A 57,671-nucleotide genomic window follows, 5' to 3' on the forward strand; every position below is an offset into this window, starting at 1 on the left:
AGTAGCTCAGTTGGTAGAGCGCAACCTTGCCAAGGTTGAGGTCGCGAGTTCGAGACTCGTCTCCCGCTCCAGATTTTCTGGCGGCGTGTTGTACGGCAAGACGCTGCATGTGCAGGACAATGCGGGAGTAGCTCAGTTGGTAGAGCGCAACCTTGCCAAGGTTGAGGTCGCGAGTTCGAGACTCGTCTCCCGCTCCAAGTCATGGGGAAGCCAAGCTTCCCTTTTTATTTGATGGACTGATGGTCCTCGAATAAAAAATCTGTCAGTTGTCTTCATGGCATCCGGACAGTCCGCTTTTGGCGCGATAGCAAAGCGGTTATGCAGCGGCCTGCAAAGCCGTTTAGGCCGGTTCGACTCCGGCTCGCGCCTCCAGCATGAAAAGAAAAGCCCCGCTTCGGCGGGGCTTTTCTTTTTTCTGCATTTCTACCTACGCATCTATTCCTTCGGATACGGCAACGTCACCCGCTCGCGCGTCGATGTGCTATTGCCGTCGTCGTTGTAAATCACAAGTAGATGCTGACGCCCGACGGCGATGCAACAATGCGCTGCGACGGCTCGATTGATGGCACGTTGCCGCTGCCGGCGGGAGTGATGATAGCGGTGCGGGGCGGTCACACCGCCCGCGTCGTCGTGACCTTGTCGATCAACCATCCACCGGCTGCGCCGGCGTTTCGAGCCTGAGCTGATAGAACGCCGCGTCGAGCCAGCGGCCGAACTTGAATCCCGCTTCGGTGATCGTGCCCGAGTGCACGAAACCGAGTCGCGTATGCAGCGCGACGCTGCCGCCGTTGGTCGCGTCGATGCAGCCGACCAGCACGTGCACGCCGGCTTCGCGCGCACGCCGGATCAACTCGCGCAGCAGAAACTCGCCGAGCCCGCGGCCGCGATGGTCGCGATGCACATAGACGCTGTGTTCGACCGTGTACTTGAACGCGGGGAACGCACGGAACGTGCCCCAGCTCGCGAAGCCGACCAGCGTGCCTGCTTCGTCCACCGCGCCCACGACCGGAAAACCGCCCGCACGCTTCGTCGCGAACCACGTGACCATCGCTTCCGGCGGGCGCGGCCGGTAGTCGTACAGCGCGGTCGAGTTCACGATCGCCTCGTTGAGGATCTCGAGGATGGCGGCCGCATGCTCGGCTTCGCTGCAATCGATCAGGCGCACGTCGTCGCGCTGTTTCGGGGAATTCATACGGGCTCCTGCGCCTGTCGGCTTTGAACGAATGACGGATTACACATGCCGCGCGCCGGTGGCGGCGGATACATCGCAGATCGCAACGACATAACGTGCGGCCTGCGACGACGGGTTGCTGAAAATCAGCGGCTGATCGAGCCGCATGGCCAGGCAGTCGCCTTCGTGAAGTTCGTGAAGCTGCTCGCCGAAGGTGACGTCAACGCGCCCGTGGACGACCCACACCTGCTGATGCAGCGCGCTTTCGCGCCCGCCGCTGTCGTATGCGACGCGTGCGCCGGCCGGGAAGTCGACCTCGACGAGCTGAATCGGCGACGGCCAGCCGGGCGGCGACACATTGCGCCGCACATAACCGGACGCCGGATCGCGCCATTCGGCTTGCTGCGCGCGCCGTACCAGCGGTCGTGCGGGTGCGTCGTCGCGATCGCCGCCGAACAGTGCGGCCAATGACACGCCGAGGCCCGTCGCGAGCTTGTCGAGCACGACGGCCGTCGGGCTGGCCGACGCGCGCTCGATGAGCGAGATCATCGAACGACTGACGCCGGAGCGCGCGGCGAGCGCATCGAGCGTGTAGCCTCTCAGGGTGCGCAGGTCGCGCACGCGGCGGGCGATGCGTTCGTTGATGCCGGTATCGTCGGCAGTGGAGGTGGTCGTTTCCTGCATGATGGATTTATTTTCCAGCAAGATGGAATTCGCTGTCAACGGGATTCATCGTGGCTTGACGCTTGCCCGACGGCTATGTCGAGCGTAATATACGAAACGACTACATTTCGCTTAATTAGAGACATATGGGAATCATCAAGATATCCGAGCACATGCACGAACGGCTGCGCTCGACCAGCACGGCGTTGAGCCGCTCGATCAACGCGCAGGCGGAGCACTGGCTGCGGGTCGGGATGATGTCGGAACTCAATCCGTCGCTATCCTACGGCGACATCTGCCGGATGCTGATCGAGGCCGAAGCGCAGGGCGGCGATACCGGGCCGACGGAGTCGGTGGCACACGGCATCGAGCAGGTGGCGTAATGGCGAAGCGCGAAATCCCGATCCGCGGCGCCGCAGAAATCGCCAAGTCGCGCGAGGCTGCAAAGCTCGCGTCCCAGGTGCTGACGATGATCACCGAGCACGTGAAGCCGGGCGTCACCACCGACGACCTGGACGTACTCTGCCGCGAATACATCATCGACGAGCTCGGTGCGATTCCCGCGAACATCGGCTACCACGGCTATCCGAAGACGCTTTGCACGTCGGTCAACCACGTGGTCTGCCACGGCATTCCGTCGTCGCGGCCGTTGCGCGACGGCGACATCGTGAACCTCGATATCGCGGTGATCAAGGACGGCTGGTTCGGCGACACGAGCCGCATGTACTTCGCCGGTGAGCCGGGCGAACTCGCGCGTCGTCTCGTCGCGGCGACCTATGAGGCGATGCATGCGGGGATCCGCGCGGTTCGTCCGGGCGCGACGCTCGGTGACGTCGGCTACGCGATCCAGCAGGTCGCGCATCGCGAAGGGTTCAGCGTGGTCCGCGAGTACTGCGGCCACGGGATCGGCGACGTGTACCACGACGAGCCGCAGGTGCTGCACTACGGCCGCCCGGGCACCGGCGTGCCGCTGCGGCCGGGGATGATCTTCACGATCGAGCCGATGCTGAATGCGGGCAAGCGCGATACGCGCGTGCTGGCCGACGGCTGGACGGTCGTCACGAAGGACCATTCGCTGTCCGCACAATGGGAGCACATGGTCGTGGTGACGGAGCAGGGCTTCGAGGTGTTGACGGACGACGTGACGCCGCAGGCGTCCGAGGCGCTGTCCGGTACGCACGCGGCCTGACACGCGTAGCGGGCCGCGTGAAGCGGCGGTGCAACGAAAAAGGGCCCCGAACGGGGCCCTTCTGCATGTGTGGTCGCGCGGCGCCTTCCGCGCGCGCGACAGTCGCGACCGGCAGCGTAACGTTTATTGACCGCGTGCCTTGCCCCACGCGTGTTCGACGAACACGCGGCACAGCGCTTCCATCCCGTTGCGATCCTCGTCGTCGAAACGCGCGGCGACGGGGCTGTCGACGTCCCACACGCCGATCAGCGTGCCGTCGGCCGCGACCAGCGGCACGACGATTTCCGATTCCGACGCGGCGTCGCATGCGATATGGCCCGGGAATTCGTGCACGTCGCGCACGACTTGCGTCTCGCGGGTCTGCGCGGCCGTGCCGCACACGCCTTTGCCGAGCGCGATCCGCACGCACGCGGGCTTGCCCTGGAACGGCCCGACCACGAGCTCCGTTCCGTCGAAGAAATAGAAACCGGCCCAGTTCAGGCGATCGAGCGAGTGATAGACGAGCGCGGAGAAGTTCGCGGCGTTTGCGGTCAGGTCGCGTTCCGATTCGACGAGTGCGCGTGCCTGCTCGACGAGCGTCGCATAGAGTTCGGCCTTGGAGGCGTGAGGGTCGTTGGACAGCGTGAACATGGCGGGAATGCAATAAGGGTTGTGAAAAGCGCGATGCGCGTCCCGCAGTCTACGGCACGCGCGGCCCGTCTGCAGCGTCCGGTTCGTCATCGCGCGGCAGAAACGGCGGCGCAGACCGGCGCGAAGCCGGTCAATCGGGTTCGAGTTCGGCGAACCGCTCAGCCAGGAAATCGAGCAGCGCGCGCACCGCGGGCAGCAGTCCGCGCCGCGATGCGAACACCGCATGCACGATCTCGCGGCGCGGCGCCCAGTCCGGCAGCACGGTCGCGAGTTCGCCGCGTGCGACTTCGTCGCGCACCATCATGGTCGGCAACTGCACGATGCCTACGCCTGCAATGGCGGCCGCGCGCAGTGCGAGCATGCCGCCCGTCACGAAGCGCGGCTGGTGGTGGATTTCGGCCTGCGCGCCGTCGGGGCCGCGCAGCCGCCATACGTGCGAGGCTTGCGGCACGCCGTGATCGAGGCTCGGCAGGCGCGTGAGATCGGCAGGCACGGCGGGCATGCCGTGTTCGCGCAGCAACGCGGGGCTCGCGACGAGGCACTGGCCGCGCTCGGCCAGCACGCGCAGCGCGAGATCGCTGTCCTCCAGCGGCGGCGGGCGCACGCGGATCGCGACGTCGATCCCTTCGCCGACCACGTCGACGCGCCGGTTGGTCGCCTCCAGGTGAATCTCGATGCGCGGGCACGCGACCATGAACGCGGCGATCATCGTGCCGACCAGCGAGTCGAGCAGCACGACGGGGCAACTGACGCGCACGATGCCGCGCGGCTCCTCGTGCAGCAGCGCGATCGCTTCGTCGGCGGCATCCGCCTCGACGAGCATCGCGCGACAATGCGCGTAGTAGGTCTGGCCGACGTCGGTGACCGTGAAGCGGCGCGTCGAACGCTGGATCAGCCGCATCCCGAGCCGCGCCTCGAGCAGCGCGATACGGCGGCTCAGCTTCGATTTCGGCATGTTCAGCGCACGTCCGGCCGGCGCGAAGCCGCCGTGCTCGACGACTTGCACGAAGTAATAAAGATCGTTCAGATCCCGGTGGTTATCGTTCATGAAATAGAACGCTGAGTGCGATTTTGGCAGTCTACCGGATCGATCGTTCCGCCTCTATATTGCTACTCAGGATGCGAAACACGTGTTTCGCCGCAATTCGGAGAAGGCAAATGAAGAAGATCCAGGGTGTCTACAGTGCGCCGCGCGGCCATTGGGTCGGTGACGGTTTCCCGGTGCGTTCGATGTTCAGCTATCAGTCTCACGGTGCGCACCTGAGCCCGTTCCTGCTGCTCGACTACGCGGGTCCGGCGAACTTCGAGCCGGCTTCGGCACCGCGCGGGGTGGGCCAGCACCCGCACCGCGGCTTCGAAACGGTGACGATCGTCTATGACGGCGAAGTCGCACACCGCGACTCGACCGGCGCGGGCGGCACGATCGGCCCGGGCGACGTGCAGTGGATGACGGCCGGAAGCGGGATCCTGCACGAGGAATTCCACTCCGAAGCGTTCACGAAGCGGGGCGGTCCGCTCGAGATGGTGCAGTTGTGGGTGAACCTGCCCGCCGCCGACAAGATGAATGCGCCCGGCTATCAGACGATTCTGGCCGCCGACATCCCGGTGGTCGAACTGCCGGACGGCGCGGGTCGCGCGCGGATCATCGCGGGCGAATTCGACGGGCGGCGCGGCCCGGCCCGCACGCATACGCCGATCGACGTGTGGGACGTGCGGCTTGCGGCAGGCGGTCGTGTGCGGTTCCCGATCGCTGAAGGGCGTACGCTCGCGGTGGTCGTGCTGAGCGGTACGTTGCTGGTGAACGGCGAGACGGTCGCCCGCGAAGCGCAGTTCGTGCAACTGAGCCGCGACGGCCGCGACGTCGAGCTCGAAGCGAACGGCGACGCCAAGCTGCTGATCCTGAGCGGCGAGCCGATCGATGAACCGGTCGTCGGTTACGGGCCGTTCGTGATGAACTCGCAAGAGGAAATCCGGACCGCGATCGACGATTTCAACAGCGGCCGCTTCGGCCAGATGCCGGCATGACGGACAGGCCCCGCGCAATGCGGGGCCTTTTCATGCATGACAGCGGTGGTCGTGTGCCGCGTGCGCTTCGAGGCATAATCGATGGCTGTTCGCGCGCCGGCCGGCGCGCCCGAATCCGGACCGACCATGAACGCTTCCGCACCTGCCGCATCCCCGCGCGCCGACGATCTCGACTGGCGCTGGAAATCCTTCGACGCGCTGACGGCGCGTGAAATCTATTCGATCCTCGACGCACGCAGCGCCGTGTTCGTCGTCGAGCAGAACTGCGTGTATCGCGACATCGACGATGCGGACCAGGCTGCGTGGCACCTGGCTGCGTACGATGCGCAAGGGCGCGTTGCCGGCTACCTGCGCGTGCTGTTGCCGGATGCGCGGCACACCGACGTGCGTATCGGCCGCGTGCTGACGACCGCGCCGTTTCGCGGTGCGGGCCTCGGCAACGCGCTGCTGTCGCGCGCGCTCGAGCACATCCGGGCGCAATGGCCGGATACGACGGTGAGCCTGCATGCGCAGGCCCACTTGCAGCGTTTCTACGGAGCATTCGGCTTTACGCCGAACTCGGACGTGCACGACGAGGACGGCATTCCGCACGTGTGGATGACCCGCGCGCACGGCTGACGCGCCGCGCGCCGCGCCGTCAGTGGGCGGTGCGTGTCACCGACGGGCGCTCGGCATGCCGGGCGGCAACCCGCTCGTCGATCAAACGGCCGCGCGCCGACAGCCGCATCCAGTGCCGCAGCGCGATCAGCGCACCGATCACGCTCATCATCGAGCCGGGAATCCACAGCAGCAGGCCGCCGATCTGCTGGTCGCGCAGCGGGCTCAACCACGTGAACGCGCGTCCGCAGATCGAGTAGATCGGATACAGCTCGTGCGGCGTGAAGAAGATCAGCGCGCCGAGCGCGATCTGCGGCGGGATGGCCGCGACGACGATCAGGATCCGGCGGCCCGGCGACAGCCGCGCGGGCGGGGCGGGGCGCGGATCCACGACGAGCCACCAGAACAGCAGCCCGTCGATCACCATGCTCCAGTTCATCACGCGATACAGACGCCAGTCGAGCATCGCGACGAAGTGGATCGGCGACAGCAGCCAGAAATAGATCAGCCCGACGAACAGCACGACCGCGACGACCGGATGGAACACCACGTCGAGCGTCGCGCGCACGGGCGCCCACGCGAGCGCGGGACGCACGAAGCGCTGTCGCCAGCGAAACGGGATGCCCGCGCGGATCGCCGCGCCCGGGTAAGAAAGCGCGATGAAGAACGGCCCCAGGTGGTGCAGCACGAGGTGCTGCGCGCGGTGCATGAAGAATTCGTGCTCGAAGAAATAGTCGAGCCGCGTATGCAGCGCGATGTAGAGCGCCGTCAGCCCGAACCAGAACGAGAACTGCCGCAGCGGCGTCACCTTCGCCTTCTTCACGCCGCGCGCGAACAGCACGGCGGCCGTCAGCACCGCGATGACCACGGTCGGCGACGGTTCCCACGGATCGAGCCAGTACAGGACGTTCATCGCGCGCGCATCACTTCGCCTGGGCCGGCGACTTCACGGCGAACGGCGTGTCGACGGTTTCGCCGTCGGAGAACTTCAGGCGCAGGTGCACGGTGTCGCCCGGCTTGATCGTGTGCTTCGGCTCCTCGAGCATGAAGTGATAGCCGCCCGGCGCGATGTCGACCTTGCCGCGGGCGGGGATCGTCAGCTTGTCGACCATTTCCATCTTCTGCGTCGAGCCGTTCGACACGGTCTGGTGCAGCATCGCCATCCCGTAGTCGGGGCTGTCGACATCGACGAGATCGACCGGTTTGTCGCTCGTGTTGACGAGCGTCACGTAGCCGCCCGCGGGCAACTGGTTCGGCAGCCAGCGCACCCACGCATTCTGCGCGGTGATCGCGCCGGCGGCATAGGCGTGCGCGCCGGTACACAGTGCGGCGAGGAGGGCGAACGTCTTGAGGGTCGTCTTCATGTCGGAATTCAGGTGGTGGAGGCAGTGTCGATGATCCGGCGCACATCGGCGGCGATGGCGTCGGGCGAATCGCGGTCGGTCGCGAGCAGGCGCGCGCGGCCGTTTGCGTCGAAGATGTAGACGGCCGAGCTGTGCGTGACTTCGTAGCCGCCGGACGGATCGCGCTTTTCCATCTGGTACGCGACGCGATAGCGCTTCGCGAGCGATTCGATCTGGCCGTCGGTGCCGGTCAGCCCGCGTGCGTGCGCGGCGTCGAACGCGGCGACGTACGACTGCATCGCCTGCGGCGTGTCGCGCGCCGGATCGACCGAGACGAACAGGATGCGCACGTCGCTGGCCTGCGGGCCGAGCTTCGCGAGCACTTCCATCAGCCGCGCCATCGTTTCGGGGCAGACGTCCGGACAGTGCGTGTAGCCGAAGTACACGAGCGCGACGCGACCGCGAAATGCGTCGGCATGCACGGGGCGGCCGTCGCCGCCGGTCAGCGTGAACGACAGGTCGGGCAGGTGGCCGGTGACGTTGGTCAGGCGCCAGTTCGGCGCGTCGTGCGTGCAGGCGGCGAGCGCGACGGTGGCGGCCAGCGCCGCGACCGTGCGGATGAAGCGGTTGAGGCGCCGGGGCGGCGCGGAACGGGCAGACGACATCCTGGGGCTCGATCGGATGGAACGGTCGTCGGCCGGCGCGGCGCCATGCGTCGCGCGGCCGGCGGTTGCCGACTGTAGCGCACTTCCCGCGCCGGCGTCCTTTCGAAAACCGTACGGGCAGGCGAGCGGGGCAATATGTCGCAGTTGACGCGACGCGCGGCGCAAGGCCCGCAATCCGGCGGTTTCGCCCATCTCGGTACTCAGGCGCGGTAAGATGCGCACAATTCCATTCGCGCAGCGGCGGCCCGGCGTTTGCCGGTCGCCCCTCAGACTATCGAATCGATGCAATCCGTTCCGGCTTCCCTGTCCCTGACCGATACCGCGTTCTTCTTCGACTTCGACGGCACGCTCGTCGAGCTGGCACCGACGCCCGACAGCATCCATGTGCCGCCGTCGCTGCTGACGCTGCTCGATGAACTGCGGCGCCGCTCGCACGGCGCCGTCGCGATCGTGTCGGGTCGCGGTATCGACAACCTCGACACCTTCCTGAACATGCCCGGCCTGCCGATCGCCGGCCTGCACGGCGCCGAGCGGCGCGATGCGAACGGCGACACGCAGCGCATCGGCTTCAACGACGAACGGCTGCTGCGCATCGAGCGCGAGCTCGCGTCCGTCGTCGACCGTCATCCGGGCATGCTGCTCGAAATCAAGGGTGCGGCCGTCGCGCTGCACTACCGCAATGCGCCCGAGCGCGAGCCGGTCGCACGCGAGGCGGCCGAGCGCCTGGTTGCCGAATATGCCGATGCGTACGTGCTGCAGCCCGGCAAGATGGTGTTCGAGATCAAGCCGAAGGGCGTCGACAAGGGCCGTGCGCTGGCCGCCTTTCTCGACGAGCCGCCGTTCGCGGGCCGCGTGGCGCTGTTCGCGGGCGACGACCTGACCGACGAGAAGGGCTTCGCGGTGGTCAACGCGCGCGGCGGCCTGTCGATCAAGATCGGCGCGGGCGAGACGTCGGCCCGGACGCGGCTCGACTCGGTCGACGCGCTGCACGCGCAGATCGCGCGCTGGCTCGACGCGGAGCAGCCGGGCGCATGAGCCGACTCATCATCGTTTCAAACCGCGTCGCCCCGATTTCGGAAGGCGAACCGGCGGCGGGCGGCCTCGCGATCGGTGTCTACGATGCGCTGAAGGAGACGGGCGGCATGTGGTTCGGCTGGAGCGGCGAGGTGGTCGCGTCCGGGGCGCCGCAGATCCGTATCGAGGAGCGCGGGCCCGTGACGTTCGCGACCGTCGGTCTGTCGCGCCGCGATTACGACCAGTATTACCGCGGCTTCTCGAACGCGACGCTGTGGCCGGCCTTCCACTATCGCGCGGATCTGATCCAGTACGATCGCCACGAATTCGACGGCTACAGCCGCGTGAACGTCTGGCTCGCGCAGCAGCTCGTGCCGCTGTTGCAGGACGACGACGTGATCTGGGTGCACGACTATCACCTGATCCCGTTCGCGCGTGCGCTGCGCGCCGCCGGCGTGAAGAATCGCATCGGCTTTTTCCTGCATATCCCGTTTCCGGCCGCGCAAGTGCTCGTCAACGTGCCGCCGCATCGCGAGCTCGTCGAATCGCTGTGCGCGTTCGACCTGCTCGGCTTTCAGACCGAGCCCGACCTGCGCGCATTCTGCGACTACATCGAGTTCGAGGCGGCCGGCGAAGCGGCGCGCGAAGGGCGCACGGTGCGCGTGAGCGCGTTCGGCAAGACGCTGCGGGCGGCCGCCTATCCGATCGGCGTGTATCCGGACGAGATCGCGTCGCTCGCGCAGGCGGGCGAGCATGGCAAGGCGGTGCGCACGCTGGCGACGTCGCTGCGCGGGCGCCAGCTGATCATGAGCGTCGACCGGCTCGACTATTCGAAGGGGCTCGTCGAGCGGTTCCGCGCGTTCGAAAAGTTGCTGGAGCATCAGGCGTCGATTCGCAACCGCGTGTCGTTCCTGCAGATCGCGCCGTCGACGCGCGCCGACCTGCGCGCATACCAGGACATCCGCCTGCAGCTCGAAGCGGAGTCGGGCCGCATCAACGGCCGCTACGCGGAGCTCGACTGGGCGCCGATCCTCTACATTCATCGCCAGTACGACCGGCAGGTGCTCGCCGCGCTGTACCGGCTGGCGCGCGTGGGGTTCGTGACGCCGCTGCGCGACGGGATGAATCTCGTCGCGAAGGAGTACGTGTCCGCGCAGAATCCGGACGATCCGGGCGTGCTCGTGCTGTCGCGCTTCGCGGGGGCCGCGCGCGAGCTGACGGGCGCGCTGATCGTCAATCCGATCGATATCGACGGGATGGCCGATGCGCTGTCGCAGGCGCTGACGATGCCGCTCGTCGAACGGCGAGCGCGTTACGCGGACATGATCGCGCAGCTGCGCGAGAACAACGTGTCGGTGTGGCGCGACAACTTCCTGCGCGACCTGCAGCACGTGTAGCCGGCACGCTGCGTGACGAGATGAGGGATGAAAAAAGCCGCCGTGCGTCGAGCACGGCGGCTTTTTTATCGGGTGCGCGCCGCGGCGTCAGGCCGCGCGTTCGCCGGTCGGCGTGGTGCCGTCGGGGGCGTGATGACGGCCGTGCTGCTTCGCGAGCAGGTCGCGGTACAGGCCCGGACGATTGCGCAGCACGTCGGGGTTGCCGTCGTCGATCACCTTGCCGTTGTTCATCACGATGATCCGGTCGAAGTTGCGCAGCGTCGACAGCCGGTGCGCGATCGCGATCACCGTGCGGCCGACCATCAGGCGGTCGAGCGCGGCCTGGATCGCTTCTTCCGATGCGCTGTCGAGCGCGGAGGTTGCTTCGTCGAGCAGCAGGATCGGTGCGTCTTTCAGGATCGCGCGCGCGATCGCGATGCGCTGGCGCTGGCCGCCCGACAGCTTCACGCCGCGATCGCCGACGATCGTGTCGTAGCCTTCCGGCATCGCCTCGATGAATTCCGCGCAGCGCGCGTCGCGCGCGGCGGCGAGCACTTCCTCGCGGGTCGCCTCGGGGCGGCCGTACGCGATGTTGTCGTAGATGGTCCGGTGCAGCAGCGAGATGTCCTGCGGCACGAGCGCGATCGCGTGGCGCAGGCTGTCCTGCGTGATGCCCTTCACGTCCTGGCCGTCGACCTTCACGGCGCCGTCCTGCGTGTCGTAGAAGCGTTGCAGCAGCGCGAGCACGGTCGACTTGCCGGCGCCCGACTTGCCGATCAGGCCGACGCGCTGGCCCGGTTCGATATGCAGGTCGAAGTGGTCGAGGATCGCGCGGCGGTGCGGATACGCGAAGGTCACGCGTTCGAAGTCGACGCGCCCGCCCTTGGCCGACAGCGGCTGCGCATCGGAGCGGTCCGGCATCCCGTGCGGCTCGAGCAGCGTCTTCACGGCTTCGGACAGGCGCGCCACGTGCTGCGTGACGTCGACCAGCGCGACCGCGAGGTCGCGCGTGCCGTGCAGGATCGTGAAGCCGAGCGAGCTGACGAGCACGATGTCGCCGGAGGTCGCGCGGCCCTGGTCCCACAGCCACAGCGCCCAGCCGAGCAGGCCGGCCGACAGCATCGCGGTGATCACCGCGTGCAGCAGGCGCAGCTTCTCGAGATAGAGCAGGCTTTGCTGGCGCGCGTCCATCTCGGCCTTGACCGTTGCGCCGAAGCGCTTCTGTTCGCGCAGCGTCATCCCGAATGCGCGCACGAGGCCCATGTTGCCGATCACGTCGACGAGCTCGCCGTCGACCGCGGCCGCCTTCGACGCGAACGCGTGGTGGCGCGCGGAGCCGCGCCCGGCGAGCTTGAACAGCACGATGGCGAGCACGGCCGAGCAGCCGAGCAGGCCGGCGGCCATCAGCGGGTTCACGACGATGATCATCAGGATCGCGCCCATCACCGCGATGCACGGCGGCAGCACGTTCCACGCCATCGTGTTCTCGGACGTATAGACGGCGTTCGACGTGGCGGTGATGCGGCTCGCGAGCGTGCCGGGCTGCTTCTCCGAGTAGTACGTCGGCGAATGGCCGCTCAGATACTGGAACAGGTCGCGCCGCAGGTCGCCGGTGACCGCGACGAAGGTGTGCGCGGCGACCCAGCCGCCGACGCGCCACAACAGGTTGTCGGCCGCGATCAGCCCGACGAGCAGCGCGAAGGCGCTCCACAGCGGGCCCGGATGATGGCGCCCGGCCGCGAGCACGTCGATCAGGTGCTTGATCGCGTATTGCGAGCCGAGCGCGCAGCCGACGGCGGCCAGCACGCTGCAGAGCACGATGAGGTGCGCGACGGGATGCAGGCGGATGTAGCGGAACAGGAACGCGATCGGCCGATGCGCGTAGCTCGACAGCTTCGCGTTATGGGCGTTGCGCTGGGCAGGGGTGAGAGATTCCAAAATATGCGTGCGGTGATTCGGTGATTGAGCGTGGCGGCTGGATCGCAGCCGGCGATCGCCCGGACTGAATAATCCGGCATTGTAAACAAGGCCGTGCATTGCGCATGCGCGAATCTTGCCTTGGTCAGGGGCGTGCGATCAATTTTGAGATAAAATCCGGCATCCGTCCTGCCGCATATGCCGGAATCGCATGCCGACAGCGACGAGATGACTCGGAGCGCCAAAAGGGCCTTCCACTCTAGAACGGACACCCAAGTCCGCGGGTTGCAAAGTGTTGCGCCTTTGTAACAAAGTAAAGTGTTTGAAATGTTGTGCGCCGTATCGGGATTAACCCTAGATAATCGGCTCCGGGTTCGATTCCAGGTTTTTTACGAACCCCTGTCAACGGGTCTTCGTTTCAAACGTTCTATGCCTGTCGCGTCACCGACGCTCCTTGAGCAGCGCGGGTTTCGACGCTCCCGGCAGGCTGATTCGTCCGATGGTCGGACGAAATGCATCCAGCCCGGACTGCCGGCAGGTTGCCGACCCATACCTGGTTTTTTGCCGATTTTTTAGGAGTTACGCATGCGAATCGCCCAAATCGCTCCGTTGCACGAAGCGGTTCCCCCGAAGCTGTACGGTGGTACCGAGCGAGTGGTGTCTTATCTGACCGAAGCACTTGTCGAGATGGGGCATGACGTCACGCTCTTCGCGAGCGGCGATTCGCAAACTTCCGCGAAGCTCGAAGCGTGCTGGCCGCAGGCGCTGCGCCTCGACCCGACGATCCGCGACGTGATGGCGCCGCACATGCTGCTCCTCGAGCAGGTGCGCCGCCGCGCGGAAGAGTTCGACGTCCTGCACTGCCACATCGACTACTACCCGTTCTCGCTGTTCTCGCGCCAGCCGGTTCCGCATCTGACGACGATGCACGGCCGTCTCGACCTGCCGGAACTGCAGCCGATCTTCAACGCATTCAGCGACGTGCCGGTCGTATCGATCTCCGACAACCAGCGCATTCCGCTGCCGCAGGCGAACTGGCTGTCGACCGTCTATCACGGCCTGCCGGAAAACCTGCTGACGCCGATCCCGAACGTGAAGCCGAGCTACCTCGCGTTCCTCGGCCGCATCTCGCCGGAAAAGCGCGTCGACACGGCCATCCGCATCGCCGAGCAGGCCGGCCTGCCGATCAAGATCGCCGCGAAGCTCGACAAGGCCGACCGCGCGTACTACGAAGAGAAGATCAAGCCGCTGTTCGCGCTGCCGCACGTCGAGTACATCGGCGAAATCAGCGAGTCGGAAAAGACCGAATTCCTGGGCAATGCGCATGCGCTGCTGTTCCCGATCGACTGGCCGGAGCCTTTCGGTCTGGTGATGATCGAAGCGATGGCATGCGGCACGCCGGTGATCGCGTTCAAGCGCGGCTCGGTGCCGGAAGTGATCGACAACGGCGTGTCGGGCTTCGTCGTCGAAGACGAACTGTCGGCCGTCGCGGCGCTCAAGCGCCTCGATACGCTGCCGCGCGAGAAGGTTCGCGCTGCGTTCGAAGCACGTTTCTCGTCGAAGGTGATGGCGGAGAACTACGTGAAGGGCTACGAAGAACTGCTGCGCCAGAAGCACCGCACGGTGCTGCGCGAAGTCAACGCAAGCTGATGCCGGGCTGCCGGCCGCGCAGGTGCGCGGCCGTCACCGACGCCCCGTCCGGGTTTCCGGCGGGGCGTTGTCACATCTGCGGCGCGGATCTGTTGTATTCTCGCCGCGCCCGGCGCCGCGAACGGCCCCGGAAGCGGTCCGGCGCGCCATCCCGCCGTCTGTCCAGACGGTAATGTCCCTATAATGGCCGTGCCGTGAAATCCGGCCCCCCGCACGAACATCGAGAGGAGAGCAGTCTTGGCGAGAACGAAAACCACGCGCGCAGCGCCGGCCCCCGGCGCCGGCGTGATCTTCGCGTTGCGCGCGATCGGTCTCGTGCTGTTCGCGCGCTGGCTGTTCTCGATGTCCCAGATGGGCTATCGCGCGTCGCTGTCGGCGATGGTGTCGTCGCCCTGGGCGTTCGTCTACCTCGTGCTGATCTTCCTGCTGCTGGCGCTGCCGGGCGCCGCCGCGCGCGCCGAGCGGCCGTTTCATCCGCTGCCGCAGTGGCTGCGCCAGGCGTTGCGCGTCTTCGCGCTGATCGGTTTCCTGTTTGCCGTGTGGTCGATCGGCGCGTTCGCGTGGACGGCCGGCTGGCGGCGCGCACTGCACGCGGTGACGGCGACCAACGGCTGGCTCGTCGCCGCGCCGGCGCTCTATGCGGCGATCGTGTGGATGTGTCGCCCGCGGCCGCTGTGGCGCACCAACGTGGCTGCCCGCCGCTTCGCGGTCGGCCGCTATGCGATTTCGCTCGACACCCTCACGCGTACCGCGATCGTCTGGATGGAAAGCCGCAAGGTCGGCCAATACGACGCGCGCGAGCTGTCGGTGCGCTGGCCCGGCCGGGCCGCGCCCGCCGCTGGCGAGCAGGGTGCGCAGCCGGCGGCGGTGCCGCCGCGTCGCGGCAGCCCGTTCCGGCGGCCGAAGGTCGAGTTGCTGTGGGATTCGCCGGCGGCCGTCGGCCATAACCGGCAGATCGTGATGCGCACGCCGCTCGCGACCGAGGGCGACCGCGTCGCCGTGCTCGCGCTCGACGCGGCGCTCAAGCAGATCGTCTGACACGGCCTGCGCGGCGCGCAGGCGACAAGGAGGCGCAATGATCGTCCGTTGGTTGCTGGCAGCCGTTCATCTGATGGCGTTCGGCGTCGCGTTCGCCGCGATCGCAGCGCGCAACCGTGCGCTGCGCCGGGTCATCGCGTCGGTGCAGGCGGCCGACCTGCCGGGCGTATTCAAGGCCGATGCCGTGTGGGGATTGTCCGCGCTGGTGTTGATCGCGACGGGGCTCGCGCGCGCGTTCGGCGGCTTCGAGAAAGGCGCCGCGTACTATCTTCACGAGCCGCTTTTCCATATCAAGATGACCGCGCTCGTGCTGATCCTGCTGCTCGAGATCGCGCCGATGCTCGGGCTGATCCGTTGGCGCGTCGCCGCGCGGCGACAGCAGATGCCCGATCTCGGCCGCGCGCCAACCTATGTGCGCATCGGCCATTGGCAGGCCGTGCTGATCATGGTCATCGTGTTCGCCGCATCGGGAATGGCGCGGGGGATCGGAGCAGGCGGGTAGAACCGAGCGGATAGACGTTGCCGGCCGGATCCGAAGCCGGCCGCAGCCTGCCGGCCCCCGGTTTTTCTCCGGGCATTTCCACCCGATGCCCGTCGACATGCGCGGGCATCCGCGCATCGATGCGTGGCCGGGCGGATCCGCCGCCCGGCTCGTCCGGCGCTCAGCGTACGAGGCAGGGGCGCTTGTTGTTGAACGTCCACCCCGGAATCAGATACTGCATCGCCGCCGCGTCGTCGCGGGCGCCGAGCCCGTGCTGCTTGTACAGTTCGTGCGCGCGCGCGACCGCATCCATGTCGAGGTCGACGCCGAGGCCCGGCCGCTTCGGCACTTCCACCAGCCCGTTCTCGATCTTCAGCGGCTCGCGCGTGAGCCCTTCGCCGTCCTGCCAGATCCAGTGCGTATCGATCGCGGTGACCTGACCGGGCGCCGCGGCGGCGACGTGCGTGAACATCGCGAGCGACACGTCGAAGTGATTGTTCGAGTGCGAGCCCCACGTGAGACCCCAGTCGCGGCACATCTGCGCGACGCGCACCGAGCCCTGCATCGTCCAGAAGTGCGGATCGGCGAGCGGGATGTCGACGGCCTGCAGCTGCACGGCGTGGCCCATCTGCCGCCAGTCGGTCGCGATCATGTTGGTGGCCGTCGGCAGCCCGGTCGCGCGGCGGAATTCGGCCATCACTTCGCGGCCGGAGTAGCCGTTTTCCGCGCCGCACGGATCTTCCGCGTACGCGAGCACGTGGTGCAGGTCGCGGCACAGCCGAACGGCTTCGTCGAGCGACCACGCGCCGTTCGGATCGAGCGTCACACGGGCTTCCGGGAAGCGCTCCGCCAATGCCGTCACGGCCTCGACCTCGCGAGCGCCCTCGAACACGCCCCCCTTCAGCTTGAAGTCGTTGAACCCGTAGCGTGCATGCGCGGCTTCGGCGAGACGCACGACTTCCTCGGGCGTGAGCGCGGCTTCGTCGCGCACGCGCGTCCAGTCGTCGGTCGCGCCGCGGCCGTCGCGATAGGGCAGCGCGGTCCTGGTGCGATCGCCGACGTAGAACAGGTAGCCGAGCATTTCGACGTGCTCGCGCTGTTGCCCTTCGCCGAGCAGCGCGGCGACGGGCACGCCGAGGTGCTGGCCGAGCAGGTCGAGCAGCGCGGCCTCGAGCGCGGTGACCGCGTGGATCGTGGTGCGCAGGTCGAAGGTCTGCAGGCCGCGGCCGCTCGCGTCGCGGTCGGCAAAGGTGCGCCGTACCTCGTTGAGCACCGCATGGTAGTTGCCGACCGGCTGGCCGACCACGAGCGCGCGCGCATCGTCGAGCGTGCGGCGGATGCTTTCGCCGCCCGGCACCTCGCCGACGCCGGTTCGGCCCGCGCTGTCCTTCAGGATCACGAGGTTGCGGGTGAAGAACGGGCCGTGCGCGCCGCTCAGGTTGAGCAGCATGCTGTCGTGACCGGCGACGGGGATGGCTTGCAGGTCGACGATGCGCGGCGTGTCGTGGGAAGTCGAGGCGTTGACGGCGTTCATGGCGGCGATGGCGAAAGAGTGGGCGATGCCGTGCGGCAAAATCTTTGCCGCGCGCGGCGGGAGGTGCGATCATTCGACAACCGACATGCGCGGCGCGCAAGCCCCGCATGTCGACGGCAACCCGAAAGGGGGAGGGCGACCCGCTCGATGCCGGCGGCGCGGCCGATCGGAGCCAGGCGCGAATGCGCGCTTCGATCGACCGCGACACCGGGAGCCGGCAGACGCGCACGGGCGCGAATGCTGGCCGATCGTGAACACGGGATCCGGCTGGCGCTTGCGCCGGCCTGGGTCACAGGAGATCCGTGTCGCGATCATCAGTCGTCGGATGACTTGTGACGCAGTATAATGAATCATCGGCGTTCGCTCAAACCCCGCGTAAACCCTCGGCTCACATTACTACGATATTCAAAGGAACCGGCCTCATGTCCGTGCCCACGCTTCCCGCAGCGCCGCGCCGTCGCGCACGCAGCCTCGCACAAGATGTCGTCGATGCGCTGACCGCGCAGATCGAAAACGGCACGCTGCGCCCCGGTGACAAGCTGCCGACCGAGACCGAAGTCATGGCCGCGCAGGGCGTCAGCCGCACGGTCGTGCGCGAAGCCATCTCGCGGATGCAGGCGAGCTGCCTCATCGAGACGCGCCACGGCATCGGCAGCTTCGTGCTCGAGCCGTCGCGCCGCCAGACGCTCGGCATCGATCCCGCGACCATCACGACGCTGCGCGACGTGCTCGCGGTGCTGGAGCTGCGCATCAGTCTCGAAAGCGAATGCGCGAGCCTCGCCGCGCAGCGCGCGAACGACACCGACCTCGCCGCATTGCGGCGCGCGCTCGACGCGATCGCGTCGGGGGCGGGCGGCGGCCGCGACACGGCTCAGCTCGACTTCCAGTTCCATCTGCAGATCGCGCAGTCCACCGGCAACCGCTATTTCGTCGACATCATGACGCAGCTCGGCGCGTCGATCATTCCGCGCACGCGCGTGAATTCGGCGCGCTTCGCCGGCGACGATCTCGAGCGCTATGTCGGGCGGCTCAATCACGAGCACGAGGACATCTACGAGGCGATCGCGCGTCACGATCCGGAAGCCGCGCGTGCCGCGATGCGCACGCACCTGACCAACAGCCGCGAGCGGCTGCGCCGCGCACACGAAGCGGCCGAGGTGGAGCGCGACACGCAGGCCGGCTGACCCGCGGCCGGCAATGGCGACACGGCCTGCGGCGACGCTCGTGCGGCCGTGGTCGGCCGGCTGCGGCTGAGCATCTTCAACATCAGTTGTCATACAAGGTCGGTGCCACGTGCGCCGATCTTTCCGCATGCGTGTCGTGTCGTGCGTTCACGGCCCGCGTGCGCAGAGGGCCGGACGGCGTTCGCCGCCGCCGGCCCCGGTCACCCGGCGCGCCGGGTAGGCCCGATCAGCCCCCCTTCGTCACGATGGTCTTCCACGCGCCGTTCTTCACCTGATACAGCGTCGACATCCCGCTCTTCAGCGAGCCGTCGTTCGCGAACGAGATGCGGCCGGTGATGCCCTCGAAGTCGATCTTCTTCAGCGCCGGGCGGTAGACCTTCGGATCGGTCGAGTTGGCGGCCTGCATCGCCTTGATCGCGGCCCAGGTCGCGTCATAGCCGAACTGCGCGTACGACAGCACGTCGACGCCGAAGCGCTTCTTGAAACGCTGCTCGAAATCCTTGCCCTGCGGCAGTTCGTCGAGCGGACGCCCGTATTCCCACGCCATCGCGCCTTCGGCCGCCGGTCCGGCGATCTTGATGAACTCGTTGTCCTTCACGCCGCCGCCGCCGACGAATTGCGCGTTCAGCCCGAGCTGGCGCATCTGCTTGATGAAGTTCGCGGCGAGCGAATCGAGGCCGCCGAAGAAGATCAGGTCCGGACTCTTCCCCTTCAGGTTCGTGATCTGCGCGCGGAAGTCCACCGCCTGGTTGCTGGTGAACTCGCGGTCGATGATGTTGCCGCCCGCCGCCTTCACGGCCTTCTCGAACTCGTCGGCCTCGCCCTGGCCGAACGCGGTGCGGTCGTCGATGATCGCGATGCGTTTCGCCTTCGTCACGTCGACCGCGTATTTGCCCGCGTTGCCCGCGTTCTGCCCGTCGGTCGCGATCACCATGAACATGTTCGCGAGCCCGCGCGACGTGAGCGTCGGGTTGGTCGCGGCCGGGTCGATCACGGGGATGCCGGCCTTGTCGTAGACCACCGACGCCGGAATCGTCGTGCCCGAATTGAAGTGGCCGATCACCACCGACACGTTCTGGTCGACGAGCGCCTGCGCGGCCTGCACGCCGATGCGCGGATCGGCCTGGTCGTCCTGCACGACGAGGTTGAATTTCGCGGGCTTGCCGGCGATCGCCACCTTCTGCGCGACGGCGTCGTCGAGCGCGAGCTGCACGCCGTTCTGGAGATCCTTGCCGTAGCCGGCGTTCACGCCGGTGAGCGGCGCGGCGAAACCGACCTTCACGTCGGTCGTGTCGGCGGCCTGGGCGACTTGCTGCGAGAGGAGGGTAAGCGCGGATACGACCGACACCGACAGCAGGGAATGACGGAATTTCATGTTCTTTCCTCTTGTTCGACACCAGCGGGTGGGTACCGCACACATCCGGCGGGCCGGGCGCGTGCGACGGGCGGGCGGTTCGACCGCTTCTCTGAATCGGGCGGGGAGGTCGGCATGATGGATTCCCGGAAGAATCTCCCGTCAGGCTCCGTGAGGAACCCCGATCGCCTCGATATATAGGTCGCCGATATGCACGGGTCTTGGCAATTTACCGCGCATTCGCTGCGGATTTGCGCATAGCTTCCGCGCGTGCGCGGGCGGCCGGTATCGGGAGTTTCCCGTCACGAACGGACGGGAAGGGCCGTGCGGGCGGGCGGCGCGGCCACCCGGGGCCGCGCCGCATCCGTGCCGTCGTCAGTCGGACAGGGCGTCCGACGCTGCTTCAATGTCGTCGTGCGACGCGTTCGTGCGGATCAGCGGGTCGCTCGTGCTCGGGCGGCCGGTCTCGACATGGCCCGCGAAGCGGCGCACGAAGCCGAGCAGCCGGCCGTCGCTGACCGTCAGGTCGTACCAGCCGTGGCTGCCGCGCAGATCCCAGTAGTCGTCGATCTGTGCGCCCGGCGCGAGGTTGAAGGTGCGCGCGCCGCCGTGACCGTACGCGTTCGTCACCTTGAGCCGGACGGCCTTGTGGCCGCGGTTCATCAGGCGCAGCGTGACGTTGCCGTTCGCGACGTCGTAGCCGTAGATCACCTCCGGGTTCACGCTCGCGCTGCCGACGCCGGTCGCGAACGGGCCGCGGAAATGGCAGTAGAAGCCGTTCGGGCCGTACACGTCGAGGTCGTACAGGCCGAGCGACGCCGCGGCGCTCCACGTGTCGTCGATCCGCTTGCCGGCTTCGACCGTGTACGTCCACGGGCCGTCGAGGCGGTTGCGCGACTGCACCTGGAACGACGCGCCTGCGCGGCCCGTGTTCGCGAAGGTCAGCCGGAACTGGCCGTTCGCGGCTTCGACGCGGCCGTGCACGAACAGCTCGTACGGCAGCGCGCGCGCCGGCCGCAGCCCGGCCTCCTGTTTCGGCAGCTTCTGCAGCACCGGCGGCACCGGGATGTAGTCGGGGTGGCGTGCGCGGTCGGGCGGCGCATAGCCGGTCGTGTCGGGCAGCGTCGGCCATGCGGCGTCGGACGTCGCGAAGTCGAATGCGGCCGTCAGGTCGCCGCACACCGCGCGGCGCCACGGCGACACGTTCGCGGCCGTGACCGGATACTGCGCGCCGAACCGTGCCTCGATGAATTGCAGCAGCGACGTGTGATCGAACGTCTGCGAGCAGACCCAGCCGCCCTTGGTCCACGGCGACACGACGAGCATCGGTACGCGCGGCCCGAGCCCGTACGGGCCGGCCATGTGCGTTGCGTCGCCGGCAAACACCTCGTTGGTGGTCGCGACCGTCGACAGCCCGTTGTCGCGCGATTGCGGCGCGAACGGCGGCGGCACGTGGTCGAAGAAACCGTCGTTCTCGTCGTAGGTGATGAAGAGCGCGGTCTTGCTCCACACGTCCGGGTTCGACACGAGCACCTGCAGCACCTGCTCGATGTACCACGCGCCGTAGTTCGCCGGCCAGTTCGGGTGCTCCGAGTACGCTTCCGGCGCGCAGATCCACGATACCTGCGGCAGCGTGCCGTTCTTCACGTCCTGCTGCAGCACGTCGAACAGCGTGCCGCCGGCGCTGATGTTGGTGCCGGTGCGCGCCTTGTCGTACAGCGGCGTGCCGGGCAGCGCATTGCGGTACTGGTTGAAGTACAGCAGCGAGTTGTCGCCGTAGTTGCCGATGTACGGATTCTGCGTCCAGCCCCACGAGCCGTTCGCGTCGAGCCCGGTGCCGACGTCCTGGTAGATCTTCCACGACACGCCGGCCTGTTCGAGCACTTCCGGATAGGTCGTCCAGCCGTAGCCCTTTTCCTCGTTGCCGAGCACCGGGCCGCCGCCCGTGCCGTCGTTGCCGACATAGCCGGTCCACATGTAGTAGCGGTTCGGGTCGGTCGAGCTCGGGATCGCGCAGTGGTACGCGTCGCAGATCGTGAACGCGTCGGCGAGCTGGTAGTGGAACGGGATGTCGTCGCGCTTCAGGTACGCCATCGTCGTGGTGCCCTTGTTCGGCACCCACTGGTCGTAGCGGCCCTTGTTCCAGGCGGCGTGCATGTCCTGCCAGCCGTGCGGCAGGTCCTGCAGGAACTGCAGGCCGAGCTTGTCCGCGCCCGGATGGAACGGCAGGAGTTCGGCCGGGCCGACCGGCTGATGGAACACCGACTTGCCGGTCGCGAGACGCAGCGGGCGCGGGTCGCCGAAGCCGCGGACACCGCGCATCGTGCCGAAGTAATGGTCGAACGAGCGATTCTCCTGCATCAGGATCACGATGTGTTCGATGTCGCGGATCGTGCCGGTACGGCGGTTCGCGGGAATGGCGAGCGCATCGCGGATCACGGGCGGGAACAGGTTCAGCGCGGCAGCGCCGGCAGTGCCGGCGGCGACGCGCAGGAAGTCACGACGGTTCGATCGGGTCATGGTCGTTATCGTGCGGTAAAGGAGGGAGCCGATTGGCGGAACATGCGAAGAATGTGAGCGCGTCCGGGGCGCAGGATGCGGCTGCGCTGGTCGTGCCGCCGCGAGCATAGCGAGGATTCGGTGTCATTCATGTGAAGTCCGGAAACGTTTGCATGCGCGGTCCGGGCGAGCCTCGGCCGGCGTTGCGCCGACGAGCGTGCGTGAGAAGGGGCGGTGGTGGAGCGGCGGGGCGGCGCGCATCGCACGCCGGTGAAACGAGTGAAACGGACGCGTCAGGCGTCGGTCACCCACGCGCCGAACCATTCGCTCGGGCGCGCGATTTCATCCTGCGCGGCGACGAGTTCGAGCTCGTAGCGGCGCGCGTCGTAGGTCGCCTTCACGACCGCATGCACGGCTGCCAGCGTGTGCTCGAATGCGGCGCGCACCGAGTCGCCGCGCAGCCGGCGCGCGACGAAGATCGCACTGGTGAGGTCGCCGACGCCGACCGGATGCCGCGGAAACGCATACAGCGGACGCTGGCCGATCCACGCTTCGGTTTCGGTGACGGCGAGCATGTTGAAGCGGTCGGCCGGGCTGTTGCGGTCGTGCAGGTGCTTGACGAGGATGATCTTCGGGCCGCGGCGGATCAGCGCGCGGCACGCGTCGACGGCTTCCGCGACGGTCTCGATGCGCCGCCCGGCGAGCTTCTGCAGTTCGGTGTGGTTCGGCGACATGCCGTCGGCGAGCGCCGGCATTTCCTGGACGATGAACTCCTCGACGCCGGGCTCGGGCCGGATGCCGCCCGTCTGGCCCATCGCCGGATCGCAGAAGTACCACGCATTCGGGTTCATCGTCTTCACGGTGCGCACGATCTCGACCGTTGCGCGCGCCTGCGCCGGCGAGCCGACGAAGCCGGACAGCACCGCGTCGCAGCGCTTGAGCGCGCCGATCGCGGCGACGCCGTCGACGAGCTGTTCCATCTTCGCGGCGTCGATCGCGCTGCCGGCCCAGTGGCCGTACTGCATGTGATTCGACAGCTGGACGGTGTTGAGCGGCCAGACGTTGACGCCGAGGCGCTGCATCGGGAACACGGCCGCGCTGTTGCCGGCGTGTCCGTAGATGACGTGCGACTGAATGCTGAGGACGTTTTTCATGGGTATTCGCCTGCACGCGTTTCAGGGGTCACGTCACACGATACCCGAGTTCATCGCGCGCGCGGAAGTCGCGCGGCCATCGAGTGTTGCGCGCCGTCGTCAACCGACCGCGTAGAATCGCGGGGCGGCGGAGCCGTCCGGCTGCCCGCGTGCATTTCCCTTTACCCCGTGATCGCCATGCTTTCGATTTGCAAGATGTTGTCCCTTGTCCGCGCGGCCGTGCTCGGCGCGGGTGTCGCCGCCGCGTGCGCGCCGGCCTTCGCGGCCACCGTCCCGGCGAGCGCCGGCAACGACGGGCCCGTATACGGCCCGCGCCTGGAAGGCTTCACGTATCCGGAGCCGGTGCACCGCTACGCGTTCGTGTCGCAGCGCGAAACCCTCGAGATGATGTACATGGACGTGCAGCCGGCCCATCCGAACGGCCGCACCGTCGTGTTGCTGCACGGGAAGAACTTCTGCGCGGGGACCTGGGAAGACACGATCGGCGTGTTGAGCCGCGCCGGCTATCGCGTGGTCGCGCCGGACCAGATCGGCTTCTGCAAGTCGTCGAAGCCCGATCGCTACCAGTACAGCTTCCAGCAGCTCGCGCACAACACGCATGCGCTGCTCGAGTCGATCGGCGTGAAATCGGCGACGATCGTCGGTCATTCGACGGGCGGAATGCTCGCGATGCGCTATGCGCTGATGTATCCGAAGGCGACCGACCAGCTCGTGCTGGTGAACCCGATCGGCCTGGAGGACTGGAAGGCGCTCGGCGTGCCGCCGCTGTCGGTCGACTACTGGTATGCGCGCGAACTGAAGACGACGGCGGACGGCATCCGCCGCTACGAGCAGTCGACCTATTACGCGGGCAAGTGGTCGCCGTCGTACGAGCGCTGGGTGCAGATGCTCGCCGGCATGTATCGCGGCCCGGGCCGCGACGCGGTCGCGTGGAATTCCGCGCTGATCTACGACATGATCCTCACGCAGCCGGTGGTCTACGAACTCGGCGCGATTCGCGTGCCGACACTGCTGCTGATCGGCGACAAGGACACGACCGCGATCGGCAAGGACGTCGCGCCGCCCGACGTGCACGCGAAGCTCGGCCATTACCCGGAACTCGCGAAGCGCACGCAGGCGGCGATCCCCGGCGCGCAGCTCGTCGAATTCCCGGCGCTCGGGCACGCGCCGCAGATCCAGGATCCGGACGCGTTCCACAAGGCGCTGCTCGACGGGCTGGAGGCGGTGCGCCCGCAGTGACGCGACGGCGCGCGCGCCGGCCGGTCAGCGGGTTTCGCTCGCGAGTTCGTCGCGGATCTGCGCGGCCAGCTCGAACGAGCGCACGCGCGCCGCGTGATCGAAGATCTGCGCGGTGATGATCAGCTCGTCCGCGCCCGTCTGCGCGATCCGGTCGCGCAGCTTGTCGCGCACCGTGTCGCGCGAGCCGACGGCCGCGAACGACAGCGCATGCGCGACGTTCGCGAGTTCGAACTCGCTCGCCTCGAGCACGTCGACGGGCGGCGGCAGCTTGCCGGGCGTGCCGCGGCGCAGGTTGATGAACTGCTGCTGCAGCGACGTGAACAGGCGCCGCGCCTCGTCGTCGGTGTCGGCCGCGAACACGTTGACCCCGACCATCGCATGCGGCTTCGGCCACGCGGCCGACGGCCGGTATTGCGCGCGATAGAGTTCGAGCGCGCGCATCAGGTAGTCGGGCGCGAAGTGCGACGCGAACGCGAACGGCAGCCCCAGCATCGCGGCAAGCTGCGCGCTGAAGAGGCTCGAGCCCAGCAGCCACACGGGCACCTCGAGCCCCGCGCCGGGCACCGCGCGCACGCGCTGGCCGGACACCGGCTCGGCAAAGTAGCGCTGCAGCTCGGTGACGTCGTCCGGAAACGAGTCGGCGCTGCCGATCAGGTCGCGGCGCAGCGCGCGCGACGTCGTCTGGTCGGTGCCGGGCGCGCGGCCGAGGCCGAGGTCGATGCGTCCCGGATACAGCGACGCGAGCGTCCCGAACTGCTCGGCGATCACGAGCGGCGCGTGGTTCGGCAGCATGATCCCGCCCGAGCCGACGCGGATCGTCTTCGTGGCGCCGGCGACGTGGCCGATCACGACCGCGGTCGCCGCGCTGGCGATGCCGGGCATGTTGTGATGCTCGGCCAGCCAGTAGCGCTGATAGCCGAGGCGCTCCGCGTGCTGCGCGAGATCGACGGTGTTGCGGAAAGCCTGTGCGGCATCGGCGCCGTCGGGAATGGGGGCAAGATCGAGTACGGAAAACGGAGTCATCGGGTGGCCTTCGAAAGGGAGGGGCGCAGTGATGCGCGTGCGCAACAGATGTCGACGATTTTGCCAAAGGGTTCCGGAACGCGCTGGCGCCGCGCGGATACCCATGCGCCTTTCAGGGGCGCAAGGCGGATTGATATGATCGTTGCAAAAATCGATCTAATCTCCAAATAATTACCAATCTTTACGGCGATTGGACATGTCTTCGCATCGACGTACAAATTTGCACGAATCGTTTGATTTCAAAGGCTGCAATACGCCTGCAAAGCGCTTACGCTAATGTGAGCGTGGCGGTGCCGGAGGGTTCGATCGGCAGCGCAGCTTTGCGGGAATCGCACCAGTCCGTTTCGCGCGGTGCCCAAGCGCGGGGTGGTGCGGGCTGCTAAAATCCGCCGCCTGTCCATGTTGTGCCGACGCTGCCATTCGAGTCTTCCCGTATCCCGTCCGCGCTTGGCGCGTCGATGCGCCACGTGAAACCGGGCATGGCCGCTTTCGGGGAATGGGTGTGCCACCCCAATACATTGACGCTGCCGGAACAAGGAGTCGGGTCGTGCCCGCGTTCGTTGCTGTCGGAATACACAATCACGTTCAATCAGGTTCGATCGACTGCCATGGCGCCCGGGTCGGCGGGAGGCGTCGCGCATGACGCCGACCGTCACACTGCTCGACTGGCTCCTCGTCGTGTCTGTGCTGGCCGCGGCCGGCTACGCGCTCCTCGCGGCGTTCGCGCCGGGGCCGCGCACGCCGCGCACCGCCGCGCGCGACGGTTTCGAGCCCGTCAGCGTGCTCAAGCCGCTGTGCGGCGCGGAGCCGCACCTGTACGAGAACCTCGCGACGTTCTGCGAACAGCGCCATCCGCGTCATGAAGTGCTGTTCGGCGTCGCGTTGGCAGCCGATCCGGCCATCGCGGTCGTCGAGCGGCTGCGGGCGGACTATCCGGAATGCGACATCACGCTCGTGATCGACGCGCGCGTGCACGGCAAGAACCTGAAGGTCAGCAACCTGATCAATCTCGCCGAGCGCGCGAAGTACGACCGCATCGTGATCGCGGACAGCGACATCGCGGTGAAGCCGGACTACCTCGAACGCGTGACGGCGCCGCTCGCCGATGCGTCCGTCGGCGTCGTCACGTGCCTGTATCATGCGCGCAGCGTCGGCGGGTTCTGGACGCGCATCGGCGCGCAGTTCGTCGACGCGTGGTTCGCGCCGTCGGTGCGGATTACGTACCTCGGCCGCTCCAGCCGCTTCGGTTTCGGCGCGACGCTCGCGCTCACGCGCGACACGCTCGAGCGGATCGGCGGTTTTCTCGCGCTGAAGGACGAGCTGGCCGACGATTTCTGGCTCGCCGAGCTGCCGCGCCGCCTCGGGCGGCGCACCGTGCTGTCGGAGGTCGACGTCGCGACCGACGTGATCGAGCCGTCGTTCGGGCCGCTCTGGCACCGCGAGACGCGCTGGCTGCGCACGATCCGTTCGCTGAACCCGGGCGGCTTCGCGTTCCTGTTCATCACGTTTACCGCGCCGTGGCTCGCGATCGGCGCGGCGCTCGCGCTGCGGCTCGACGGCACCTTCGCCGGCACGCTGGCCGGCGGGGCGGCCGTCGTGGGCGCGTTCGGGCGGCTCGTGCTGCACGCGCGCGGCGAGGATGGCTGGCGCGCGTTCTGGCGCGACCTGCCGCTCGTTGCGGTGCGCGACACGCTGCTCGCGCTCGAATGGCTCGCGGCCGTGTTCGGCACGCACGTCGTGTGGCGCGGCGCGAGGATGACGGTCGTCGGCGGCGAGCGCGCGACGGCAGCGGTGGAAGGCGGCGACGGCCGCTGACGCATGTCGGCGGCGCAAGACATCCGGGAGCAGCGGCGAACCCGCTGCCGACCGAATCCGGCCCGAGGGCCGAGACGCACCGCGCGGCCACGCCGCGCGGCGCGACATGACAGGGCAGCGGGCGCCGGCAGGGCGGCCCGCGGGTGATTGACTGAATCGTTGAAACGAATCGAACTATGCAGGCTACCGGAGCATTCATGAAAACGCTGTTCTTGCAGGCCCCTTCTTATGACGGCTTCGACGGCGGAGCCGGTTCGCGCTACCAGGCGAAGCGCGAAATCCGTTCCTTCTGGTATCCGACGTGGCTTGCGCAGCCGGCCGCGCTCGTGCCGGGCAGCCGCGTCGTCGACGCGCCGGCCGACGGCCTGTCGGTCGAAGAGACGCTGAAGATCGCGAACGACTACGACCTCGTGATCATCCACACGAGCACGCCGTCGTTTCCGACCGATGCGATGTTCGCGCAGGATCTCAAGAAGATGAAGCCGTCGCTGCTGGTCGGCATGGTGGGCGCGAAGGTGATGGTCGATCCGCACAATTCGCTCACGGCGAGCGAGGCAATCGACTTCGTGTGCCGCGAGGAATTCGACTTCACGTGCAAGGAAATCGCCGAGGGCATGCCGTTCCCGCAGATCAAGGGCTTGAGCTGGCGCGCGAAGGACGGCTCGATCGAGCACAACGAAGCGCGGCCGATCCTCGAGAACATGGACGAACTGCCGTTCGTCGCGCCCGTCTACAAGCGCGACCTGAAGATCGACAACTACTTCATCGGCTACCTGAACTATCCGTACGTGTCAATCTACACGGGCCGCGGCTGCAAGTCGCGCTGCACCTTCTGCCTGTGGCCGCAGACGGTCAGCGGCCATCGCTACCGCACGCGCTCGGTCGAGAACGTGCTCGCGGAAGCGAAGTGGATCCGCGACAACATGCCGGAAGTGAAGGAACTGATGTTCGACGACGACACCTTCACCGACGACCTGCCGCGCGCCGAAGCCATCGCCATCGGCCTGGGCAAGCTCGGCATGACGTGGTCGTGCAACGCGAAGGCGAACGTGCCGTACAAGACGCTGAAGGTCATGAAGGAAAACGGCCTGCGCCTGCTGCTGGTCGGCTTCGAATCCGGCGACGACCAGATCCTCGTGAACATCAAGAAGGGCGTGCGCACCGATTTCGCGCGCCGCTTCAGCGCGGACTGCAAGAAGCTCGGCATCAAGATCCACGGCACCTTCATCCTCGGCCTGCCGGGCGAGACGCAGGAAACCATCAAGAAGACGATCGAATACGCGAAGGAAATCAATCCGCACACGATCCAGGTGTCGCTCGCCGCGCCGTATCCGGGCACGACGCTGTACAAGCAGGCCGTCGAGAACGGCTGGATGGAAGAGAACAAGACCATCAACCTGGTGAGCAAGGAAGGCGTGCAGCTCGCGGCGATCGGCTATGCGCACCTGTCGCGCGACGAGATCTATCACCACCTCGAGCAGTTCTATCGCCAGTTCTACTTCCGTCCGTCGAAGATCTGGGAAATCGTTCGCGAGATGCTGACGAGCTGGGACATGATGAAGCGCCGTCTGCGCGAAGGTGTCGAGTTCTTCCGCTTCCTGCGCGCGCACGAGGCCTGATTCGTGACGACGCAGCGGGCAGCGCGGGCGCTGATCTTCACCGCGGACGATTTCGGGCTGCACCCGCGCGTGAACGCGGCGGTCGAGCGCGCGCATCGCGACGGCGTGCTGAACGCCGCGAGCCTGATGGTCGGCGCGCCGGCCGCGCAGGATGCGATCGACCGCGCGCGGCGGCTGCCGTCGCTCGCGGTCGGCCTGCATCTGGTGCTCGCGGACGGCCCGGCCACGCTGCCCGCGCATGAAATACCCGCGCTCGTCGGCCCCGACGGGCGGTTCGGCGATGCGATGGCGAAGGACGGCTGTCGCTTCTTCTTTCTGCCGCACGTGCGTGCGCAGCTGCGCCGCGAAATCCGCGCGCAGTTCGACGCGTTCGCGGCGAGCGGCCTGCCGCTCGACCACGTGAACGCGCACAAGCATTTCCACCTGCATCCGACCGTGCTGTCGATGATCATCGAGATCGGCCGCGACTACGGGCTGCGCGCGGTGCGCTTGCCGTACGAAACGAGCGCGCCCGCGCTGCTCAAGCCGTGGATCGCGCTCGTGCGCGCGCGGCTCGACCGCGCCGGGCTCGCGCACAACGACTACGTGGTCGGGATCGAACATACGGGCGCGATGGACGAAGCCGTGCTGCTCGACGCGCTCGCATCGCTGCCGCCGGGTGTCGGCGAGATCTACTGCCATCCGGCCGAGGCCGGCGACGGCCCGATCACGCCGACGATGGCCGCTTACCGTCCGGTCGACGAGCTGGACGCGCTGCTGTCGCCGCGCGTCACGGCCGCGCTGAAGGCGGCCGGCGTCGTGACCGGCGGGTTTGCGGACGTGTTCGGCCAGGCAGCCGCGCACCGCGGCGCGCGGACGTCGCGCGAACCGGGAGCGCAGCCGTCATGACCAAGTGGATCAAATGGCTCGGCTGGCCGATCGGCGTCGGGATCCTGCTCGCGCTGGGGCTGCGCGAGGGCATCGGCGACGTGTCGCGGATGCTCGGGCACGCGGGTTACGCGCTGCTGTGGCTCGTGCCGTTTCACGCGCTGCCGCTGCTGCTCGACGCGTACGCGTGGCATCAGCTGCTCGATCGTCGCGCGTCGCTGTCGTTCCTGTGGTGGATCGCGACCGTGCGCGAGGCCGTGAACCGGCTGCTGCCCGTGGTCGGGATCGGCGGCGAGCTGGTCGGGATCCGGATGGCGCGCTGGCAGGTGCCCGACGCGAGCCGCGTGACCGCGTCGGTGATCGTCGAGGTGCTGGTGACGATCGTCGTCCAGTATGCGTTCGCCGCGCTCGGCCTCGTGCTGCTGCTGGCGACCACGCACGACATGGGCGGCGACACGATCGGCCTCGCGCTGCTGCTCACGTTGCCGCTGCCGGTGCTCGGCGTCGTGCTGATGCGTCGCGGCGGCGTGTTCCATGCGATCGAGCGGTTCGCGGGGCGTTTGCTCGGCGATTCGCACCGGTTGCTGCAGGGCGTCGACGGCCGGCGGCTCGATGGCGACATCGACGCGCTGATGTCGCGCACGGGCCTGCTGTTCAGCGCATTCTTCTGGCAGCTGGCCGGCTACGTGCTCGGCTCGCTCGAAATCTACTGGGCGCTCGCGCTGCTCGGTCATCCGGTGTCGATCGGCGGCGCCATCGCGATCGAGGCGATGACGCAGGCCGTGCGGCATGCGGCGTTCATGGTACCGGGCGGCCTCGGCGTGCAGGAGGCGACCGTCGTGCTGCTCGCGCAGATGTTCGGCGTCGACCGCGAAGCGGCGCTGTCGCTCGCGCTGGTCAAGCGCGGTCGCGAGGTGCTGTTCGGCTGCCTCGCGCTCGGTTCGTGGCAGCTTGCCGAACTCGTGCGTGCGCGCCGCAGCATCGGGGCGCTGGCGGCGTCGCCGCGCACCCCGCAGCCGGCGGCCCGCGAGGCCGAGGTCCGGACCGAAACGACGCATTGAACGCGAGACGAGCCGCGCGGTCCGTCTCGCACTTTTGGCGTGGCGCGGGTATCCTTGCCGCGTGTTTTCTCGACGCGCATTTCTTCCGATGATTTTCCGTTTCCGGCTGCTTCCCGTGACGATGCTGGCCGCCGCGCTGGCGCTGACCGGTTGCGACGACAAGCAAGGCAATCTCGACGTGCAACGCATCAGGGATTTTTTCAACGCGATCAAGCCGGCGCCGCTGCTGCTGAAGGGGCTGAAGGCCGGCGTATCGACCGAAGAGGACGTGCGCGGCACGATGGGCAAGCCCGAGACCGAGCGTGTATTCACGGACGGCTCGAAGCGCCTCGAATATCCGCGCGGCCCGATGGGCAACCAGACCTGGTTCGTCGACCTCGACGCGAGCGGGCACTACTTGGGCGCGACGCAGGTGCTGACCGCCGAGAACTTCGCGAAGGTGCGCCCCGGGATGAACGAGGACGAGGTGCGGCGCCTGCTCGGCAAGCCGGGCGACATCGCGCAGTATCCGCTGAAGCCCGAGACGGTGTGGAGCTGGCGCTGGCTCGAGGACGGCGTCAACACCGATGCATTCTTCAACGTCCATTTCGGCCCGGACGGGCTTGTCTATACGACTTCGCGCTCCGACATCCTGAAGGGGCGGTGAGCCCGCCTGCGGCGCTATATCGAAAAAGCGACCGGAAAATTGCAAAAAACCCGCTTCCCTGCGTGTCATCCGACTGTCAGGAAGCGGGTTTTTTCCTTTTGAAACAGCGGCATAGCCCGCGCTTGCAAATGACGGGATGAATTGCTGCGACGCAGCAATCGCGCGTACGGTGATTTGAGGCAATCAATTTCGCTTGCGACTATCCGCGTCAGCCCGGCGCGGGAGAGGTATGCGTGCCGGTGTCCATATCAACACTGGAGACGCGCGTGTTCCTTTACGGCTTTGGTCCCGTCCTATGGGCCGGCACCGTGCAGACCATCGAGCTGTCGGTGCTGTCGCTCGCCGCTGCGGTGGCGCTGGGGCTGATCGGCGCGGTGGCGAAGCTGTCGCATAACCGGGTGGTGCGAGCGATCGCGACCGGTTATACGACGCTGATCCGCTCGGTACCCGATCTCGTCCTGATGCTGCTGTTGTTCTACAGCATTCAGATCTGGCTGAACCAGTTCACCGACCTCGTCGGCTGGGACCAGATCGACATCGATCCGTTCGTCGCCGGCGTGCTGACGCTTGGCTTCATCTACGGCGCGTACTTCACCGAGACGTTCCGCGGTGCGTTTCTGTCCGTGCCGCGCGGCCAGCTCGAGGCGGGCGCGGCTTACGGGATGAGCGGGATGCGCGTGTTCGTGCGGATCATGTTTCCGCAGATGATGCGCTTCGCGCTGCCGGGCATCGGCAACAACTGGCAGGTGCTCGTGAAGGCGACCGCGCTGGTGTCGATCATCGGCCTCGCGGACGTCGTGAAGGCTGCGCAGGACGCCGGCAAGAGCACGTTCAACATGTTCTTCTTCATCCTCATCGCGGCGCTGATCTACCTCGCGATCACCACCGTTTCCAACCTCGTGCTGATCCAGCTCGAGAAGCGTTACTCCATGGGCGTGCGGCACGCAGAACTATGATCGAGATCCTCCAGGAATTCGGCCAGGCGTTCCTTTACTGGGACGGTCAGCGCCTCTCCGGCCTTGCGGTGACGCTGTGGCTGCTCGTCGCGTCGATTTCGCTCGGCTTCGTGTGTGCGGTGCCGCTCGCGGTCGCGCGCGTCTCGAAGAAGAAGTGGGTGTCGATGCCGGTGCGCTTCTACACGTACGTGTTCCGCGGCACGCCGCTCTACGTGCAGCTGCTGCTGATGTACACCGGCATGTACAGCCTCGAGTTCGTGCGCTCGCACTCGTTGCTCGACGCGTTCTTCCGCAGCGGTTTCAACTGCGCGATTCTCGCGTTCGCGCTGAACACCTGTGCGTACACGACCGAGATCTTCGCCGGCGCGATTCGTGCGATTCCGCACGGAGAGGTCGAGGCGGCGCGTGCCTACGGGATGTCGCCGTTCACGATGTATCGCCGCGTGATCCTGCCGTCGGCGCTGCGCCGTGCGCTGCCGCTGTACAGCAACGAGGTGATCCTGATGCTGCACGCGACCACCGTCGCGTTCACGGCGACCGTGCCCGACATTCTGAAGGTCGCGCGTGACGCCAATTCCGCGACCTACATGGCGTTCCAGTCGTTCGGGATCGCCGCGCTGATCTATCTTGCGGTATCGTTCGCACTCGTCGCGGCATTTCGCCGGGCGGAGCGCCACTGGCTCGCGTATCTCGCGGCCGGCCGTCATTGATTTCACTTCGAGGAGAGCCAGTTGGCCGAGATCACTCAAACGAGCGCGTCCGCTTCCACCAAGCTTGCCGCGGTCGACATTCACAAGCGCTATGGCGATAACGAAGTGCTCAAGGGCGTGTCGCTGAATGCGAAGGCCGGCGACGTCATCAGCATCATCGGCGCGAGCGGGTCGGGCAAGAGCACGTTCCTGCGCTGCATCAATTTTCTCGAACGGCCGAATGCGGGGCAGATCGTCGTGGACGGCGAGACCGTGCGCACGAAAGCCGACCGTGCCGGTGCGCTGGAGGTTGCCGATCACAAGCAGTTGCAGCGCATCCGCACGAAGCTCGCGATGGTGTTCCAGCACTTCAACTTGTGGGCGCACATGAACGTGCTCGAGAACGTGATGGAAGCGCCGGTGCACGTGCTTGGCATTGCGAAGAAGGAAGCCGAGGAGCGTGCGCGCGAGTACCTGGAGAAGGTCGGTTTGCCGCCGCGCGTCGAGAAGCAGTATCCGTCGCATCTGTCGGGCGGTCAGCAGCAGCGTGTCGCGATTGCGCGTGCGCTGGCGATGCATCCCGACGTGATGCTGTTCGACGAGCCGACGTCGGCGCTCGATCCCGAACTGGTCGGCGAAGTGCTGAAGGTGATGCAGAAGCTCGCCGAGGAAGGCCGCACGATGATCGTCGTCACGCACGAGATGGGCTTCGCGCGCAACGTGTCGAATCACGTGATGTTCCTGCATCAGGGGCGGACCGAGGAAGAGGGCGATCCGAAGGAGGTGCTGGTGCGTCCGCAGAGCGAGCGTCTGAAGCAGTTCCTGTCGGGTAGTCTCAAGTAACGCGAAGGGCGGGTGTCATACGTGGTACCGGTGTCTCGTCCCGCAGGCGCCACCCGCACGACGCAGGTGGCGATCGTTGCATTGCCGCCCGTGTCGATGTCGGGTGTGGGTCCGATCGTCGATGCGTTGAATCTCGCGAACGAGATCGACGGGCGCTTGCTGTATCGCTGGCAGGTGTGTTCGTGGGACGGGCGGCCGGTGCCGCTCGCCGGCGGTGCGCAGTGGCATGCCGATGCGGCGTTCAACGATGCGATCGCGTGCGACTGGCTGATCGTCGTGTCGGAGCGGTTTCAGCAGTTTGCCGATTACCGTTTGTTTCTCGCGAGTCTCGCGCGGGTCGGGCAGCGCACGCCCGTCGTGACCGGGATTCACCACGGCGTGTGGTGGCTCGCGATGGCCGGGCAGCTTTCCGGGTATCGCGTGAGCGTGAACTGGGAGACGTATCAGCAGTTCGCCGAGCAGTTCGAACGCTCGATCGTCACGCAGCAGATCTTCGAGATCGATCGCGATCGGGCGACCTGTGCCGGTGGGCAAGCCACCGTGGACTTCATGCTGGCCATGATTGGCCGGGAGCATGGCGTTGATCTCGCGGAGCGGATTGCCGACGCGCTTGGCGCCGGCACGCTGCGCAGCGGCGAGGAGCGGCAGCGGATTCCTTTTGTCACCGCGCCCGGTGAGCGGCATCCCCGGTTGAATGATGCTTTGCTTTTGATGGAAGCCAATATCGAGGATCCCTTGACGACCGATGAGATCGCCGGGCTCGTTGGCGTTTCACGCCGGCAGCTCGAGAGGCTCTTTCGGCAGTATCTCGGGGCGATGCCCTCCAAGTATTACCTCAACCTCCGATTGCTCAAGGCACGGACTCAACTGCAGCGAACCAGCAAGTCAGTGGTTCAGGTGAGTCTTGCTTGCGGGTTTTCTTCTGCTGCGCATTTTTCTAATGCCTATCGCGAGCGGTTTGGCGTCACGCCTCGGGAAGATCGGCGGGCCTGGCTCGAGAAGCAGACGGGCGGTGGCAGCGAGCCTCGCGGTGGGGCGCTCGTCGAGCGCGGGAAAGATTGACGCTCGGGGTGGCAGTGCGCTTGGGTTTTTCGTGAAGCACCTGTGATCGTGTCGGTCTATTAGCGTCGCCCCTGCGCGGGGCGGCGGTTACTTTTCTTTGTCTTGCCAAAGAAAAGTAACCAAAAGAAAGGCGCTGTGAGAACGCAAGACTTCCCGGTGCCGTAGCCACCGGAGTGGCCCTCGCCTAAGTGTCCGCGCCAGTCAGGAACCCGGAGTGGTTCGAGCAATGGTTCTGACACCTCTCACCACCCTACGGAGCGGTATACCGCCCGCCAGCTCCGTCCTCGCTTCGCTCGGCCGACAGGTTCACCCGTCCGCGCCCCTCTTGACGCGATCGCTATCGGTCGATTGTTTTACGCAATCGTAATTGACCACGCATGCATCCAATAAATGGATCGGTATCCTCTGCGATCATGGGCATAGGGCAATGGTGCGTGGGCGCATGAATTGCGACGGAAGTACCTTGCGGCCGAGCGTAGCGAGGATGGAGCTGGCGGGCGGTATACCGCTCTGCTGGGTAGGGGAAGGTGTCAGAACCATTGCTCGAACCACTCCGGGTTCCTGGCTGGCGCGGACACTTAGGCGAGGGCCACTCCGGTGGCTACGGCACCGGGAAGTCATGCGTTCTCACAGCGCCTTTCTTTTGGTTACTTTTCTTTGGCAAGACAAAGAAAAGTAACCGCCGCCCCGCGCAGGGGCGACGCTAATAGACCGACACGATCACAGGTGCTTCACGAAAAAGCAGGCGACCCCCAAAAATCGCTTAAATACCGGCCCCCCCAAAGCCCCACCCCCGCCGGGAGGGCAAAATAGACCGAAGAAACCGCTTCCGATAGAACCCGTCGCAATTCCGCAAGACGCTTGCGTCACCCTTACCTAAACTTGATCCTGTTGAACCCTCTTACGAAACCGAAAGGAACGACCATGACGACCTCGACCGTGACCCGCCAGACATTCGACGAAGTGATGGTGCCGGTATTCTCACCCGCGCCGTTCGTGCCGGACCGTGCAGAGGGCTCCCGCGTGTGGGACACCGCCGGCCGCGAATACGTGGATTTCGCCTGCGGCATCGCGGTGACGTCGCTGGGCCACGGCCACCCGGAACTGCTGAAGGTCCTGGACGAACAAGGCCGCAAGCTCTGGCACATCGGCAACGGCTACACGAACGAGCCGGTGCTGCGCCTCGCCAAACGCCTCGAATCGCTGACCTTCGCCGACCGCGCATTCTTCGCGAACTCGGGCGCGGAAGCGAACGAAGCCGCACTGAAGCTGGCACGCCGCGTCGCGTTCGACCGCCACGGCGCCGATAAATACGAAATCGTGTCGTTCGTGCAGTCGTTCCACGGCCGCACGTTCTTCACGGTCAGCGTCGGCGGCCAGCCGAAGTACTCGGAAGGCTTCGGTCCGGTGCCGGCCGGCATCAAGCACCTGTCGTTCAACGACATCGAAGCCGCGAAAGCCGCAATCGGCCCGCAAACCTGCGCGGTGATCGTCGAGCCGGTGCAGGGCGAAGGCGGCGTGATCCCGGCCGATCCGGCGTTCCTGAAGGCACTGCGCGAAGCATGCGACGCCAACGGCGCACTGCTGATTTTCGACGAAGTGCAAACGGGCGTCGGCCGCACGGGCCAGTTCTACGCATACATGGACACGGGCGTTACGCCGGACATCCTGACGACCGCGAAGGCACTCGGCAACGGCTTCCCGATCGGCGCGATGCTGACGACGAACGAACTGGCCGCCCACTTCAAGGTCGGCGTGCACGGCACGACGTACGGCGGCAACCCGCTCGCATCGGCCATTGCCGACAAGGTCGTCGAACTGATCGGCGACCCGGCACTGCTCGAAGGCGTGCGCGAACGCAGCGTGCGGCTGAAAGGCGCGCTCGAACGCATCAATGCACGCTTCGGCATCTTCAAGGACATCCGCGGCAAGGGCCTGCTGGTCGGCGCGGAACTCACCGCCGCATTCGACGGCCGCGCGAAGGACTTCGTCACCGCAGCGGCAGAGAACGGCCTGATCATGCTGATCGCCGGCCCGAACGTGCTGCGCTTCGTCCCGTCGCTCGTGATTCCGCTCGACCTGCTCGACGAAGGCATGAAGCGCTTCGAGAAGGCGGTCGAACAGGTGCTCGCAGCCCAGGAAGCCACCGCGCGCTGATCGCGCACCCACCGCAGAACAGGAACGACGATGCTATTTGTTCGCCCCGGCAAACTCACGGATCTCGATGCGCTCGCGCACATGGCGCGCACCGCGCAGCCGGTCCTGCACTCGCTGCCGCACGACCGCGCGGCGCTCGAAGCGCGTGTGGCGCTCTCCGAGGATTCGTTTCGCGCGGACGTCGACTTCGCCGGCGAAGAGTTCTATCTCTTCGTGCTCGAGGATTCGTCGACGGGCAAGCTGCTCGGCACGGCGAGCATCGTGGCCGCGGCCGGCTACTCGGAACCGTTCTACGCGTTCCGCAACGACGCACTGATCCACGCGTCGCGCGAGCTGCACGTGAACCGCAAGATCCACGCGCTCACGATGTCGCACGAGCTGACCGGCAAGAGCCGGCTGGCGGGCTTCTACGTCGATCCGTCGCTGCGCGGCGACGCGGCCGCGCACCTGATCTCGCGTGCGCGGATGATGTATATCGCCGCGAACCGCCGCCGCTTCACGCCGGAAGTGTTCACGCTGCTGCTCGGCGTGAGCGACAACACGGGCGCATCGCCGTTCTGGGAAGCGGTGGGCCGCAAGTTCTTCGGCCGCGACTTCACCGATGTCGACATCGCATCGGGCGGCCGCAGCCGCACATTCATCGCGGAAGTGATGCCCGCGTATCCGCTCTACGTGCCGCTGTTGCCGGAAGCCGCGCAGCGCGTGCTCGGCGAGCCGAACGAAACGGCGCTGCTCGCGTACGACATCCACCTCGAGGAAGGCTTCGAGCCGGACCGCTTCGTCGACATCTTCGACGCGGGCCCGGTGCTGACCGCACAGGTCGACCGCACGTCGTGCGTGAAGCACGGCGCGGAGCGCACGGTGCGCGAAGCCGCGCATCAGCAGGGCGACGTGGCGTACCTGGTGTCGACCGGCAGCGGCGAATCGTTCCGCTGCGTGCTGGCCGACCTGCCGGGCGATACGGCTGACGCGCGGGGCGCCCATGCGCCGCTGGCCGGCGACGTGCGCGCGGCACTCGATGTCAAGGATGGCGATGTCGTGCGCTGCGTGCCGCTGCACCGCCGCGACGATGAAGATTTGAAGGGAGACGCAGCATGATCGTCGTTCGGGTCGTACAAACGGGCGACGTCGACGCGCTCGTGTCGCTCGCGAAGGAAACCGGGCCGGGCCTGACCACGTTCAAGCCCGACCGCGACGCGCTCGCCGCGCGCATCGAACGCTCGCGGCGCACGCTCGAAGGCAACGCGGCGGCGGGCGAAGCCGGCTACTTCTTCGTGATGGAAGAGTCGACGACGGGCGACATCGCGGGCGTGTGCGGGATCGAGACGCAGGTCGGCCTCGAACAGCCGTTCTACAACTATCGCGTGAGCACGGTCGTGCACGCGAGCCAGGAGCTCGGCGTGTGGACGCGGATGTCCGCGCTGAACATCTCGCACGACCTGACGGGCTACGCGGAAGTGTGCTCGCTGTTCCTGAGCCCGCGCTATCGCACGGGCGGCGTCGGCGGCCTGCTGTCGCGCTCGCGCTTCATGTTCATCGCGCAGTTCCGCGACCGCTTCCCGGAACGCATCTGCGCGGAACTGCGCGGCCACTTTGACGAAGACGGCACGTCGCCGTTCTGGCGCGCAGTCGGTTCGCACTTCTACCAGATCGATTTCAATGCAGCGGACTACCTGAGCTCGCACGGCCGCAAGTCGTTCCTCGCGGAACTGATGCCGCGCTATCCGGTGTACGTGGACCTGCTGCCGCAGGACGCGCAGGACGCGGTCGGCCTCACGCACCGCGACACGCTGCCGGCGCGCAAGATGCTCGAAGCGGAAGGGCTGCGCTACCAGAACCACGTCGACATCTTCGACGCGGGCCCGGTGCTCGAATGCCACGTCAACGACCTGCGCACGGTGCGCGAGAGCGTCGTCGTGCCGGTCGCGATCGGCGTGCCGGACGCGGAGGACGCGCAGGGCGGCCATCCGCCGAAGTCGCTCGTGTCGAACACGTCGCTGGACGATTTCCGTGTCGGCGTCGCGCCGGGCGTGGTCGCGAACGGTTCGTTCGTGCTGTCGGCCGACGATGCCGTCGCGCTCGACGTGAAGGCCGGCGATCCGGTCCGCGTGCTGCCGCTCAAAGTCAAACAGGGATAAACGAATCATGACGGAACTTTTCATCGACGGCGCCTGGGTCGCAGGCTCGGGCCCCGCGTTCGCTTCGCGCAACCCCGGCACCGACGACATCGCGTGGCAGGGCGGCAGCGCATCGGCTGCCGACGTCGACCGCGCGGTCGCGAGCGCGCGCCGCGCCTTCGCCGGCTGGTCGGCACTTGACTTCGAAGCCCGCTGCGAGATCGTCAAGCGCTTCGCGGCGTTGCTCACGGAGCGCAAGGAAGCGATCGCCGCCGCGATCGGCCGCGAGACGGGCAAGCCGCTGTGGGAAGCGCGCACCGAAGTCGCCGCGATGGCCGCGAAGGTCGGCATCTCGATCCAGGCCTATCGGGAACGCACCGGCGAGAAGCGCCAGGACATGGCCGACGGCGTCGCGGTGCTGCGCCATCGCCCGCACGGTGTCGTGGCGGTGTTCGGTCCGTACAACTTCCCCGGCCACTTGCCGAACGGCCATATCGTGCCGGCGCTGATCGCGGGCAACACGGTCGTGTTCAAGCCGTCGGAACTCGCACCGGGCGTCGCGCGCGCGACGGTCGAGGTGTGGCACGACGCCGGGCTGCCGGCCGGCGTGCTGAACCTCGTGCAGGGCGAGAAGGACACGGGCATCGCGCTCGCGAACCACCGCCAGATCGACGGGCTGTTCTTCACGGGCAGCTCGGACACCGGCACGCTGCTGCACAAGCAGTTCGGCGGCCGTCCGGAGATCGTGCTCGCACTCGAGATGGGCGGCAACAACCCGCTCGTGATCGGCGAAGTCGAGGACATCGACGCGGCCGTGCATCACACGATCCAGTCGGCCTTCCTGTCGGCCGGCCAGCGCTGCACGTGCGCGCGCCGCATCTTCGTGCCGCAGGGCGCGTTCGGCGACCGCTTCCTCGCACGCTTCGCCGACGTCACGTCGAAGATCACCGCCGACGTGTTCGATGCCGATCCGCAGCCGTTCATGGGCGCGGTGATCTCGGCACGCGCGGCCGCGAAGCTCGTCGACGCGCAGTCGCGCCTGATCGAGCAGGGCGCGAAGCCGATCATCGCGATGACGCAGCGCGACCCGCGCCTCGGTTTCGTGAACGCATCGATCGTCGACGTGACCGGCGTGGCGAACCTGCCCGACGAAGAGCACTTCGGCCCGCTCGCGCAGATCGTCCGCTACGCGACGTTCGACGAAGCGATCGAGCGCGCGAACGACACGGCGTTCGGCCTGTCCGCCGGCCTGCTCGCCGACGACGAGCACGCATGGACGCATTTCCGCCGCACGATCCGCGCGGGGATCGTCAACTGGAACCGTCCGACCAACGGCGCATCGTCCGCCGCGCCGTTCGGCGGTTCGGGCCGCTCGGGCAACCATCGGCCGAGCGCGTACTACGCGGCCGACTATTGCGCGTATCCGATGGCGTCGGTGGAAAGCACCCAACTGACCTTGCCCGCGAGCCTGTCGCCGGGCCTGCATTTCTGATCGAGGGAACGACGATGAACGCACAAGAAGCCAATTTCGACGGACTCGTCGGCCCGACCCACAACTACGCCGGACTGTCGTTCGGCAACGTGGCGTCGCTCAACAACGAGAAGTCGGCCGCGAACCCGAAGGCCGCGGCGAAGCAGGGGCTGCGCAAGATGAAGCAGCTCGCGGATCTCGGTTTCGCGCAAGGCGTGCTGCCGCCGCAGGAACGGCCGTCGCTGCGCCTGCTGCGCGAACTCGGCTTCTCCGGCAAGGACGCGGACGTGATCGCGAAGGCCGCGAAGCAGGCGCCCGAGCTGCTCGCCGCGGCGAGTTCGGCGTCGGCGATGTGGACCGCGAACGCGGCCACCGTCAGCCCGTCGGCCGACACGAGCGACGGCCGCGTGCACTTCACGCCGGCCAACCTGTGCAGCAAACTGCATCGTGCGATCGAGCACGAAGCGACGCGCCGCACGCTGTCGACGCTGTTCGCCGATCCCGCGCACTTCGCGGTGCACGAGGCGCTGACGGGCACGCCGGCGCTCGGCGACGAAGGCGCGGCGAACCATACGCGCTTTTGCGCCGAGTACGGCAAGCCGGGCGTCGAGTTCTTCGTGTACGGCCGCTCGGAATACCGCCGCGGCCCGGAGCCGAAGCGCTTCCCGGCGCGCCAGACCTTCGAGGCGAGCCGCGCGATCGCGCAGCGCCACGGGCTGGCCGAAACGGCCACGGTCTACGCGCAGCAGGATCCGGACGTGATCGACGCGGGCGTGTTCCACAACGACGTGATTTCCGTCGGCAACCGCGACACGCTGTTCACGCACGAGCGCGCGTTCGTCAACAAGCAGGCGATCTACGACACGCTGACGGCGACGCTCGACGCACGCGGCGCGCGGCTGAACGTGATCGAGGTGCCCGATGCGGCCGTGAGCGTGAACGATGCGGTCACGTCGTATCTGTTCAACAGCCAACTGCTGTCGCGCACGGACGGTTCGCAGGTGCTCGTCGTACCGCAGGAATGCCGCGAGAACGCGAACGTCGCGGCCTATCTCGACCACCTCGCGAGCGGCAACGGCCCGATCCGCGACGTGCTCGTGTTCGACCTGCGCGAAAGCATGAAGAACGGCGGCGGCCCCGCATGCCTGCGCCTGCGTGTCGTGCTGAACGACGCGGAGCGCGCGGCCGTCACGTCGAACGTGTGGATGAACGACACGCTGTTCGCGTCGCTCGACGCGTGGATCGAAAAGCACTACCGCGATCGCCTCGCACCGGACGATCTCGCCGATCCGACGCTGCTCGACGAATCGCGCACGGCGCTCGACGCGCTCACGCAGATCCTGCGCGTCGGGTCGCTGTATGACTTCCAGCGCTGAGCACGGCATGTCGGCGACCGCGCTGCTCGACGACTTTCTCGCGTTCACGCTCGCGGGCGACACGCCGGACGTAAAGCAAGGCACGTGCGCGGGCGGCGCGGTGCGCTGGCAATGGCTCGGCGACGGATTGGTCGCGCTGGAGCCGGCGGCGCGCGACACTGCGGGCGATACGGCGCGTGCGAACGTGCTCGTCTCCGCCGGCGTGCACGGCGACGAGACCGCGCCGATCGAACTGTTGTCGATGCTGGTTCGCGATCTTGCCGCCGGCGCGCTGCCGCTCGCGTGCCGGCTGCTCGTCGTGCTCGGCAACGTGCCGGCGATGCGGGCGGGCGAGCGCTATCTCGACGACGATCTGAACCGCCTGTTCGGCGGCCGTCACGCGCAGGTGCCCGCGAGCCGCGAAGCGCCGCGCGCGGTGCGGCTCGAAACGGCGGCTGCCGAATTCTTCGCGGCCGCGCCGGCGGGCAGTGCGCGCTGGCACATCGACATGCACACGGCGATCCGCGCATCGGTGTTCGAGCAGTTCGCGCTGCTGCCGCATACGGGCACGCCGCCGACGCGCGCGATGATCGAATGGCTCGGCGACGCGCGCATCGCGGCCGTGCTGCTGCACACCGCGAAGGGCAACACGTATTCGCATTTCACGGCCGAGCATTGCGGCGCGCTCGCGTGCACGCTCGAGCTCGGCAAGGTGCGGCCGTTCGGCCAGAACGACCTGTCGCGCTTTGCGCCGGCCGACCGGGCGGTGCGCAAGCTGGTCTCGGGCGCGCCCGGTGACGTCGATGTGCGGGGCGGCCATCCGCGGGGCGGCCGTCCGTCGTTGCCGCGCGTGTTCACCGTGATCGACCAGATCACGAAGCAGAGCGACGCGCTCGAGCTGTTCGTCGCGGCCGACGTCGCGAACTTCACCGCGTTCGCGCGCGGCACCGTGCTCGCGCAGGACGGCGACTACCGCTACACGGTGCAGCACGACGAGGAGCGCATCGTGTTCCCGAATCCGACCGTGAAGCCGGGTCTGCGCGCGGGCCTGCTCGTCGTCGATACGACGCGCGACACGCTGGCCTCGCTCGTCTGACCGATGCGCAAGCGGGTGGGCCGCGGCGGCTCGCCGCCCGTGCATCGCCTTTCGTCCATTCATTTTTGCGATGACGTCTGCACGCCGCGCAGACGGCCCGCGCGTCGCGCTTGCGTATTTGCGACACCGTCTTGCGAGTTCGACGGGGCGCGTGGCGGCCGCCGCGCACGCAGCGCAGCATCGTGCATCGGCGGCCGCTTTGCCGTATCGGGCCGCGCGGATTGGTACAATCGCGGCCTTGCGGCTGTTGCGCCGCATCAAGGCGCGGCGTCGGCATTGTCGTTGTCATCCGACCCTGCAATGATGCATGCGCCCGTAGTTCCGGAACATTCGAGTATCGAGGAGAACACCTGATGAAGTTGGATTGGCGTAAAGTGGCCGCGCACGCGGTAGTGGCGGCATCGGCCGTGGCGGCAGGCAGCGCGATGGCTGCGGATCTGAAGGAGATCCGGTTCGGCGTCGAGGCCTCGTACGCGCCGTTCGAATACAAGACGCCCGACGGCAAGCTGACCGGCTTCGACATCGACATCGGCAACGCGGTGTGCGCGAAGCTGAAGACGAAGTGCGTGTGGGTCGAGAACGACTTCGACGGCCTGATTCCCGCGCTGCAGGCACGCAAGTTCGATGCGATCAACTCGGACATGACGATCACCGACCAGCGCAAGCACGCGATCGCGTTCACCGATCCGATCTACACGATCCCGAACCAGCTGATCGCGAAGCAGGGCGGCGGCCTGCAGCCGACGCCGCAGTCGCTGAAGGGCAAGCGCATCGGCGTGCTGCAGGGCACGATCCAGGAAGCGTACGCGAAGAAGAAGTGGGCGCCGGCAGGCGTCGAAGTCGTGCCGTATCAGACGCAGGACCTGGCGTACGCCGACCTGAAGTCGGGCCGCCTCGACGCGACGTTCCAGGATTCGGAAGCCGGCTCGAAGGGCTTCCTGTCGAAGCCGCAAGGCCAGGGTTTCGCGTTCGCCGGCGGCACGGTCAGCGATGCGGAGATTCTCGGCTCGGGCGTCGGCTTCGGTCTGCGCAAGAACGACGCGGCGCTGAAGACCGCGCTCGATCAGGCGCTGAAGGAACTGAAGGCCGACGGCACGATCGACAACCTCGCGAAGAAGTACTTCAGCGTGCCCGTGACGCTCAAGTAAGCGTTTCGATTCGTCGCACGATGCAGCCGGCCGCTTTTGCGGCCGGTTTGCTTTTGCGGCCCGGCTATTCGAAGTGGCCGGTGCCGGCGGTTGCCGGCGTTACGACGGGAAGAAGCGGGCCAGTTCCCGCGCGAGCTCGTTGAGCACGCCCATTTCCTGCTGCGTGATCTTGCGCGCGGGTTGCGCGCCGGCCCAGTCGCCGTACAGCAGCCCGACGGTCGTCGTGCCCACGCGCACCGGCAGCAGCACGAACGCGCGCGTATCGGGCAGCGCATCGAGGTACCACGCGGGCAGGCGTTTCACCATCTTCGGTTCCTGCGCCTGTTCGATGAAGATGCCGACCGAGTTCGTGATCGCGAGATGGAAGACGTCCGGCTCGAAGCGCTCGTCGAAGCGCAGCCGCTCGAGCGCCGCATCGACGCCGGGGCCGAAGCCGAGGCGCGCGGCGAACGTGCCGTCGTCGCGGCGTACGAACATCACGGTGCGCGTGAACGCGAGGCCCGCGAGCAGGCTTTCCGACGCGAGCGCGAGCACCGGCGTCAGCACGTGTTCGGACGGCAGCGCGCGCAGATCCGCGAGGCCCGCTTCCAGGCACGCCTTCGGTTCGGCCTGCGCCCGCGCGATCGCATCGGCGTTCGCGCGCAGCTCGACGATCTCGCGCATCACGGTGTCGCTGGCTTCCTCGCGCGCGAGCCGGTCGGCGATCCCGACGAGCGCGCCGGATTCGATTTGCAGTTCCGTGCCGTAGTGCTGCGCGAGCACCGCGATGCGGGCGTCGCGCTGCGGACTCGCGGGCATCGCGAGCGCACTGGCGACGTCGGTCGAGCAGCGGCTCACCGCGCGCAGCCAGCGTACGTGCTCGGGGCTGTCGTGGTCCGACGCGTCCGCGGTGCGTCGGCGGTTGGCACGGGCGTCGCTCTCGTCGTCCTCGCCGAGCAGCTCGGCGTGTGCCGCGTGAGCGTCGCCGTCGGCCATCCCGGCGCGGATCACGGCGGGCAGCCGCCAGCTCGCGGCGGCCTCGAGGCCGATCGTTTCGAAACCGACGCCCAGCACGTCGACGCATGCGGCCGCTTCGTCGCCGTTCAGCTCGGCGGCGCGACGGCGGATGCGATCCCATTCGCTGTCGAGATAGCAGACCACGAGCAGCTTGCCGACCTGGCGCATCAGCGTGCAGACGACGGCTTCCTCGCCGCCGCGCAACTGCGCATGCTCGGTCAGCTTGCGCGCGACGCAGCCGGACAGCAGCGCGCGGTTCAGCTCGAGCTTCGCGTCGATGCGGCGTAGCGTGCTGTGGTGGAAATGGTCGACGAGCTTCAGCCCGACGACGAGATGGCCGACCGTGTCCATGCCGAGCACCATCAGCGCTCGCGTGACGGTCGTGATGTTGCCGCCGAACGCCATGTACATCGCGGAATTCGCGAGTCGCAGTACCTTGTGCGTGAGGGCGAAGTCCGACAGCACGACGCGCACGAGCGCGGTGAAGTCGAGGTCGTCGTTTTTCATCGCGGCCATCGTCGCGCGCAGCGATTCCGACAGCAGCGGGAAGTCGCCCCGTTCGTTCATCCGGGCCCACAGCTTGTCGAGCAGCGCCGTGCGGGGCAGGTGTTCGGTGATTGACATACGGATCTGTTCGGTTCGCCGGGTATCAGGCAGCGTGCAGGCGCAGTTGCTGCGCCTCGAAGCGCCGCGCGAGTTCCTCGGACGGCAGGGCCTGGCAGACGAGCCAGCCCTGGATGTGGTTGCAGCCCATCTCGGTCAGCAGCGCGCGCTGCGCTTCCGTCTCGACGCCTTCCGCGACGAGCTCGAGGTTGAGCGTCTGCGCGAGGCCGACCACCGCCGACACGATCGCGCGATCGTTGCGCGAGGTCAGCAGGTTCTCGACGAAGCTGCGGTCGATCTTCAGCTTCGCGAGCGGGAAGCGCTGCAGGTAGGCGAGGCTCGAATAGCCGGTGCCGAAATCGTCGATCGCGAAGCGGATGCCCATCTCGGTCAGCTCTTCGAGCAGCCCTTTCGCCTTCGCGGGATCGTGCATCAGCAGGCTTTCGGTGATTTCCAGCACGATGCGGTGCGGATCGATGCCCGTCAGCGTCATCGCCTCGCGCACGCTCTGCGCGAAACGCGGGTCGCGGAACTGCTGCGGCGACACGTTGACCGCCACGTACTGCAGTGCGAGCCCCTGGCGATCCCACGCGACGAGCTGCATGCACGCAGCCTTGAGCACCCAGTTGCCGAGATAGTTGATCAGGCCGATCGATTCGGCGAGCGGGATGAACGTCGCCGGCGGCACGAGCCCGTGCACCGGATGGCGCCAGCGGATCAGCGCCTCGACGCCGACCACCGCGCCCGACTGGCTGAGCGTGATCGGCTGGAAATGGAGCGAGAACTCGCCGTTGCGCACGCCGTCGTACAGGTCGGCTTCGAGCTTGAGCCGCTCGGCGTCGGCCGGATCGTCGACGGGGGCATGAAACGCGAGCGCATTGCCGCCCGACGCCTTCGCCTGCGTGAGCGCGTGGTCGGCGCGGCGCAGCAGCGGGCTGTGGTGCTGCGCGCGGTGCGGCGCGGCGCGCTCGTCGGGGTAGAGCGCGATGCCGATGCTCGCCGACAGGTGCACGGTCTGCCCCTGGTACACGTAAGGTTCGCGCACCGCGGCCTGCAGCCGGCGCGCGAGCGCGTCCGCCGCGTCGCTGCAGCGCGCGCGGTCCGATGCGGTGAACACGACCGCGAACTTGTCGCTCGCGACGCGCGCGAGCTGTTCGCCGGGCGTGACGAGCGCCTGCAGCCGCCGCGCGGTTTCGCGCAGCAGCGCGTCGCCGGCGTCGTAGCCGAGCGCGCGGTTGATGCGTTGATAGTCGTCGAGATCGAGCAGGAGCAGCGCCGCGCAGGTGCCGGCCTCGTCGGCGGCCTGCTGCGCGCGCATCAGCGCGGGCACGAGCGCGGACAGATTGTCGAGCCCCGTCATCGAGTCGTGATGCATTTCATACGTCAGGCGCGCCTCGAGCGCGCGCCATGCCGACACGTCGAATGCCGCGATCGCGAAGCCGTCGACGCCGTGGTGCCGGCTCTTGAACGCGCGGACTTCGACGTCGAGCGGGTAGGTGAGCGACTTCACGATGCACATCGTCGCCTTCTCGACCTGGCCGGAACGCGCGGCGCGCGCGAGCAGGCCTTCGAGCGTCGCGGTATCCTGTTCCGCGATGAGGTCGCGCAGCGTCAGCGTATGCAGGTAGTCGCGGTGATAACCGATGAAGCGCAGGCTCGCGTCGGACACGTACAGGAAGCGCAGCTCGCGGTCGACATGGGCGAGGAAGTCCACCGTGCCGACCGTCTGTTCCAGCCAGTCGCGCACGGTGTCGTCGCGGCGCGGCGTGCCGGCGCGCGCAGGCATCAGCGCGCCGCCCGACCACGCGAAGCGGCGCAGCGTATGCAAGGCGCTGCGCCAGGTGCCCTTGCGTGGCGTCTGTTTCCTGTTGGCTTCCATGTGTCTCGCTGACGTGAAGGGCTGGAACCGGTTGTCCGGAAGGAATAACGGCAGACTGCGCGGAATCTTTAACCGCCCGGGCGCGGCTGGCGCTGCCGGTGGGTCGGATTATGCAGGGTGACGTTCGGCAGGCGAACGGCGGTATAGCCTATATCGAGGCTGACTTTATAAGAAATGAGGACGCAGATGAAGCGAAAACTGTTGGTGGGCGCCGCGGCGGCGCTGCTGGTGGCCGGTCATGCGCTGGTCGCGCAGGCGCAACTGAAACCGGGCGACACCGCGCCCGACTTTACGACGCAGGCGTCGCTGGGCGGCAAGACTTACACGTACTCGCTCGCCGATGCGCTGAAGCACGGGCCGGTCGTGTTGTATTTCTACCCGGCTGCCTTCACGAAGGGCTGCACGATCGAGGCGCATGCGTTCGCCGATGCGGTCGATCGTTACAAGGCTTACGGTGCGACGGTGATCGGCGTATCCGCGGACAACATCGACACGCTGACCAAGTTCTCGGTGAGCGAGTGCCGCAGCAAGTTCCCGGTCGCGGCCGACCCGGACGCGAAGATCATCCGCGAATACGACGCGAAGCTGCCCGCGCTCGATCGTGCGAACCGCGTGTCCTACGTGATTTCGCCGGAAGGGAAGGTGATCTACGAATACACGAGCCTGTCGCCGGACAAGCACGTCGAGAACACGCTCGGCGCAGTGAAGGCGTGGGTCGACGCGCATCCGAAGCAGTAAGCGCCTCGCAGCGGGCGCCAAGCCAAGCGGCCCGCATCGCGGGCCGCCGGGCAGCAACCGCAACGCGCGGCGGCGCGGGGGTGCGTTATGCGCGCAACGCCTGCTCGATCGGCACGCCGCCGCCGACGAAGCCGATGACCTTGCGCGAGATGCCAAGCTTGATCGCTTCGATCGCGGCCCATGCGACATCCTGGCGCGAGACGGGCGGCGCCGCGTCGAGCGGCTCCTCGGTCAGCGCGATCTTGCCGACGCCCGGGCCGTCCGCGAGCGGGCCGGGGCGCAGGATCACGTAGTCGATGTCCGACGCGATCACGCGCTCGTCGCCTTCGCGCTTCATCTGCGAGTAATGGCGCAGCGCGTCGCCGCTGCGCTCCGGCCAGTACGCGCTCAGCGAACTGATCACGACCAGCTTCTGCACGTTGTAGGCGAGCGCATAGTCGGCCGCGCGCGCGACTGCGTCGCGGTCGATCCGCTCCTCTTCGGCGGCGCCTTCCGACTCGGCCGAGCCGGCCGCGTAGATCACGTGCGTGATGCCCTGGAACGCGTGCGAGAAATCGCCCGTCAGATCAGCCTCGACGACCTTCGCGCCCGGCAGCGCATAGCCGTGCCGGCGCACCAGCGCAGTCACCTCGAATTCCGGCTGCTTGAGCAGCAGATCCGCGCAGGCCAGGCCGGTGCGGCCCGTTGCGCCAATCAGCAGTACCTTCGTCGTCATGAAAGCGCTCCTTGCTCGATGCGTCATCCTTCCAGATAGGGACGGACGACCGATACTCAAGTGTATGTCGATTTGGGCCGGCGGCGCTCAGGTAATGAGGGCCGCACCGCATGCGGCCGGCGGGCATGGCCCGGCGGCGCCCGTCAGGGCACCGTCGCTGCGCACGGATTGCAGGATCGACCCGCCGACCGGCTATCATGTGCGCGATGCATTTTCCGCCGCTAGTGAATACAACGCGGCGACCAACCGGTTGGAGTACACATGGCATTACCCCTGGACAACATCAGCATGGCCGTGTTCTGCGACTTCGAGAACGTCGCGCTCGGCGTGCGCGACGCGAAGTACGAGAAATTCGACATCAAGCCCGTGCTGGAGCGCCTGCTGTTGAAGGGCAGCATCGTCGTGAAGAAGGCCTATTGCGACTGGGAGCGCTACAAGGGCTTCAAGGCGTCGATGCACGAGGCGAGCTTCGAGCTGATCGAGATCCCGCACGTGCGCCAGTCGGGCAAGAACTCGGCCGACATCCGGCTCGTGGTCGACGCGCTCGATCTCTGCTACACGAAGTCGCACGTCGATACGTTCGTGATCATCAGCGGCGACTCGGATTTTTCGCCGCTCGTGTCGAAGCTGCGCGAGAACGCGAAGAAGGTGATCGGGGTCGGCGTGAAGAAGTCGACGTCGGACCTGCTGGTTGCGAACTGCGACGAATTCATTTTCTACGACGATCTGGTGCGCGAGCAGCAGCGCGCGCTGGCGAAGCGCGAACAGCAGCGCACCGGCAACGGCGGCGCGAAGCGGCCCGACGAACCGTCGCGCAAGCCCGAGATGGAAGTGCGCCGGACCGAGGCGATCGCGCTGGCGGTCGAGACGTTCGATGCGCTCGCGTCGGAGCGCGACGACGTCGGCAAGATCTGGGCGTCGGTGCTCAAGAGCGCGATCAAGCGCCGCAAGCCGGACTTCAACGAGTCGTATTACGGTTTCCGCGCGTTCGGCAACCTGCTCGACGAAGCGCAGGCACGCGGCCTGCTCGAAGTCGGGCGCGACGACAAGTCGGGCGCGTTCGTGTCGCGGCCGCGCCAGTCGGCGGCGGCCGAGCAGGCGCCGGGCGCGCGCGACACGGGTGCCGGCCATCACGGCCATGGCGCGCGTCATGCGGAGCCGGCGTCGGCCGCGCGCGAGCCGCGGCGTCGCGGCCAGCGGGGCCAGGCGGCCGCTGCCGTGCAGGACAGCATGCAGGTCGACGCGCAGGAGACGGTCGTGGTCGACGTGACGACCGAAGCGGCGAACGTGCGTGCGGAAACGGCCGAATCGGCTGGCGCGATCGAAGCGCCCGACGTGCCTGATGCACCCGATGCGGTCGAGGCGACGGACACCCACGGCGATGCGAAGGACGGCCGCAAGCGCACGCGCAAGAGTGCGGCGAAGAAGGCCGGCGCGAAGAAGGGCGGCGACGCGAAGGGTGCCGGCCGTCATGCGGCGGCGAAGCCGGACGATGCGGTGCACGGCGGCGTGAAGCACGGTAGCGACAAGCACGCGGACGGCAAGCAGGCCGAAGCGGTGCATCGCGACGCCGGGCACGGCGACGATCGCCACACCGCGGCGAAGCACGTGGCGCCGTCGGCCGGCGAGTTCGCCGGGTCGGGCGCAGCCGCGCAGCCGTCGCATGACGCTGCGCCGGTCGAATCGGCCGCTGAACCGGCCCGTGCATCGGGCGGCGACGCGGCCCAGGAATCGGCCGGTGAAGCGCCGGCCGATGCAAAGCCGAAGAAACCGGCCCGCAAGACGGCCGCGCGCGCGCGCCGTCCGCGCAAGACGACGGCGGCCGCCGAGTAACGGCGGCGGGCGGGGCGGTGCCCGACTCGGGGCGTCGCCCGCGCCAGGCGTCCCGGCCGGTGCAATCCCGGTCGAGGCGCCGTTATCCGTTCAGCACGTACGGGCGCGTCATGACCTCGAGGAAGTGACCGTCCGGATCGTCGAAATACACGCCGCGACCGCCGTTATGGCGGTAGATGTCATCGGGCTGCCGCTTCGCCGGATCGGCCCAGTGCGGCAGCCCCTGTTCGCGAATGCGTGCGTACACGCGATCGAAGCCGGCTTCGTCGGTCAGGAACGCGTAGTGCTGCGCCGCGATCTCCCCGTCCTGTTCGTAGAAGTCGAGCGACACGCCGTTGTCGAGCTGGACGACCAGCATCGCGCCGAACGGCGTCGGTGCCGGCAGTTCCAGCAGCCCGGTGAGAAAGCGGCTCGACGCGTGCTTGTCGCGGCACCAGACGATCGTATGGTTCAGCTGGACATTCATGGTGTGTCCCCGGGAACGGGCGCGAGGGTGCGCATGGACACACGATAGCCGATCGCCGCCGGGGTTCAAGCATGCAAGCGGCCGCCCGGGGGGCGGCCGCTCGTGCACGACTCGTGGATTACTCGCCGGCCACCGCCGGGCCGCCCGAATTGCCGCGGCGGTTGCGGCGCTCCTCGCCCCAGACGCGCAGGCGGTCCATGTACAGATACACGACCGGCGTCGTATAGAGCGTCAGCACCTGCGACATGACCAGGCCGCCGGCGATGGCGATCCCGAGCGGCGCGCGCAGCTCGGCGCCGTCGCCGTGACCGAACGCGAGCGGCAGCGCGCCGAGGAGCGCCGCCATCGTCGTCATCATGATCGGCCGGAAGCGCAACAGGCACGCCTCGTGGATCGCATCGAACGACGACTTGTTGGCGTTGCGCGTCTGGTCGATCGCGAAGTCGACCATCATGATCGCGTTCTTCTTCACGATGCCGATCAGCAGGATCACGCCGATCAGCGCGATGATGCTGAACTCGGTCTTGAACAGCAGCAGCGCGAGCAGCGCGCCGACGCCGGCCGACGGCAGCGTCGACAGGATCGTGATCGGGTGGATGTAGCTCTCGTACAGGATCCCGAGCACGATGTAGACGGCCAGCAGCGCCGCGAGGATCAGGATCGGCTGGTCGTTCATCGATTGCTGGAACGCCTGCGCGGTGCCCTGGAAGCTGCCGACGATCGTCGGCGGCACGCCGATCTGCCCCATCGTCTGATAGATGATCTGGGTCGCCTGCGACAGCGACACGCCCGGCGGCAGGTTGAACGAGATGGTTGTCGCGACGAACAGCCCCTGGTGGTTGACCGACAGCGGCGTCGTGCTCGGGCCGAAGGACGCGATCGCCGACAGCGGGATCATCGTCGACTTCGACGTCGACACGGACGCGCCCGACGACGCGCTCGACTTGCCGCTCGACGCGATCGAGTTCAGCGCCTGGTTGCGCGCGGAATCGGAGGCGATCGCCGCGGCGCTGGTGGCGGCCGTGCCGGCGCTCGACGTGCCGGCCGACGTCGCGACGAAGGTGCCGGCGGCGGCGTTGGTGGTCTGCGAGCCGTTCGCGCTGCCGCCCGACGTGCTGATCCATACCTGGTTCAGCATCTCCGGGCTCTGCCAGTATTGCGGCGCGACTTCCATCACGACGTGGTACTGGTTCAGCGGGTTGTAGATCGTCGAGACCTGGCGCTGGCCGAACGCGTCGTACAGCGTGTTGTCGATCTGCGCGGGCTTGATGCCGAACCGCGCGGCGGTCGCGCGGTCGATCGTCACCATGGCCTCCATGCCGCCTTGCTGCTGGTCGGAGTTCACGTCGGTCAGCTCGGGGCGCTTTTGCAGCGCCTCGGTCAGCAGCGGCCCCCATTTGTACAGATCGGCGGTCGAATCGCCGAGCAGCGTGAACTGGTACTGCGCGTTGCTCTGCCGGCCGCCCACGCGAATGTCCTGCGCGGCTTGCAGGAACGTGCTCGCGCCCGCGACGTCCGACAGCGGCTTGCGCAACTGCTGGATCACCTGGTCGGCGGACAGCTTGCGCTGGGTGCGATCCTTCAGCATCACGAACATGAAGCCCGAGTTGGTCTGCGTGCCGCCGGTGAAGCCCGCCACGCTCGCCACGTTCGGGTTGGCCTGCACGATCCGCATCATCTCGGTGAACTTCAGCTTCATCGCCTGGAACGACGTGGACTGGTCGGCCCGAATGCCGCCGATCATCAGCCCGGTGTCCTGCTGCGGAAAGAAGCCCTTCGGCACGACGATATACAGGTAGACGTTGAGGCCGATCGTCGCGAACAGGATCAGCAGGATCAGCAGCGGGCGGCGCAGCGCCCACGACAGCGAGCGCTCGTAGCCGCGCTGCATCCGCGTGAAGAAGCGCTCGAGGAAACGGCCGAAGCGGCCTTCGTCCTCGACCTCGTGCGGCTCGCGCAGCAGGCGCGCGCACATCATCGGCGTGACCGTGAGCGAGACCGCGAGCGACACGGCGATCGCGAGCGACAGCGTCAGCGCGAACTCGCGGAACAGGCGCCCGACGATGCCGCCCATCAGCAGGATCGGCAGGAACACCGCGACGAGCGAAATGCTCATCGACAGCACCGTGAAGCCGACCTCGCGCGCGCCGTCGAACGCGGCCTGCAGCCGCGGCTTGCCGTTCTCGATGTGGCGGGTGATGTTTTCCAGCACGACGATCGCGTCGTCGACGACGAACCCGGTCGCGACGATCAGCGCCATCAGCGACAGGTTGTCGATCGAGAAGCCGAGCAGGTACATCGCGCCGAACGTGCCGATGATCGAGATCGGCACCGCGACGCTCGGGATCAGCGTCGCGCGCCAGTTGCGCAGGAACAGGAACACGACCATCACGACGAGGCTGACCGCGATCAGCAGCGTGTGCTCGGTGTCCTTCAGTGACGCGCGGATCGTGGTCGAGCGGTCGAGCACCGGCGTGACCGTGACGTCGGCCGGCAGCGACGCGGTGAGTTGCGGCAGCGCCGTGCGCACGCGGTCGATCGTGTCGATGATGTTCGCGCCGGGGGAGCGGTAGAGGATCACGAGCACCGCGCGCTTGCCGTTCGACAGGCCGAGGTTGCGCAGATCCTCGACCGAATCGACGACGTCGGACAGATCCGACAGGCGTACGGCCGCGCCGTTGCGGTACGCGACGACGAGATCGCTGTACTGCGATGCCTGCGACGCCTGGTCGTTCGTATAGAGCTGGTAGTGCTGCGGGCCGAATTCGATCGCGCCCTTCGGGCTGTTCGCGTTCGCGGATGCGAGCGCGGCCCGCACGTCTTCCAGGCCGATCCCGTAATGGAACAGCGCCTGCGGCTGGAGTTCGACGCGCACCGCCGGGTTCGCCGAGCCGCTCACCGTCACCTGGCCGATCCCGTCGATCTGCGACAGCGACTGCTGCAGCACGGTCGACGCGGCGTCGTACAGCTTCGCGGGCGACGACGTTTCCGACGTGAGCGACACGATCATGATCGGCGAATCGGCCGGGTTGACCTTGCGGTACGTCGGGTTGCTCTTCAGCGAGGCGGGCAGGTCGGCGCGCGCGGCGTTGATCGCGGCCTGCACGTCGCGCGCGGCGCCGTCGATGTCGCGGTTCAGCCCGAACTGCAGGATGATCCGCGCGTTGCCGACGGTGCTGGTCGACGTCATTTCGGTGACGTCGGCGATCGAGCCGAGGTGCCGCTCGAGCGGGCTCGTCACGCTGGTCGCGACCGTCTCCGGGCTCGCGCCGGGCAGCGACGCCTGCACCGAGATGGTCGGGAAGTCGACCTGCGGCAGCGGCGACACCGGCAGCTTGATGAACGCGAACAGGCCCGCGAGCGCGACGCCGAGCGCGAGCAGCGTCGTCGCGACAGGGCGGGTGATGAAGGGGCGCGACAGGTTCATGGCTTACGCATCCGTGTGCTTGCCTGCGGCCGGACCGTGCCGTTCGAACCAGCCGCGCACGCGGCGCGCGAGGCTGTCGAAGCCGAGGTAGATCACCGGCGTCGTGAACAGCGTCAGCACCTGCGACACGACCAGGCCGCCCGCGATCGCGATCCCGAGCGGCTGGCGCAGCTCGGAACCCGCGCCGGAGCCGACGATCAGCGGCACCGCGCCGAGCAGTGCGGCGAGCGTGGTCATCAGGATCGGCCGGAACCGCAGCAGGCACGCCTGGTAGATCGCCTCGCGCGGCGGCTTGCCTTCGACGCGTTCGGCCTCGAGCGCGAAGTCGATCATCATGATCGCGTTCTTCTTCACGATCCCGATCAGCAGCACGATCCCGATGATCCCGATGATGTCGAGGTCGTGCCCGGTGATCATCAGCGCGAGCAGCGCGCCGACGCCGGCCGACGGCAGCGTCGACAGGATCGTGATCGGGTGGATGTAGCTCTCGTACAGCACGCCGAGCACGATGTACATCGTGATGACGGCCGCGAGGATCAGGAACAGCTGGTTCGACAGCGACGCCTGGAACGCGAGCGCCGCACCCTGGAAGCGCGTCTGGAACGAGCCGGGCAGGCCGATGTCCTTCTCCGCGGCGTCGATCGCCTTCACCGCTTCGCCGAGCGAGGCGCCCGGCGCGAGGTTGAACGAGACGGTTGTCGACGGGAACTGCGACAGGTGCGAGACCAGCAGCGGCGACGGCCGTTCGTGGAACGACGCGATCGACGACAGCGGCACCTGGCCGCCGCCGGCGGACGGCAGGTAGATGTCGTTCAGCGATTCGGCGTAGTGCTGCTCCTTCGGCTCGGACTCGAGAATCACGCGGTACTGGTTCGACTGCGTGAAGATCGTCGACACGATGCGCTGGCCGAACGCGTCGTACAGCGCGTTGTCGACGGTCGCCGGCGTGATGCCGAAGCGCGCGGCGCTCGCGCGGTCGATCTCGATGTAGACGGACTGGCCGTTGCTCTGCAGGTCGGTCGCGACGTCGGCGAGCGACGGCTCCTGCTGCAGCCGCGCGACGAGCTTCGGCACCCAGGTCGCGAACTCGTCCTGGTTCGGGCTCGTCAGCATGAACTGGTACTGCGTCGGGCTCACGGTCGAGTCGATCGTCAGATCCTGCACCGCCTGCATGAACAGCGAGATGCCCGTCACGTTCGCGACGCGCCGCTGCAGGTCGCGGATGATCTGCGCGGCGGTTTCGGAGCGGTCGTCGCGCGCCTTCAGGTTGATCAGCATCCGGCCGCTGTTCAGCGTGATGTTGCTGCCGTCGACGCCGATGAACGACGTGAGGCTCTCGACGTTCGGATCCTTCAGGATCTCGGCCGCGAGCGCCTGCTGGCGTTCGGCCATCGCGCCGTACGAAATGGACTGCGGCGCCTGCGTGATCGCCTGGATCATGCCGGTATCCTGCGCGGGGAAGAATCCCTTCGGCACGTAGATGTAGAGCAGGGCGGTCAGCCCGAGCGTGAGCAGCGCGACGACGAGCGTCGAGCGCCGGCGGTTCAGCACCCATTCGAGCGCGACCGCGTAGCGCGCGATCACCCAGTCGATCCCGCGGTGCACGCGCGCCTCGAAGCGGTGGCTCTCGGGTGGCGGCGAATGGCGCAGCAGCTTCGCGCACATCATCGGCACGAGCGTGAGCGACACGATCGCCGAGATCACGATGGTCACCGCGAGCGTGATCGCGAACTCGTGGAACAGGCGGCCGACCACGTCGCCCATGAACAGCAGCGGGATCAGCACCGCGATCAGCGACACCGTCAGCGAGATGATCGTGAAGCCGATCTGCCGGGATCCCTTCAGCGCGGCCTCGAGGCCCGTGTCGCCTTCCTCGACGTAGCGCGCGATGTTCTCGATCATCACGATCGCATCGTCGACGACGAAGCCGGTCGCGATGGTGAGCGCCATCAGCGACAGGTTGTTCAGCGAGAAGCCGGCCAGGTACATCACCGCCAGCGTGCCGATCAGCGACAGCGGCACCGACAGGCTCGGGATGATCGTCGCGTAGACGTTCGCGAGGAACAGGTACATCACCAGCACCACCAGCGCGACCGACAGCAGCAGCTCGAACTGCACGTCGCGCACGGCCGCGCGGATCATCGTCGTACGGTCGGTGACGATCTGCACGTCGAGCGCCGCGGGCAGCGTTTCCTGCAGCTTCGGCAACTGCGCCTTGATCGCGTCGACGGTCGCGATCACGTTCGCGCCCGGCTGGCGCTGCACGTTCAGGATGATCGCGGGCTCCGAATCGACCCACGCGCCGAGCTTGGTGTTCTCCGAGCCGGCGACGACCTTCGCGACGTCGGTCAGCATCACCGGGCGGC

48 protein-coding genes and 2 tRNA genes (1 of these 50 running past the window's edge) are annotated in these 57,671 nt (G+C 67.3%); 31 read left to right on the plus strand and 19 right to left on the minus strand.

All coding sequences use genetic code 11. From position 1 onward, the window contains the following. The first annotated feature begins 121 nt into the window (after positions 1-121). Positions 122-197: transfer RNA gene (locus BME24068_RS05170), tRNA-Gly, on the plus strand. Positions 198-298: 101 nt separating this feature from the next. Continuing rightward, positions 299-372 (plus strand) — tRNA-Cys (locus BME24068_RS05175). A gap of 271 nt (positions 373-643) precedes the next feature. Here BME24068_RS05175 and BME24068_RS05180 read toward each other — a convergent pair. Continuing rightward, complete coding sequence (locus BME24068_RS05180) at positions 644-1,192, minus strand: GNAT family N-acetyltransferase (protein ID WP_096507511.1); 549 nt, start codon at positions 1,190-1,192, stop codon at positions 644-646. Positions 1,193-1,231: 39 nt separating this feature from the next. Further along, positions 1,232-1,855 (minus strand): helix-turn-helix domain-containing protein, encoded by a 624-nt coding sequence (locus BME24068_RS05185; protein WP_174925373.1) that lies wholly within the window; start codon positions 1,853-1,855, stop codon positions 1,232-1,234. 125 nt (positions 1,856-1,980) lie between these two features. On the opposite strand from BME24068_RS05185, the gene BME24068_RS05190 reads away from it, so the two are divergent. Then, positions 1,981-2,217: a ParD-like family protein gene (locus BME24068_RS05190; RefSeq protein ID WP_096507509.1), complete on the plus strand. Its 237-nt coding sequence runs from the start codon at positions 1,981-1,983 to the stop codon at positions 2,215-2,217. Continuing rightward, the gene (map, locus tag BME24068_RS05195) at positions 2,217-3,023 is read left to right on the plus strand and encodes a type I methionyl aminopeptidase (protein WP_096507508.1); all 807 of its coding nucleotides are present in this window, start codon (positions 2,217-2,219) and stop codon (positions 3,021-3,023) included. The genes BME24068_RS05190 and map overlap by 1 nt, the downstream gene beginning before the upstream one ends. 123 nt (positions 3,024-3,146) lie before the next feature. Here the strand turns inward: map and BME24068_RS05200 are convergent, their stop codons facing one another. Beyond that, entirely contained in the window at positions 3,147-3,653 is a 507-nt protein-coding gene (locus BME24068_RS05200) for a GAF domain-containing protein (RefSeq protein WP_096507507.1), read from the minus strand. A gap of 130 nt (positions 3,654-3,783) precedes the next feature. Continuing rightward, positions 3,784-4,701, minus strand: coding sequence for a LysR family transcriptional regulator (locus BME24068_RS05205; protein ID WP_174925374.1), 918 nt, complete (start codon positions 4,699-4,701; stop codon positions 3,784-3,786). A gap of 110 nt (positions 4,702-4,811) precedes the next feature. Here BME24068_RS05205 and BME24068_RS05210 point away from each other — a divergent pair, with 110 nt between their 5' ends. Both BME24068_RS05210 and BME24068_RS05215 read left to right on the plus strand, forming a co-directional pair. Then, the gene (locus tag BME24068_RS05210; protein ID WP_174925375.1) at positions 4,812-5,678 is read left to right on the plus strand and encodes a pirin family protein; all 867 of its coding nucleotides are present in this window, start codon (positions 4,812-4,814) and stop codon (positions 5,676-5,678) included. A gap of 126 nt (positions 5,679-5,804) precedes the next feature. Then, positions 5,805-6,296 (plus strand): GNAT family N-acetyltransferase, encoded by a 492-nt coding sequence (locus BME24068_RS05215; protein WP_174925376.1) that lies wholly within the window; start codon positions 5,805-5,807, stop codon positions 6,294-6,296. Positions 6,297-6,315: 19 nt separating this feature from the next. Here BME24068_RS05215 and BME24068_RS05220 read toward each other — a convergent pair whose 3' ends face one another. From BME24068_RS05220 to BME24068_RS05230, 3 genes are read right to left on the minus strand one after another with little or no spacing between them, the layout of a single operon-like run. Then, positions 6,316-7,188 carry a cytochrome c oxidase assembly protein gene (locus BME24068_RS05220; protein WP_174925377.1) on the minus strand — a complete coding sequence of 291 codons (873 nt, stop codon included), beginning with the start codon at positions 7,186-7,188 and terminating at the stop codon, positions 6,316-6,318. 10 nt (positions 7,189-7,198) lie between these two features. Continuing rightward, positions 7,199-7,639, minus strand: a complete 441-nt coding sequence (locus BME24068_RS05225; protein WP_096507503.1) for a copper chaperone PCu(A)C — start codon at positions 7,637-7,639, stop codon at positions 7,199-7,201. An 8-nt stretch (positions 7,640-7,647) separates the two neighbouring features. Next, a complete protein-coding gene (locus BME24068_RS05230) occupies positions 7,648-8,283 on the minus strand; it encodes an SCO family protein (protein ID WP_174925378.1) in 636 nt (211 codons plus the stop codon). 282 nt (positions 8,284-8,565) lie between these two features. Here BME24068_RS05230 and otsB point away from each other — a divergent pair, with 282 nt between their 5' ends. Further along, the gene (gene otsB / locus BME24068_RS05235; RefSeq protein WP_174925379.1) at positions 8,566-9,318 is read left to right on the plus strand and encodes a trehalose-phosphatase; all 753 of its coding nucleotides are present in this window, start codon (positions 8,566-8,568) and stop codon (positions 9,316-9,318) included. After that, on the plus strand, positions 9,315-10,694 hold the full coding sequence (gene otsA / locus BME24068_RS05240) for an alpha,alpha-trehalose-phosphate synthase (UDP-forming) (RefSeq protein ID WP_174925380.1): 1,380 nt from the start codon (positions 9,315-9,317) through the stop codon (positions 10,692-10,694). Before otsB ends, otsA begins: the two co-directional genes overlap by 4 nt. An 87-nt stretch (positions 10,695-10,781) precedes the next feature. Here the strand turns inward: otsA and BME24068_RS05245 are convergent, their stop codons facing one another. Further along, a complete protein-coding gene (locus BME24068_RS05245) occupies positions 10,782-12,611 on the minus strand; it encodes an ABC transporter ATP-binding protein (RefSeq protein WP_174925381.1) in 1,830 nt (609 codons plus the stop codon). Positions 12,612-13,175: 564 nt separating this feature from the next. Here BME24068_RS05245 and BME24068_RS05250 point away from each other — a divergent pair. The 3 genes from BME24068_RS05250 (at position 13,176) to BME24068_RS05260 (ending at position 15,780) form a co-directional block, all read left to right on the plus strand. Beyond that, the gene (locus BME24068_RS05250) at positions 13,176-14,240 is read left to right on the plus strand and encodes a glycosyltransferase family 4 protein (protein WP_174925382.1); all 1,065 of its coding nucleotides are present in this window, start codon (positions 13,176-13,178) and stop codon (positions 14,238-14,240) included. Between the two features lie 237 nt (positions 14,241-14,477). Then, entirely contained in the window at positions 14,478-15,278 is an 801-nt protein-coding gene (locus tag BME24068_RS05255) for a hypothetical protein (protein ID WP_096507497.1), read from the plus strand. Between the two features lie 37 nt (positions 15,279-15,315). After that, positions 15,316-15,780: a DUF2214 family protein gene (locus BME24068_RS05260; protein WP_174925383.1), complete on the plus strand. Its 465-nt coding sequence runs from the start codon at positions 15,316-15,318 to the stop codon at positions 15,778-15,780. A gap of 160 nt (positions 15,781-15,940) precedes the next feature. On the opposite strand, the gene gudD is transcribed toward BME24068_RS05260, so the two are convergent. Further along, positions 15,941-17,293: a glucarate dehydratase gene (gudD, locus tag BME24068_RS05265; RefSeq protein WP_174925384.1), complete on the minus strand. Its 1,353-nt coding sequence runs from the start codon at positions 17,291-17,293 to the stop codon at positions 15,941-15,943. 422 nt (positions 17,294-17,715) lie between these two features. Here gudD and BME24068_RS05270 point away from each other — a divergent pair, with 422 nt between their 5' ends. Continuing rightward, positions 17,716-18,477 carry a FadR/GntR family transcriptional regulator gene (locus BME24068_RS05270; protein WP_096507495.1) on the plus strand — a complete coding sequence of 254 codons (762 nt, stop codon included), beginning with the start codon at positions 17,716-17,718 and terminating at the stop codon, positions 18,475-18,477. Positions 18,478-18,703: 226 nt separating this feature from the next. Here BME24068_RS05270 and BME24068_RS05275 read toward each other — a convergent pair whose 3' ends face one another. The 3 genes from BME24068_RS05275 to pdxY all read right to left on the minus strand — a co-directional run bounded on the left by BME24068_RS05275 (position 18,704) and on the right by pdxY (position 23,484). After that, on the minus strand, positions 18,704-19,852 hold the full coding sequence (locus BME24068_RS05275) for a branched-chain amino acid ABC transporter substrate-binding protein (RefSeq protein ID WP_174925385.1): 1,149 nt from the start codon (positions 19,850-19,852) through the stop codon (positions 18,704-18,706). A 354-nt stretch (positions 19,853-20,206) separates the two neighbouring features. After that, complete coding sequence (locus BME24068_RS05280; protein ID WP_174925386.1) at positions 20,207-22,351, minus strand: phosphocholine-specific phospholipase C; 2,145 nt, start codon at positions 22,349-22,351, stop codon at positions 20,207-20,209. A 272-nt stretch (positions 22,352-22,623) separates the two neighbouring features. Beyond that, complete coding sequence (gene pdxY, locus BME24068_RS05285) at positions 22,624-23,484, minus strand: pyridoxal kinase PdxY (protein WP_096507492.1); 861 nt, start codon at positions 23,482-23,484, stop codon at positions 22,624-22,626. 177 nt (positions 23,485-23,661) lie between these two features. On the opposite strand from pdxY, the gene BME24068_RS05290 reads away from it, so the two are divergent. After that, entirely contained in the window at positions 23,662-24,723 is a 1,062-nt protein-coding gene (locus BME24068_RS05290) for an alpha/beta fold hydrolase (RefSeq protein WP_174925387.1), read from the plus strand. Positions 24,724-24,747: 24 nt separating this feature from the next. Here the strand turns inward: BME24068_RS05290 and BME24068_RS05295 are convergent, their stop codons facing one another. Next, entirely contained in the window at positions 24,748-25,746 is a 999-nt protein-coding gene (locus tag BME24068_RS05295; protein WP_174925388.1) for an LLM class flavin-dependent oxidoreductase, read from the minus strand. 639 nt (positions 25,747-26,385) lie between these two features. On the opposite strand from BME24068_RS05295, the gene hpnI reads away from it, so the two are divergent. The 16 genes from hpnI (at position 26,386) to BME24068_RS05375 (ending at position 44,648) form a co-directional block, all read left to right on the plus strand. Beyond that, a complete protein-coding gene (gene hpnI / locus BME24068_RS05300; protein WP_174925389.1) occupies positions 26,386-27,561 on the plus strand; it encodes a bacteriohopanetetrol glucosamine biosynthesis glycosyltransferase HpnI in 1,176 nt (391 codons plus the stop codon). Between the two features lie 176 nt (positions 27,562-27,737). Next, positions 27,738-29,180: a hopanoid biosynthesis associated radical SAM protein HpnJ gene (gene hpnJ, locus BME24068_RS05305; protein WP_319002646.1), complete on the plus strand. Its 1,443-nt coding sequence runs from the start codon at positions 27,738-27,740 to the stop codon at positions 29,178-29,180. Between the two features lie 3 nt (positions 29,181-29,183). Then, positions 29,184-30,068, plus strand: a complete 885-nt coding sequence (gene hpnK / locus BME24068_RS05310; protein ID WP_174925391.1) for a hopanoid biosynthesis-associated protein HpnK — start codon at positions 29,184-29,186, stop codon at positions 30,066-30,068. Beyond that, positions 30,065-31,108: a lysylphosphatidylglycerol synthase domain-containing protein gene (locus BME24068_RS05315; RefSeq protein WP_174925392.1), complete on the plus strand. Its 1,044-nt coding sequence runs from the start codon at positions 30,065-30,067 to the stop codon at positions 31,106-31,108. The genes hpnK and BME24068_RS05315 overlap by 4 nt, the downstream gene beginning before the upstream one ends. An 88-nt stretch (positions 31,109-31,196) precedes the next feature. Continuing rightward, positions 31,197-31,754 (plus strand): hypothetical protein, encoded by a 558-nt coding sequence (locus BME24068_RS05320; RefSeq protein ID WP_096507486.1) that lies wholly within the window; start codon positions 31,197-31,199, stop codon positions 31,752-31,754. Positions 31,755-32,020: 266 nt separating this feature from the next. Continuing rightward, positions 32,021-32,710 (plus strand): ABC transporter permease, encoded by a 690-nt coding sequence (locus tag BME24068_RS05325; protein ID WP_057927803.1) that lies wholly within the window; start codon positions 32,021-32,023, stop codon positions 32,708-32,710. Then, the gene (locus tag BME24068_RS05330) at positions 32,707-33,420 is read left to right on the plus strand and encodes an ABC transporter permease (RefSeq protein WP_014897604.1); all 714 of its coding nucleotides are present in this window, start codon (positions 32,707-32,709) and stop codon (positions 33,418-33,420) included. The genes BME24068_RS05325 and BME24068_RS05330 overlap by 4 nt, the downstream gene beginning before the upstream one ends. Positions 33,421-33,441: 21 nt before the next feature. Beyond that, entirely contained in the window at positions 33,442-34,242 is an 801-nt protein-coding gene (locus BME24068_RS05335; RefSeq protein ID WP_096507485.1) for an ABC transporter ATP-binding protein, read from the plus strand. Positions 34,243-34,263: 21 nt separating this feature from the next. Beyond that, complete coding sequence (locus BME24068_RS05340) at positions 34,264-35,304, plus strand: GlxA family transcriptional regulator (RefSeq protein WP_124829109.1); 1,041 nt, start codon at positions 34,264-34,266, stop codon at positions 35,302-35,304. Between the two features lie 924 nt (positions 35,305-36,228). Then, the gene (locus BME24068_RS05345) at positions 36,229-37,461 is read left to right on the plus strand and encodes an aspartate aminotransferase family protein (RefSeq protein WP_174925393.1); all 1,233 of its coding nucleotides are present in this window, start codon (positions 36,229-36,231) and stop codon (positions 37,459-37,461) included. Between the two features lie 30 nt (positions 37,462-37,491). Continuing rightward, positions 37,492-38,559, plus strand: coding sequence for an arginine/ornithine succinyltransferase subunit alpha (gene aruF, locus BME24068_RS05350; protein ID WP_096507483.1), 1,068 nt, complete (start codon positions 37,492-37,494; stop codon positions 38,557-38,559). Then, positions 38,556-39,599 carry an arginine N-succinyltransferase gene (astA, locus tag BME24068_RS05355; RefSeq protein WP_174925394.1) on the plus strand — a complete coding sequence of 348 codons (1,044 nt, stop codon included), beginning with the start codon at positions 38,556-38,558 and terminating at the stop codon, positions 39,597-39,599. The genes aruF and astA overlap by 4 nt, the downstream gene beginning before the upstream one ends. A 7-nt stretch (positions 39,600-39,606) precedes the next feature. Continuing rightward, a complete protein-coding gene (gene astD, locus BME24068_RS05360; RefSeq protein ID WP_174925395.1) occupies positions 39,607-41,070 on the plus strand; it encodes a succinylglutamate-semialdehyde dehydrogenase in 1,464 nt (487 codons plus the stop codon). A gap of 14 nt (positions 41,071-41,084) precedes the next feature. Next, a complete protein-coding gene (gene astB, locus BME24068_RS05365) occupies positions 41,085-42,425 on the plus strand; it encodes an N-succinylarginine dihydrolase (protein ID WP_174925396.1) in 1,341 nt (446 codons plus the stop codon). A gap of 7 nt (positions 42,426-42,432) precedes the next feature. Then, complete coding sequence (gene astE / locus BME24068_RS05370; protein WP_174925583.1) at positions 42,433-43,500, plus strand: succinylglutamate desuccinylase; 1,068 nt, start codon at positions 42,433-42,435, stop codon at positions 43,498-43,500. Positions 43,501-43,853: 353 nt separating this feature from the next. Further along, the gene (locus BME24068_RS05375; protein WP_096507478.1) at positions 43,854-44,648 is read left to right on the plus strand and encodes an ABC transporter substrate-binding protein; all 795 of its coding nucleotides are present in this window, start codon (positions 43,854-43,856) and stop codon (positions 44,646-44,648) included. A gap of 99 nt (positions 44,649-44,747) precedes the next feature. On the opposite strand, the gene BME24068_RS05380 is transcribed toward BME24068_RS05375, so the two are convergent. Next, the gene (locus BME24068_RS05380) at positions 44,748-46,268 is read right to left on the minus strand and encodes an HDOD domain-containing protein (RefSeq protein WP_174925397.1); all 1,521 of its coding nucleotides are present in this window, start codon (positions 46,266-46,268) and stop codon (positions 44,748-44,750) included. A gap of 25 nt (positions 46,269-46,293) precedes the next feature. Further along, a complete protein-coding gene (cdpA, locus tag BME24068_RS05385) occupies positions 46,294-48,033 on the minus strand; it encodes a putative bifunctional diguanylate cyclase/phosphodiesterase (RefSeq protein WP_203368146.1) in 1,740 nt (579 codons plus the stop codon). Between the two features lie 279 nt (positions 48,034-48,312). On the opposite strand from cdpA, the gene BME24068_RS05390 reads away from it, so the two are divergent. Beyond that, complete coding sequence (locus BME24068_RS05390; RefSeq protein WP_096507475.1) at positions 48,313-48,864, plus strand: peroxiredoxin; 552 nt, start codon at positions 48,313-48,315, stop codon at positions 48,862-48,864. An 85-nt stretch (positions 48,865-48,949) separates the two neighbouring features. Here BME24068_RS05390 and BME24068_RS05395 read toward each other — a convergent pair whose 3' ends face one another. Next, a complete protein-coding gene (locus BME24068_RS05395; protein ID WP_096507474.1) occupies positions 48,950-49,579 on the minus strand; it encodes an NAD(P)H-binding protein in 630 nt (209 codons plus the stop codon). A 261-nt stretch (positions 49,580-49,840) separates the two neighbouring features. Between BME24068_RS05395 and BME24068_RS05400 the strand changes: the two genes are divergently transcribed. Beyond that, the gene (locus BME24068_RS05400) at positions 49,841-51,412 is read left to right on the plus strand and encodes an NYN domain-containing protein (RefSeq protein ID WP_174925399.1); all 1,572 of its coding nucleotides are present in this window, start codon (positions 49,841-49,843) and stop codon (positions 51,410-51,412) included. 82 nt (positions 51,413-51,494) lie between these two features. On the opposite strand, the gene BME24068_RS05405 is transcribed toward BME24068_RS05400, so the two are convergent. The 3 genes from BME24068_RS05405 to BME24068_RS05415 form a co-directional block, all read right to left on the minus strand. Beyond that, positions 51,495-51,878: a VOC family protein gene (locus tag BME24068_RS05405; RefSeq protein WP_096507472.1), complete on the minus strand. Its 384-nt coding sequence runs from the start codon at positions 51,876-51,878 to the stop codon at positions 51,495-51,497. A gap of 118 nt (positions 51,879-51,996) precedes the next feature. Further along, positions 51,997-55,305 (minus strand): efflux RND transporter permease subunit, encoded by a 3,309-nt coding sequence (locus BME24068_RS05410; protein ID WP_174925400.1) that lies wholly within the window; start codon positions 55,303-55,305, stop codon positions 51,997-51,999. Between the two features lie 3 nt (positions 55,306-55,308). After that, a protein-coding gene (locus tag BME24068_RS05415) for an MdtB/MuxB family multidrug efflux RND transporter permease subunit (protein WP_096507470.1) crosses the window boundary here: on the minus strand, positions 55,309-57,671 show its 3' portion. Its footprint extends 751 nt past the window's final position; 2,363 of the gene's 3,114 nt are visible here — the last part of the coding sequence; its start codon lies beyond the right edge, outside the window; the stop codon is at positions 55,309-55,311.

The organism is Burkholderia anthina (genome assembly GCF_902498995.1).
GTDB lineage: Bacteria > Pseudomonadota > Gammaproteobacteria > Burkholderiales > Burkholderiaceae > Burkholderia > Burkholderia anthina.

What these genes read in the sequence shown, in the direction of transcription:
- BME24068_RS05205 (WP_174925374.1), bottom strand. Translation starts at nt 4,701, where the DNA reads ATGAACGATAACCACCGGGATCTGAACGATCTTTATTACTTCGTGCAA.
- cdpA (WP_203368146.1), bottom strand. Translation starts at nt 48,033, where the DNA reads ATGCCTGCGCGCGCCGGCACGCCGCGCCGCGACGACACCGTGCGCGAC.
- BME24068_RS05180 (WP_096507511.1), bottom strand. Translation starts at nt 1,192, where the DNA reads ATGAATTCCCCGAAACAGCGCGACGACGTGCGCCTGATCGATTGCAGC.
- BME24068_RS05280 (WP_174925386.1), bottom strand. Translation starts at nt 22,351, where the DNA reads ATGACCCGATCGAACCGTCGTGACTTCCTGCGCGTCGCCGCCGGCACT.
- gudD (WP_174925384.1), bottom strand. Translation starts at nt 17,293, where the DNA reads ATGAACGCCGTCAACGCCTCGACTTCCCACGACACGCCGCGCATCGTC.
- BME24068_RS05390 (WP_096507475.1), top strand. Translation starts at nt 48,313, where the DNA reads ATGAAGCGAAAACTGTTGGTGGGCGCCGCGGCGGCGCTGCTGGTGGCC.
- BME24068_RS05230 (WP_174925378.1), bottom strand. Translation starts at nt 8,283, where the DNA reads ATGTCGTCTGCCCGTTCCGCGCCGCCCCGGCGCCTCAACCGCTTCATC.
- astD (WP_174925395.1), top strand. Translation starts at nt 39,607, where the DNA reads ATGACGGAACTTTTCATCGACGGCGCCTGGGTCGCAGGCTCGGGCCCC.
- BME24068_RS05375 (WP_096507478.1), top strand. Translation starts at nt 43,854, where the DNA reads ATGAAGTTGGATTGGCGTAAAGTGGCCGCGCACGCGGTAGTGGCGGCA.
- otsB (WP_174925379.1), top strand. Translation starts at nt 8,566, where the DNA reads ATGCAATCCGTTCCGGCTTCCCTGTCCCTGACCGATACCGCGTTCTTC.
- astB (WP_174925396.1), top strand. Translation starts at nt 41,085, where the DNA reads ATGAACGCACAAGAAGCCAATTTCGACGGACTCGTCGGCCCGACCCAC.
- BME24068_RS05215 (WP_174925376.1), top strand. Translation starts at nt 5,805, where the DNA reads ATGAACGCTTCCGCACCTGCCGCATCCCCGCGCGCCGACGATCTCGAC.
- BME24068_RS05220 (WP_174925377.1), bottom strand. Translation starts at nt 7,188, where the DNA reads ATGAACGTCCTGTACTGGCTCGATCCGTGGGAACCGTCGCCGACCGTG.
- BME24068_RS05330 (WP_014897604.1), top strand. Translation starts at nt 32,707, where the DNA reads ATGATCGAGATCCTCCAGGAATTCGGCCAGGCGTTCCTTTACTGGGAC.
- BME24068_RS05405 (WP_096507472.1), bottom strand. Translation starts at nt 51,878, where the DNA reads ATGAATGTCCAGCTGAACCATACGATCGTCTGGTGCCGCGACAAGCAC.
- astA (WP_174925394.1), top strand. Translation starts at nt 38,556, where the DNA reads ATGATCGTCGTTCGGGTCGTACAAACGGGCGACGTCGACGCGCTCGTG.
- BME24068_RS05345 (WP_174925393.1), top strand. Translation starts at nt 36,229, where the DNA reads ATGACGACCTCGACCGTGACCCGCCAGACATTCGACGAAGTGATGGTG.
- BME24068_RS05200 (WP_096507507.1), bottom strand. Translation starts at nt 3,653, where the DNA reads ATGTTCACGCTGTCCAACGACCCTCACGCCTCCAAGGCCGAACTCTAT.
- pdxY (WP_096507492.1), bottom strand. Translation starts at nt 23,484, where the DNA reads ATGAAAAACGTCCTCAGCATTCAGTCGCACGTCATCTACGGACACGCC.
- map (WP_096507508.1), top strand. Translation starts at nt 2,217, where the DNA reads ATGGCGAAGCGCGAAATCCCGATCCGCGGCGCCGCAGAAATCGCCAAG.
- hpnJ (WP_319002646.1), top strand. Translation starts at nt 27,738, where the DNA reads ATGCAGGCTACCGGAGCATTCATGAAAACGCTGTTCTTGCAGGCCCCT.
- BME24068_RS05395 (WP_096507474.1), bottom strand. Translation starts at nt 49,579, where the DNA reads ATGACGACGAAGGTACTGCTGATTGGCGCAACGGGCCGCACCGGCCTG.
- hpnI (WP_174925389.1), top strand. Translation starts at nt 26,386, where the DNA reads ATGACGCCGACCGTCACACTGCTCGACTGGCTCCTCGTCGTGTCTGTG.
- BME24068_RS05210 (WP_174925375.1), top strand. Translation starts at nt 4,812, where the DNA reads ATGAAGAAGATCCAGGGTGTCTACAGTGCGCCGCGCGGCCATTGGGTC.
- BME24068_RS05190 (WP_096507509.1), top strand. Translation starts at nt 1,981, where the DNA reads ATGGGAATCATCAAGATATCCGAGCACATGCACGAACGGCTGCGCTCG.
- BME24068_RS05185 (WP_174925373.1), bottom strand. Translation starts at nt 1,855, where the DNA reads ATGCAGGAAACGACCACCTCCACTGCCGACGATACCGGCATCAACGAA.
- astE (WP_174925583.1), top strand. Translation starts at nt 42,433, where the DNA reads ATGTCGGCGACCGCGCTGCTCGACGACTTTCTCGCGTTCACGCTCGCG.
- BME24068_RS05250 (WP_174925382.1), top strand. Translation starts at nt 13,176, where the DNA reads ATGCGAATCGCCCAAATCGCTCCGTTGCACGAAGCGGTTCCCCCGAAG.
- BME24068_RS05410 (WP_174925400.1), bottom strand. Translation starts at nt 55,305, where the DNA reads ATGAACCTGTCGCGCCCCTTCATCACCCGCCCTGTCGCGACGACGCTG.
- BME24068_RS05290 (WP_174925387.1), top strand. Translation starts at nt 23,662, where the DNA reads ATGCTTTCGATTTGCAAGATGTTGTCCCTTGTCCGCGCGGCCGTGCTC.
- BME24068_RS05225 (WP_096507503.1), bottom strand. Translation starts at nt 7,639, where the DNA reads ATGAAGACGACCCTCAAGACGTTCGCCCTCCTCGCCGCACTGTGTACC.
- otsA (WP_174925380.1), top strand. Translation starts at nt 9,315, where the DNA reads ATGAGCCGACTCATCATCGTTTCAAACCGCGTCGCCCCGATTTCGGAA.
- BME24068_RS05270 (WP_096507495.1), top strand. Translation starts at nt 17,716, where the DNA reads ATGTCCGTGCCCACGCTTCCCGCAGCGCCGCGCCGTCGCGCACGCAGC.
- aruF (WP_096507483.1), top strand. Translation starts at nt 37,492, where the DNA reads ATGCTATTTGTTCGCCCCGGCAAACTCACGGATCTCGATGCGCTCGCG.
- BME24068_RS05275 (WP_174925385.1), bottom strand. Translation starts at nt 19,852, where the DNA reads ATGAAATTCCGTCATTCCCTGCTGTCGGTGTCGGTCGTATCCGCGCTT.
- BME24068_RS05260 (WP_174925383.1), top strand. Translation starts at nt 15,316, where the DNA reads ATGATCGTCCGTTGGTTGCTGGCAGCCGTTCATCTGATGGCGTTCGGC.
- BME24068_RS05380 (WP_174925397.1), bottom strand. Translation starts at nt 46,268, where the DNA reads ATGTCAATCACCGAACACCTGCCCCGCACGGCGCTGCTCGACAAGCTG.
- BME24068_RS05320 (WP_096507486.1), top strand. Translation starts at nt 31,197, where the DNA reads ATGATTTTCCGTTTCCGGCTGCTTCCCGTGACGATGCTGGCCGCCGCG.
- BME24068_RS05315 (WP_174925392.1), top strand. Translation starts at nt 30,065, where the DNA reads ATGACCAAGTGGATCAAATGGCTCGGCTGGCCGATCGGCGTCGGGATC.
- BME24068_RS05295 (WP_174925388.1), bottom strand. Translation starts at nt 25,746, where the DNA reads ATGACTCCGTTTTCCGTACTCGATCTTGCCCCCATTCCCGACGGCGCC.
- BME24068_RS05400 (WP_174925399.1), top strand. Translation starts at nt 49,841, where the DNA reads ATGGCATTACCCCTGGACAACATCAGCATGGCCGTGTTCTGCGACTTC.